The sequence below is a fragment of the Streptomyces sp. NPDC096311 genome, assembly GCF_044763085.1.
In the GTDB taxonomy this organism is placed as follows: Bacteria; Actinomycetota; Actinomycetes; order Streptomycetales; family Streptomycetaceae; genus Streptomyces.
The window spans coordinates 57,672-115,342 of sequence record NZ_JBIWFN010000001.1; the positions used below are offsets into that span (position 1 = coordinate 57,672).

At 66.6% G+C, this 57,671-nt stretch carries 42 protein-coding genes (1 of these 42 only partly in view); 7 read left to right on the plus strand and 35 right to left on the minus strand.

Translation table 11 applies throughout. From position 1 onward, the window contains the following. Positions 1-100 precede the first annotated feature (100 nt). The 20 genes from ACIRA5_RS00295 to ACIRA5_RS00390 all read right to left on the minus strand — a co-directional run bounded on the left by ACIRA5_RS00295 (position 101) and on the right by ACIRA5_RS00390 (position 28,084). Entirely contained in the window at positions 101-5,227 is a 5,127-nt protein-coding gene (locus ACIRA5_RS00295; RefSeq protein ID WP_403685875.1) for a type IV secretory system conjugative DNA transfer family protein, read from the minus strand. 136 nt (positions 5,228-5,363) lie between these two features. Beyond that, on the minus strand, positions 5,364-7,430 hold the full coding sequence (locus ACIRA5_RS00300; RefSeq protein ID WP_403685876.1) for a hypothetical protein: 2,067 nt from the start codon (positions 7,428-7,430) through the stop codon (positions 5,364-5,366). A 144-nt stretch (positions 7,431-7,574) separates the two neighbouring features. Further along, positions 7,575-10,484, minus strand: a complete 2,910-nt coding sequence (locus tag ACIRA5_RS00305) for an AAA family ATPase (protein WP_403685878.1) — start codon at positions 10,482-10,484, stop codon at positions 7,575-7,577. Positions 10,485-11,100: 616 nt separating this feature from the next. Further along, positions 11,101-11,295, minus strand: a complete 195-nt coding sequence (locus ACIRA5_RS00310; protein ID WP_403685879.1) for a hypothetical protein — start codon at positions 11,293-11,295, stop codon at positions 11,101-11,103. 19 nt (positions 11,296-11,314) lie between these two features. Then, positions 11,315-11,662, minus strand: a complete 348-nt coding sequence (locus ACIRA5_RS00315) for an SH3 domain-containing protein (RefSeq protein WP_403685880.1) — start codon at positions 11,660-11,662, stop codon at positions 11,315-11,317. Positions 11,663-11,739: 77 nt separating this feature from the next. Continuing rightward, positions 11,740-12,975 (minus strand): ATP-grasp domain-containing protein, encoded by a 1,236-nt coding sequence (locus ACIRA5_RS00320; RefSeq protein WP_403685881.1) that lies wholly within the window; start codon positions 12,973-12,975, stop codon positions 11,740-11,742. 97 nt (positions 12,976-13,072) lie between these two features. After that, positions 13,073-14,311, minus strand: coding sequence for an MFS transporter (locus ACIRA5_RS00325; RefSeq protein WP_403685882.1), 1,239 nt, complete (start codon positions 14,309-14,311; stop codon positions 13,073-13,075). Continuing rightward, positions 14,308-14,985 carry an HAD-IA family hydrolase gene (locus ACIRA5_RS00330; protein WP_403685883.1) on the minus strand — a complete coding sequence of 226 codons (678 nt, stop codon included), beginning with the start codon at positions 14,983-14,985 and terminating at the stop codon, positions 14,308-14,310. The genes ACIRA5_RS00325 and ACIRA5_RS00330 overlap by 4 nt, the downstream gene beginning before the upstream one ends. A gap of 365 nt (positions 14,986-15,350) precedes the next feature. Continuing rightward, entirely contained in the window at positions 15,351-15,659 is a 309-nt protein-coding gene (locus ACIRA5_RS00335; RefSeq protein WP_403685885.1) for a hypothetical protein, read from the minus strand. A gap of 181 nt (positions 15,660-15,840) precedes the next feature. Beyond that, positions 15,841-16,389, minus strand: coding sequence for a hypothetical protein (locus ACIRA5_RS00340; RefSeq protein ID WP_403685887.1), 549 nt, complete (start codon positions 16,387-16,389; stop codon positions 15,841-15,843). A 137-nt stretch (positions 16,390-16,526) separates the two neighbouring features. After that, a complete protein-coding gene (gene mobL / locus ACIRA5_RS00345) occupies positions 16,527-18,815 on the minus strand; it encodes a relaxase MobL (RefSeq protein WP_403685888.1) in 2,289 nt (762 codons plus the stop codon). A gap of 94 nt (positions 18,816-18,909) precedes the next feature. Continuing rightward, positions 18,910-19,962 (minus strand): hypothetical protein, encoded by a 1,053-nt coding sequence (locus ACIRA5_RS00350; RefSeq protein ID WP_403685889.1) that lies wholly within the window; start codon positions 19,960-19,962, stop codon positions 18,910-18,912. Further along, on the minus strand, positions 19,962-20,486 hold the full coding sequence (locus ACIRA5_RS00355) for a hypothetical protein (protein WP_403685890.1): 525 nt from the start codon (positions 20,484-20,486) through the stop codon (positions 19,962-19,964). Before ACIRA5_RS00355 ends, ACIRA5_RS00350 begins: the two co-directional genes overlap by 1 nt. Positions 20,487-20,549: 63 nt before the next feature. Beyond that, the gene (locus ACIRA5_RS00360) at positions 20,550-21,260 is read right to left on the minus strand and encodes a hypothetical protein (RefSeq protein ID WP_403685891.1); all 711 of its coding nucleotides are present in this window, start codon (positions 21,258-21,260) and stop codon (positions 20,550-20,552) included. After that, positions 21,257-22,045: a hypothetical protein gene (locus ACIRA5_RS00365; protein WP_403685893.1), complete on the minus strand. Its 789-nt coding sequence runs from the start codon at positions 22,043-22,045 to the stop codon at positions 21,257-21,259. The genes ACIRA5_RS00360 and ACIRA5_RS00365 overlap by 4 nt, the downstream gene beginning before the upstream one ends. Before the next feature lie 75 nt (positions 22,046-22,120). Further along, the gene (locus ACIRA5_RS00370) at positions 22,121-22,822 is read right to left on the minus strand and encodes a hypothetical protein (protein WP_403685894.1); all 702 of its coding nucleotides are present in this window, start codon (positions 22,820-22,822) and stop codon (positions 22,121-22,123) included. Continuing rightward, positions 22,819-23,802 (minus strand): hypothetical protein, encoded by a 984-nt coding sequence (locus ACIRA5_RS00375; RefSeq protein WP_403685896.1) that lies wholly within the window; start codon positions 23,800-23,802, stop codon positions 22,819-22,821. Before ACIRA5_RS00375 ends, ACIRA5_RS00370 begins: the two co-directional genes overlap by 4 nt. Positions 23,803-23,999: 197 nt before the next feature. Next, complete coding sequence (locus tag ACIRA5_RS00380; protein WP_403685897.1) at positions 24,000-25,964, minus strand: phage tail tip lysozyme; 1,965 nt, start codon at positions 25,962-25,964, stop codon at positions 24,000-24,002. Positions 25,965-26,249: 285 nt separating this feature from the next. Continuing rightward, positions 26,250-27,554, minus strand: coding sequence for a hypothetical protein (locus ACIRA5_RS00385; RefSeq protein ID WP_403685898.1), 1,305 nt, complete (start codon positions 27,552-27,554; stop codon positions 26,250-26,252). Positions 27,555-27,691: 137 nt separating this feature from the next. Continuing rightward, the gene (locus ACIRA5_RS00390) at positions 27,692-28,084 is read right to left on the minus strand and encodes a hypothetical protein (RefSeq protein WP_403685899.1); all 393 of its coding nucleotides are present in this window, start codon (positions 28,082-28,084) and stop codon (positions 27,692-27,694) included. Between the two features lie 426 nt (positions 28,085-28,510). Here ACIRA5_RS00390 and ACIRA5_RS00395 point away from each other — a divergent pair, with 426 nt between their 5' ends. After that, positions 28,511-29,020 (plus strand): helix-turn-helix domain-containing protein, encoded by a 510-nt coding sequence (locus ACIRA5_RS00395; RefSeq protein ID WP_403685900.1) that lies wholly within the window; start codon positions 28,511-28,513, stop codon positions 29,018-29,020. 321 nt (positions 29,021-29,341) lie between these two features. Continuing rightward, positions 29,342-29,842 carry a hypothetical protein gene (locus tag ACIRA5_RS00400; protein ID WP_403685901.1) on the plus strand — a complete coding sequence of 167 codons (501 nt, stop codon included), beginning with the start codon at positions 29,342-29,344 and terminating at the stop codon, positions 29,840-29,842. A gap of 724 nt (positions 29,843-30,566) precedes the next feature. Here the strand turns inward: ACIRA5_RS00400 and ACIRA5_RS00405 are convergent. The 8 genes from ACIRA5_RS00405 to ACIRA5_RS00440 form a co-directional block, all read right to left on the minus strand. Next, positions 30,567-31,163: a hypothetical protein gene (locus ACIRA5_RS00405; RefSeq protein WP_403685902.1), complete on the minus strand. Its 597-nt coding sequence runs from the start codon at positions 31,161-31,163 to the stop codon at positions 30,567-30,569. Between the two features lie 211 nt (positions 31,164-31,374). Beyond that, a complete protein-coding gene (locus ACIRA5_RS00410) occupies positions 31,375-31,761 on the minus strand; it encodes a cytochrome P450 (RefSeq protein ID WP_403687168.1) in 387 nt (128 codons plus the stop codon). 823 nt (positions 31,762-32,584) lie between these two features. Then, positions 32,585-32,923 carry an SH3 domain-containing protein gene (locus ACIRA5_RS00415; RefSeq protein WP_403685904.1) on the minus strand — a complete coding sequence of 113 codons (339 nt, stop codon included), beginning with the start codon at positions 32,921-32,923 and terminating at the stop codon, positions 32,585-32,587. Between the two features lie 217 nt (positions 32,924-33,140). Beyond that, complete coding sequence (gene egtD / locus ACIRA5_RS00420) at positions 33,141-34,121, minus strand: L-histidine N(alpha)-methyltransferase (RefSeq protein WP_403685906.1); 981 nt, start codon at positions 34,119-34,121, stop codon at positions 33,141-33,143. A gap of 44 nt (positions 34,122-34,165) precedes the next feature. Beyond that, positions 34,166-35,374 carry an MFS transporter gene (locus ACIRA5_RS00425; protein WP_403685907.1) on the minus strand — a complete coding sequence of 403 codons (1,209 nt, stop codon included), beginning with the start codon at positions 35,372-35,374 and terminating at the stop codon, positions 34,166-34,168. Further along, entirely contained in the window at positions 35,350-35,532 is a 183-nt protein-coding gene (locus ACIRA5_RS00430) for a hypothetical protein (protein WP_403685908.1), read from the minus strand. The genes ACIRA5_RS00425 and ACIRA5_RS00430 overlap by 25 nt, the downstream gene beginning before the upstream one ends. 94 nt (positions 35,533-35,626) lie before the next feature. Further along, positions 35,627-35,827 carry a hypothetical protein gene (locus tag ACIRA5_RS00435; RefSeq protein WP_403685909.1) on the minus strand — a complete coding sequence of 67 codons (201 nt, stop codon included), beginning with the start codon at positions 35,825-35,827 and terminating at the stop codon, positions 35,627-35,629. Positions 35,828-35,915: 88 nt separating this feature from the next. Next, positions 35,916-36,272, minus strand: a complete 357-nt coding sequence (locus ACIRA5_RS00440) for an SH3 domain-containing protein (protein ID WP_403685910.1) — start codon at positions 36,270-36,272, stop codon at positions 35,916-35,918. A gap of 1,202 nt (positions 36,273-37,474) precedes the next feature. Here ACIRA5_RS00440 and ACIRA5_RS00445 point away from each other — a divergent pair. Further along, positions 37,475-38,086 (plus strand): hypothetical protein, encoded by a 612-nt coding sequence (locus tag ACIRA5_RS00445; RefSeq protein ID WP_403685911.1) that lies wholly within the window; start codon positions 37,475-37,477, stop codon positions 38,084-38,086. A 365-nt stretch (positions 38,087-38,451) separates the two neighbouring features. Here ACIRA5_RS00445 and ACIRA5_RS00450 read toward each other — a convergent pair whose 3' ends face one another. Beyond that, the gene (locus tag ACIRA5_RS00450) at positions 38,452-40,365 is read right to left on the minus strand and encodes a helix-turn-helix domain-containing protein (RefSeq protein WP_403685912.1); all 1,914 of its coding nucleotides are present in this window, start codon (positions 40,363-40,365) and stop codon (positions 38,452-38,454) included. A 2,087-nt stretch (positions 40,366-42,452) separates the two neighbouring features. Further along, positions 42,453-43,403: a helix-turn-helix domain-containing protein gene (locus ACIRA5_RS00455; protein WP_403685913.1), complete on the minus strand. Its 951-nt coding sequence runs from the start codon at positions 43,401-43,403 to the stop codon at positions 42,453-42,455. Between the two features lie 155 nt (positions 43,404-43,558). Between ACIRA5_RS00455 and ACIRA5_RS00460 the strand changes: the two genes are divergently transcribed. Beyond that, positions 43,559-44,899: an NAD(P)/FAD-dependent oxidoreductase gene (locus tag ACIRA5_RS00460; RefSeq protein WP_403685914.1), complete on the plus strand. Its 1,341-nt coding sequence runs from the start codon at positions 43,559-43,561 to the stop codon at positions 44,897-44,899. 228 nt (positions 44,900-45,127) lie between these two features. On the opposite strand, the gene ACIRA5_RS00465 is transcribed toward ACIRA5_RS00460, so the two are convergent. Together ACIRA5_RS00465 and ACIRA5_RS00470 are read right to left on the minus strand one after the other, a co-directional pair. Beyond that, complete coding sequence (locus ACIRA5_RS00465) at positions 45,128-45,814, minus strand: hypothetical protein (protein WP_403685915.1); 687 nt, start codon at positions 45,812-45,814, stop codon at positions 45,128-45,130. A 210-nt stretch (positions 45,815-46,024) separates the two neighbouring features. Continuing rightward, positions 46,025-46,186: a hypothetical protein gene (locus ACIRA5_RS00470; RefSeq protein WP_403685917.1), complete on the minus strand. Its 162-nt coding sequence runs from the start codon at positions 46,184-46,186 to the stop codon at positions 46,025-46,027. 226 nt (positions 46,187-46,412) lie between these two features. Here ACIRA5_RS00470 and ACIRA5_RS00475 point away from each other — a divergent pair, with 226 nt between their 5' ends. Next, positions 46,413-46,811, plus strand: coding sequence for a transposase (locus ACIRA5_RS00475; protein ID WP_403685919.1), 399 nt, complete (start codon positions 46,413-46,415; stop codon positions 46,809-46,811). 26 nt (positions 46,812-46,837) lie between these two features. On the opposite strand, the gene ACIRA5_RS00480 is transcribed toward ACIRA5_RS00475, so the two are convergent. Further along, entirely contained in the window at positions 46,838-47,047 is a 210-nt protein-coding gene (locus tag ACIRA5_RS00480) for an integrase core domain-containing protein (RefSeq protein ID WP_403685921.1), read from the minus strand. 62 nt (positions 47,048-47,109) lie between these two features. Here ACIRA5_RS00480 and ACIRA5_RS00485 point away from each other — a divergent pair, with 62 nt between their 5' ends. After that, positions 47,110-47,367: a Y4bD/Y4pK family protein gene (locus tag ACIRA5_RS00485; protein WP_403685922.1), complete on the plus strand. Its 258-nt coding sequence runs from the start codon at positions 47,110-47,112 to the stop codon at positions 47,365-47,367. Positions 47,368-47,541: 174 nt separating this feature from the next. Next, entirely contained in the window at positions 47,542-48,288 is a 747-nt protein-coding gene (locus ACIRA5_RS00490; protein WP_403685924.1) for a transposase, read from the plus strand. Between the two features lie 1,814 nt (positions 48,289-50,102). On the opposite strand, the gene ACIRA5_RS00495 is transcribed toward ACIRA5_RS00490, so the two are convergent. Continuing rightward, a complete protein-coding gene (locus tag ACIRA5_RS00495) occupies positions 50,103-56,321 on the minus strand; it encodes a DNRLRE domain-containing protein (RefSeq protein ID WP_403685925.1) in 6,219 nt (2,072 codons plus the stop codon). A 415-nt stretch (positions 56,322-56,736) separates the two neighbouring features. After that, positions 56,737-57,671, minus strand: the 3' portion of a protein-coding gene (locus tag ACIRA5_RS00500) for an ATP-binding cassette domain-containing protein (protein WP_403685926.1). The gene runs 1,177 nt beyond the window's last position; 935 of the gene's 2,112 nt are visible here — the last part of the coding sequence; its start codon lies beyond the right edge, outside the window; the stop codon is at positions 56,737-56,739.

Sequence of the window (57,671 nt, forward strand, 5' to 3'; positions counted from 1 at the left end):
GATGCCATTTGAAAAGGCCAGTGCCGAGGCAGTCTCCCTTAGTCGAGAGACGACCCCGGCACTGGTCGTGATCCTTGGCTGGCCCCCAAGTGGCTGCCAGCTACTTCGAGTTCATCTCGATGGCCATGGCCCGGTCGAACCTGCCGTCGGCCAGCACCTCCCAGTTCGGCAGTGAGGCCAGGTACTGGTAGAAGGCCGAGTGGACCTTCACCGTCGCCAGCGACTTCAGGCCCTCCTCGGTGACGTCCTCCTCCGCGAACACCCGCGAGTCCTCGTCGTTCACGTGGTCGTTGATCCGGCGGGCCGCATTGGCGTACGCGTCCGAGCGGATCTGGCTGATGTACGTCTGGGACCCATCGGCGCTGCGCAGCTCGCCGTCGCCGCCGATCGAGAAGTGCTCGCGATCCTGCTCCAACTCGGTCTGCGCCGACTTGTAGGCCTCGCCGATCTCGATGTCCAGGCTCTTGACCTTCGCCGAGCCGTCGGGGTTGACCAGCATCTCCTTGCTGATCGTCCCCTCGGCGTAGAGCAGGCGCTGCCGCTCGGCGCTGACCGCCTGACGCTCGGCGACCGCAACCCCGACCTCGACGTTCTCGATGAACTGGTCCTCGTCGAACATGCTCATCCCCTCGTACTCGTCGGGGTCGACGACCACCGGGGCGTTGGGGTCCCGGCCCTCGTCGACCGTGGTCATCGTGGTGATGACCTCCATGACCTCGTCGGCGTAGACATCCGGGTCCAGGCGCTCGATGTCGACCTCCTGGTAGCCGTAGATCTCCTTAAACTGCGCCTTCGCGTCCGCGGCCTTGACCGCCTGCCGCATGCGCTTCTCCAGCATCTTCACGAAGTCCGGCTGGTTCATCCGCACGTCGAAGTCCATGGCACTGGACAGGGTCGGGATAGTCTGCAGCGAGTACGTGTGCCCCGGGTGCTTGATCGTGTTCCTCAGCAGCCGGAACGACATCGGCAGGATCGTCTGGTTGCGGTTCCAGATCGGCGCGTCGCCGGCCCGGAAGACGATCGAGTTGCGCGGCGAGAGGAAGGCCATGTCGTTGTAGCTGATCAACGGCTCCTCCTTGGTGTTCATCGTGTAGGAGACCCGGCCATCGGTCTTGCCGCCGATGACCTTGTCGAGATCCTGGCTGATCTGCTTGCTGTCCCGGTACGACCGGTGCGTCTTGCCGCTCATCTTCTCCATCGTCTCGATCATCGAATCGTCCGTGGACTTGAGGAAGACGATGTTCGAGGTGTTGTGCGTCGGGATGAAGTCGTCGGTGAGGTAGAGATGGCGTTCGTCGGCGACCCGGATGCACTGCACCTCGTCGTCTCGCACGTACTCGACGCTGACGACACGGTTGAAGCTCCGCGTACGGTCGCGCCAGCGCTCCGCCTTGCGAGACAGTGCGAACGGGTTGATCTTGGGCAGACGAATGTTCTGCACGCGGTAAGCATCCCGAGCCACCTTGGGCTCATTCTGATTCGGGGACGTGTACATGATGTTCGTCTTGATGTTGATCGCCACGCGACCGCCGAGCGATCGGATCAGCGTCTGCACGCCCTCGGCCAGCTCATGGCTCGCGGAGGTGAACTCCATCTCTCCCTTGGCGCTGGTCGTGCCGTCGGTGTCCATGAGGCCCCGCAGCAGGTCGACGCGCTGCGCGACGGAGCCGAGCAGATACACCTCAGGGATCGACTTCTCCCACGAGCGCTTGCCGGCGATGTCGAACTCGCGCATGAGCTTCCGAACCCCGTTAATCCGGTACTTGGGGCACAGACCGTCCGCGACGGCCTGCTCGACGACGTCGTACCCCCGACGGCGGATCTCGTCCACAATCTCCAGGTCGCTGCTGTAGAAGGACACCGTCCCCTCCGGGTTGATGTGACCATCACCCAGGATCGCTCCAAGGACGTACGGATCGATCGGGAGGTTAGCCTCCGGGTAGGAGACCGGGTCGATCGCGATCAGGTCGACCTGGCGACCCTTCTCGACGCGGGACTTGAGCTCCTCGGTGCTGATGACCTCGGTGACCCGCTCCATCGTCTTGCCGTCGGCACCACCAACGTAGCGCCGCTTGCCGTTCTCGTCCTTGCCGCCGAGGTACTTGATGCTGGACTTCCAGCGCTCGACTGGCCACAGGTGATCAGGGCACGCCTCTACCGAGGACCCGTCGCGCAGCTTGAGCCGGTAGACCGGACGGATCTTGACAGGGTACTTGTCCGTCACCGTCGTGACCGTGCCGAACGGGGTCATCAGCTCGTCGCCGGGCTGGATCTTCCTCATCGTCGTCCACCCAGTCGGCGTGAGAATCTTTGCGTCGAGCGCGAGGCAGTTTCCCTGCACGATCTTGTCGACGCTCTCGCCGTAGACGTCGCGCAGTTGCTGCAGGGTCTGCAGGATGAGCGTGAACTGCTGCTCCTGGCCCAAGCCGATGGAGAGCATCGTCTCGAAGCCGTCGATGCCCTTGCCCTCCGACTGCAGGTTGCCGAGCTCGTCGAGCATGAACCGCGTGCGGTAGAGCGGCTTCTGGTTCGACTTCGTCATGTACGCCTGGTCGGCGCTCACGTCGAACAGTTGCTTGACCAGGATCAGGATCAGCTTCGCGTACTTCATCAGGTGAGGCGGAGTCACCAGGAACAGCGCCTTCGGGGACTCCGAGTAGCGCGACAGCGTCTGCGTGATCGCCCGTGCCTGGTACGAGACCTTCTCCGGGTTGCCGCCGCCGGAGAAGTCGAGCCGCGTGTCCGGGTAGAGCGTGTCCCCGGGCTGGAAGGACAGGATCTTCCCGTCCCGGGTGCCGCCCTCACGCACCGGCTTGAGCTCACGCATCACGCCGTTCTTCACGATCTTCTTGCCCGTCACCGGCTCGACCACGTAGTGCCGGCCGTTGAGCGAGACCTGGTAGTTCTTCGTGAAGCTGAAGTAGAAGGTGCGCACCAGCATCTTCGTCTGCGGGTTGACCAGCTCCAGCTTGAGCCAGGCCTCGTCGCCAGGGAACGTGCCCTTGAAGTTGTACCGGGCCCAACCCTCGCGTCCGACGATCTCCTCGTGCTCGAAGTCCTCACCCAGGTTCTCGGTGAACATCGGGTCCGCGTAGGCCGACCACACGGCCTGCTGACCGACGAGGTGGTCGCGCTTGACGTAGTTCGGCGCGAAGCGCACGCCGAGGCGACGCGGGAAGCTCAGGCCGGCCAGGTCGGTGTTCTGCGAGGGCTTGCCCGAGGTCAGCGTCGAGATCGTGGGGTCGGTGAAGAACGACATGGCGGTGATCGCGATGCCGTACACCGAGGCCAGCATCTTCTCCGCCCCGGCCATCGAGCGCAGCGCGTTGTGGGCGTTGCCCACCAGCGTGCGCATGTTGTTGCGGGGCAGCTCCTCGCTCGCGTTGAAGTACAGGCTGAGCATGTCCTGATCGGCCTTGCCCTCCCACATGAAGGCCTGGGCCGCCGCCTTCTCCTGCTCCTCGGCCAGGGCGTCCTCGTTGTTCTCGAACTCGCCGGCCTTGACCCGCTTCTCCAGCTCGGCCTCGGGGTTCTTGATCTTCTTCGAGCTCATCTGCACGAAGAGCTGGTAGCAGTTGTAGAGCGTGACCTTGCCCCAGAGGTCATCGAGCTTCTGCTCCAGCAGCGCCGGGTCCATGTTCAGCACGGCTGCGGCGCTGCGCAGCTCCCGCTCCTCCTCCAGATAGAAGTCGATGAGTCCGTAGGCCGCGCGCTTGAAGGCGTTGTTGGCGGCATTGGGCCAGACCGGGTCCTCGCCGCCGTTGAGCGGAAAGAAGATCCCGGCGATGTTCTCCACGTACAGCGCGCACTTGGTGAAGTTGCCCTCACGCGCCGCGTCGGCCGCCAGCCCCAGGGGGTTGTAGATGTCGGTCTTCATGGAGTTGATCAGGTTGAACTGCACCGGCTCGAACCCGCGTGTGACCAGGGGCACGTAGTTCTTGACCAGCAACTCGCCCTTGGGGTCGTTGATGACCATGTTCGAGGGCTTCTTCTCCCGCGACCACATGTCGATGACCGGCTCGATGTACGTCTGGCCCTTACCGGCTCGGGTGATGGCCAGCACCATGGTGTTCACCGGCGCGGTATCGACCACGTACGCCCCGGCCGGGCGCTGGACCTCGTACGCCGGGAACGTCCAGTCCTCCTTGATCAGGTCAGCGACGGTCTTGTACGTGTCCGACTCGAAGCCGAGCTTGTCCCGGTTCTTGCCGTCAGGGTTGTACGGGATCAGCGTCGTGTCGTACTTCCGCCGCAGCGTCTTGTCATCGGGGAGCCCGGATGCCTCGAACAGCCTGTCACCGAAGTCTTCGTCGATGATCGGCAGGGTCTGCGTCAGCGGATTGCCCTCGTCGTCGTCCATGACCTCGCCGGCGTAGTAGACGAGGTTCCCCTCCTCATCAATGACGTCTTTGTTTGCGCGCTGGGCGACCTCGACGGTGCCCAGGCCCTTCTTCTTGAGCATCATGTGGCTGAGCATCGAGCTGACCTGCACGCTCGAGTGAGCACCGGCGTCGGGGAACCAGTCGTAGTTCTGCTGGATCTCTTCCGGCAGGGCGATGTGCTGGTCGTTCTCGTACTGGTTGATGTCGCTCGTGGTGTTCATCAGGTTCGCCGCGGCGACCTTCCGTGAGAACCACGTGGCGATGATGAGGGCGACCATCAGACCCGAGCCGAGCGTGATGAAAAGCTTGAACCCCGAGACGTCGGCCAGCTGCTCGCCGACCGTGGTCACGCTCTTCTTGGGCTCAGCCGGCTTCCCGGCGCTGGGCTTGCCGTCCTTCGCCGCGGTGTACCAGCTGGGGACCGGAACAGCCTCAGCGCTGGGATAGCACTTCGCCTTCACGTCCGGGTTGCCGTCCTTGGTCAGGGGCCGGTAACACTTCACGACCGAGCCGCCCGTACCCGTCGTGGTGTCCTGGAGGTAATACGCGCTCGGCTTGCCGGTGCTGCTGCCGGACGCACCCGAACCCACGGACATGTCCACCGAGAGCACCGCCGTGGCGATGAGCGAGTAGAGGACCCAGGCGACGATCGTCACCAGCACGCCTGTAATCACCGCGACGACGATGCCTGGTCTGGTCGACCTCAAGGTCAGGAACTTGCTGCGGTCCAGCTGCTGGTTGTCGTAGACGTCTCGGTTCGTCAGCGTCTCGCCGGGTGTCCGCGCTGAGATCTTGTCCCAGCTGCTCGCCTTCGGCCGTGCCGCCTTGCGCCTGTTCGTGGCCATCGTGATTCCTTATTCCCGAGCCTCGCTCGCTTTGCTGTCCTGCGGTCCAGTGCGCCTGCCTGCGCAGACGACGACGGCGCATGGGGAACGCGTCCCATGCGCCGTCAGATCACCCCGTCGGTCATGACCGGATCGCTCAACGGGCCAAGACCACCCCGATGATGAAGCCGGCCGCGCCCATCAGGAGCGAGAGCGTGACGATCATGACGACGAGGATCTTGTTCGAGCGGCTCTGCATCTCGGAGGCCCGCGCCAGCTCGTTGGCGTATGACTCCTTGTCGGCCTGCATCTCTCTCAGACGTGCCTTGTACCGCTTGGCCACTGAATCCTCGACCGTCGACAGCTGCTGGAGCAGGTCGGCGGCCCGTCGCACCTGGGAGTTGGTCTTCTCCTTCTCCAGGTCGAGGTTGTGCTGCCACTCGGCGTCCCGAGCCGTCATCTGCGTGATGGCGTCCTTGCGGTTGCGTTCGAGCTCGTCCTCCATCCGGCGGATCCGGTCGGCGTGCTCAGAGCGCACCGACTCCAGTTGGTCCTGCTGCTCCCGGCGCAGGACGCCGATCTCGTCCGTGGTCCGCAGGTGCTCGGCCAGTGCCTCGGACTGGGCGATGTCGGCCTTGCGGTTGTCGTCGACGATCCGCTGGATCTCGGACTTCCACTGGTTCAGGCGCTCTTCCTCGGCCGCCAGGTACTCCGACTGCTGTTCGGCCAGTACCTCGAAGATCCGCGTCTGCCCGGTCTGCATCTTCAGCGTCGCGTCCGAGCGCCGGACCCGCAGGATCTCCTGCTGGTTGTGCGCGTGGGTGTCCTCGATGTCCCGCTCGATCTCGGCAACGGAGTCGATCTGCTCACGCTCCATCTTCGAACGGTTGCGCTCCTTGTACTGCAGTTCCGCCGAGAGCGCCGCCTGCTGGGCCACCTTGGAGGCCTGCGACTCGTAGTCCTTGGCGATCTCCGCCCGGCGGGCCCGGATCTTCTCATCCTTCTCCGTCTGCCGCTGCTGGTGCTCGGCCTCGGCGGCGTCCTTCAGCAGCTTGTACCGGGAACCCGCGCGGTCGGTGGCCACATCGCGGATGACCTGCTCGGTGTGCGCCGACATGAGATTGACGTAGAGCGCACGCAGCTCGTCCTCGTGCGCGGAACGAAGCTGTGCCAGATCCGCGTTGGCCTGCCGGTTGAGCTGGGCGACCTGGTCGCCGAGCCATTCGGTCGCACCCTCGGGCACAGCGATCTGCACGACCGGCGCACCGATGGCGAAAGTGGCGTTGAACTCATCGAGCCGCACGTCCAGGTCCAGCTCCTCGGAGAGGAACCGGCGGGCAATGACGTCGCGCGCCTGAACCTGATCGACCAGCAGCACAGTGCCGCCGGCCTCCTGGTAATCGTCCTCGATGCCGTAGCCGGCGTCGGTCTCCTCGAAACCCTCGTAGCCGACCACCTCGTCGCCGTCGTAGTCCGGCGCCGACTCGACCGGGACGGTGCCCGCGTCGTCGATATCTGCGGCGTCCTCGTCGAGCATGGGTGCGTCCGCTCCTTCGTCCTCGTCGACGACGTCGCTGAAGAGCGACTCGTCGTACAGGCCCTTGTCAGCCCCCTCGTCACCGGGGGTCCCGTCAAAGATCGCGTCGCCCTCGTCCTCTCCGAGGACCGCGGGGGCAGTGGCTCCAGCCTCGGCGACCAGGCCGCTGTGCTCTTCCCATGCCTTCTTGCCCACGGCTTCTTCGAGGCTCGTGGTACCTGCAGCGACAAAGCGCGCCTGCGCCAAGGTCGCATCGTTCACCAGATCGACGAGCAGGTCGCCGCTGGGCTTCTGCCACACGACGGCCCAGGCGTAGGTGGCACCGGTGAGCAGCGAGTACTCCTCCATGCGCGCAAGAGTCTCGTCGGTGGGGATGATGCCGAAGACCTCCTCTTCGAGCATCTCCGCCGTGGCCACCGTGCGGATCTGGTCGGAGCTGATGAGCTCGATGATCGAGCCCTTCGCCTCGTCCCGGCCGTGCCGCTTGCTCAAGCCACCGATCGAGTCGGATGCGAGCACGAGCATCACCCAGGCCGTACCGCTGGGAAAGACGAACTGCGTGTTCGACCGCAGCAGCTCGACCGCCGCCGGGATCGCCGTCTCTCTCACCACGGAGGCCAGAAGTTCGTCGGGCTTCTTCTTCCGCCCCTTCCTGTGGCTTCCCGTTGTCGTACCCAGAATGCCCATTGATGCGCGATCCCTCCGCTAATAAAACACATTTTATCTGATTTATGAGTATCTTATCGCCTCTCTATCGCGGTAGGCAATCTCGTAGGGAATGAATGGGCTATCGACTCATGAGTCGACTAGTTCCCGCCGTCCTCGACCGGCTCATCGCACCGCGCTGACCTCGACGTAGGCGTCGGAACTCAGCAGGTTCTTGTCGTCGCTGACCAGGTCGCCGACGACGTCGATGCGGATCTGTCGTTCCGAGGGGTGCTCATTGAGGAAGGTCGCCACCGCGGTGGTGACCTCGTCGGTCAGCTTCGCCACAGCCGCACGCGCACCGCCGGCATCAGAGTCGGTATCGCCCTTGTCCTCGATGAGGTACTGCATGACCCTCGCATCGACGTCGACCCGCACGTTGTGCTTGACGAACACCTCCTGCACCATCTGGCGCAGCTTCTTCCGCACGATCTTTTGCTGCGTCGGCAGCGACAGCGGCTGGAAAGGCACGATCGCGTCGATACGGCCCAGCAACTCGGGCGGAAAGCGGTTGTCGCCCGTCGTCGAGGAGATCGAGCGGCGGATGAGCTTCTCGTACTCCAGCAGCTGCTTGCCCGACCCGGTGTCGTCCGCCGCGTACTGCGCGATGTCCTTGTAGATCTCCGAGCCGGCGTTCGTCGTGAGCACGATGTAGGTGTTGAGGAAGCTCACCTCGCGGTTGTTGTCGTCGTTGAGACGGCCGTCGTCGAGCACCTGCAGCAGTACGCGCGTGACCATCGCCGAGGCCTTTTCGACCTCGTCGAAAAGCAGCACCGCGTGGGAGAGGTCCCACACGCGCTTGGTGAGCTCAGAACGGAACGCCGCGAACGACGAGTCTTCGGCGTACTCCGTCATGTCGAACCGGATCAGGTGCCGCTGGTCGTCACCGAACAGCAGTCGTGCCAGCTGCTTCGTGAGCTCCGTGTTGTGCGTGACCACGAACTGACCAGCCTGGTAGAGGTGTTCTTCGTCGTTGACGTAGATGCACGACGAGCTCTGCTGCTCCGGCAGCTTCTCGATCGACGCGATGCCGACCATGTCGAACTTCTTCACGCGCTTACGACCCGAGGTCTCGATGACCGCCCGCCGTGCGATCTCGTGCTTGCGGGGGAGGGAGAAGAACCGGGCCTTATCCTCGTTGCCGACCTTCACGTGCACGGCGTACTCGGCCAGTTCGCGCCCGTCCTCCTTCGTGCGTATCCACGAGTTGATCGTGTTCGAGACGCCGAGCGAGAACAGCACCTCCCTAAGGTCCTCCGTGAGCCCCTTGGAGAACGTCGAGTACGAGACGTTGAAGCGGTCGTTCGAGCCGCCGATCGATCCGTCGGTGTCGAAAAGGCCCTGCACCAGCGCCCACCGCTGCTGTACCGATCCGTGTTTATACCTCTCCGGGATACGGCGCTCCGCCGAGCGCGAACCGATCAGATCGGGAACCGCGGCAAGCACGTCCTTCGTCTGGTACAGCGAATCGCGGCGGTCCTCCACCGGGCCGACGCCGACAGGTAAGACCCAGCTGTAGTTGTGCCCGTACGACTTCGGTGCCGATCCCAGCCATTCGCCCACCGTCCACACGGTGTGGTCGGCGTCGTCTCCGTCAGACGAGAGCGTCAGCTGCGTCTCGGTGAGGCACCCGTTGCCGATGAGGACGCCCAAGACGTACGGGTCTACGTCGAAGTCCTGCTCCGGCCAGTGCACCGGTCCGTTCGCCGGGATGAAGAACTTCAGATGCTCCCGAGAGTCGCCGGGATAGGTCCGCACGACGCCACGCTCGACCATTTCCTGCGTGCTCAGGACCATCGGCGCGACATCCTTGCCCGCATGCTTCTTCGACCGCTGCTTGTCTGTGTATAGCGTCCACAAGTGCGGTCCTCCAACGTCGAGAGTCCGGCCGTCCCAGAGGGTGACCCGGTAGACGTCCTGCATGCCCTGCGGGAAGTGTCCGAGCACCTCGACCGGGCGACCTTGGCGACCGAACACTCTGTCGCCCGGGACCAGGTCGCCGTGCAGCTTCCAGGTGGTCTCGCCGTCGCTCGAGTAGACAGGAACCTGCGTCGAGTCGATGCAGAATTTCCCCGTTCCCGTCGATCCCGTGAAGAGCATGGACGCCATGGGCCGCGTCGGGTCATGGAGGTCCGCCACCGACAACTGCAGACGACGCGCCACCGCGCCGGTCGCCCAGTCCTGGCTGAACACCTCGGCGTCCAGCTGCTGCTTGATCTTCGCGCCGTCGACCCGGAATGCGACGTTCACGTTCAGGGATTCCATGAGCACGTCCGAGAGCAGGTCCCGGTCCATCGGCCGGTGCGTCAGGCGATGCCAGCCGACCATGGAGTCGAGCACGAGGATCGACTTGCGCGGCTGGGCGCTGGCCGGCATGTAGCGCTGGGCGTACTCGTAGATCTGCCGGAAGATGTGGTCGTCGTAGAACTCGTCGGCCACGCCGTACCGTTCGGCCATGCCCTGCAGGATCTTGATGGTCGTCGCCTGGTCCGGCGGGTTGAGGTTGATGCGCTGCAGGCGCTCGACGAGCGGCTGGTTCGGCGAGATGTGCTTGTGGAACTCCTCGTAGGTCGTCGCCGCGATGATCCTGATGCCTCGGGTTCCCGAGGCCGCGAGGACCGGCTTGATCGCCTCGACGGCGGCGTCGGAGAGCTGGATGATCTGGTGGAACTCGTCGATGAAGAGCACCAGTTCGTGCTTCTCGTCCCTGACGAAGTCCTCGGCCTCGCCGAAGAAGCCCTTGAGCTTCGCGGCCATGTTCTCGGCGTTGCCCGCCTCGGAGATCATGCGCGCCGGGTCGACTTCGAGATAGAGGCGATCCGGATCCACGAGCATTGTGGCCTGGACCAATGCGGTCTTTCCCGTTCCGGCCTCGGCCAGTAGAAGCGCATTGCACAGCTCAGGACGGCTCATCGAGGCCAGCAGCTGCATCGTCTCGTGCTCACGTCCGACGATGTCGCGCTCGGCCTTCTTCAGTGGCTCCGAGAGCTTGGACAGGAGGGGGTAGCGCTCGTTGAGTCGTGCCTCGTGGAACATTCCGCGCAAGACCTCTCGACTGGACTGAAGATTCAACTGGAAAATCAGCCGAAATCCTATCACGAGTAGCATTCGATAGGGCATTGAATGGTGAATGTGAAAGGCCTCGGAGTCCACTCTGGGAGCCTTTCGTTCCGTGCACTGGTAGCGGGTCGCTCACCCGCCGTATTCGGACTCGTTGCCCTCCGGCGTTCTGGGGCTGCTCGAACTGGTAGTTGAAGCGCTCGCTGGCGGGGGCCTTGTTGCTCCCCTCCGCGCCGGCCTTACCCACCAACGCGCCCATGCGTCCGACCGGGTCCGCGCCGAACGAGGGTGAAGCCTTCGGCGTGTCCGCGGAGGTGGTCATCCCAGGAGCGAGAGCCGCTGGCTGCCGAGTCTGCGGCTGGCGCTCACGCGCCACCGGGTTGAACCGCGATCCCGGCTCGCCTGATGCCGGCGCCGACGGATAGCTGTGACGCGGCCCGCCGTGTGTGCTGAGCCCGGCCTGCGAGTTCGCCGCTGGAGCCCGCAGCTTGCTGAAGGTAGGTGCAACCCTGTCGGACTCCCGCAGGTCAGAACGAATGCCGGGCACCAAGAAGTCCCCTGAAGTTCCAGGGGACTCCGGGCGTGTCGCGGGTCAGGGCTTCGGCCACCCCTCGCGGTAGCCGGTGAAGCCCTTGAGCGGTTCGGCGACCTCAAGCATCAGCTCACCGAGCGCCGTGGCAGTGGCGTTGTTGCCAGCGCTGACCGGCTCGCCGTGGGGGGATGGGAAGTGAGTGCTGAGGGCAGCAAGACGGTGGGCCAGTCCGGCGCCGTTGCGCAGAGTCCGCATCGCGCTGGCGCCCGGCCGGTCAGGCAAGTTGGGCCAGGAACTTTTCGTGCAGCCAGCCGCTGGTTCCGCTGCGCAGGCCGGACTTCGAGCGCGCGGTCAGGGTGCCGTAGTACCAGGAGCCGCGGGCACAGCGGAGTTTGATCTTGTCGCCTCGGTACAAGAACCCCTTGCTCGCGTATCCCGTGCCGGGGCCTGATCTGTAGTGGAACGCGCTTGCGATGATCTTCCCGGCGTGGTCGCCGAAGCGGATCGTGCAGGTGGACGGTTCGGAGGCGGCCGCGGCGGTGGTCGAGGAGGCGAGGGTCAGCGCGGCGGTGGTGCTGAGGGCCACGGCCGTCGCCGTGAAGGCGCGTTTGAGGGGGCTCATCGTGGGGTGTCCTTCCGGCAGGGGAGTTTCTTGGGGTCGGGTGGGCTTCGAAAGCGGTGTGTGCTCTCGTGTTGGGCTCACGTCGTATGGAGGCCTTCGCTCTCCCAGGCCCTCAGGGCGTCGTAGTCGCGTACGACCTCGCTGCGTTCGTCCGCTGCCAGATAGGCGTAGCCCGGGGAGCTCAAGAGGTCAGTGGTCGGTTCAAGCAGAGAGCCGGGCTCGGCGGCGGAGGCTACGAACACCGCGGTCGGCAGTTCCTCGATCTTGCTTGCCGCGCTGGTGTTGGCCGGGCCGTGGAAGTGGTTGATGAGCTCGACGCATCGCAGAGTCCCAGCACACTGGACCTGGGAGTCGTTGAAGCTGAGCAAGGACATCGGATTGATCAGCGCTGTGGCCGCCAGTGAGGTCTGGGAGATGCCGCAAAACCGTTCGACGATGTGTGGTGCCGTGGCACCGCCAAGACGTGCCCCTGTCTCGATCAGGACGGGGCCGTCCGACGTGAGCATCACTTCGGTGTGCGCCGGCGTCTCGGTGATGCCGAGAGCCTCCAGGACGGAGAAGACGAAGGCCCGCAGGAGTCGGCCCTCCCGGCCAGACGCTGGGACGGGTTCCTCGAAGTCGTAGATCGGTGTGGAGGAGGTCAGGCCGCGCCGCTTGGTGTAGCGCCAGATTTCAGCAACGCGGTGGACGCCGCCTGCGGACACCGAGTTGATATAGAACTCCGTCCCGTGTACGACTTCCTGGACCAGGACGGCGGAGTTCGGTTCGCCGAAGGCGGTGCGGGAGGCGAGTATCTTCTGGCTGGCCTCGGCCACCTCCTGGGGTGTCTGACAGAACGTCACGTTGTCGGTCCCCGCGGAGGCCAGCGGCTTGACGACGGCCTCGGCCAGTTTGGAGGCCATGAACCAGTCCGCTGCTTCAGCCGCGGATCGGGCGACTGTGCCGTGTGGCGTCGCCAGGCCGGCGATGCGGACGGCGCTGGCCATGAGGGCCTTGTCCCGGCGTGCCCGCAGCCGCGCGGCTGAGTTCGTGGGCAGGTCGAGTGCGAGAGATACGGACTCGGCCAGCGTGACCCCGGACTCGGATCCGGCGACGACCCGTGCGACGCCGTTCCTCCTGAGCCAGGTGGTCAGTCTGGTGGTGTCGGGTGCGAAGCCGAGGTCGTGCGCGTAGTGCTCGGCCCGGAAAGCGCGCGCGAGGTAGGGGTTGACCTCCGGACGGCTCTGGATGTGTACGCACTCGTGCCCGAGGGAGTGCAGACGGTCGGCGAGTGCGGCTCCGGTGGAGTACCCGTCAACGATGGCTATTTTCATGCGGAAGACCTCATTCGCTTGTGGGGGAGAGGGCAGTCGCCCTGCGGCGAGCTGTGTGCGCAAGGGCCGCGACCGCCCCTGTCTGCGGCGTGATCCGTCACTCACCACTCCTGTGTGGGGAATTGACGGTCCGCAGAGCGTGGGCCAGAGGGATGCAGGCACATGCCGCGGCCACAGCGCTGATCACCAGCAGTCCGGCCACGAGGAGGCGGCCGCCGGCATGGAGCGCGATGGCAATGCCGAGCGGAGTGAGTGAGGCGAGAGCGGCCGCACCGCTCAGCACCGCCTGATAGCGGCCGGCGGATCCGGGTGGTGCGGCCGTCGCTACGTAGGCGCCCGCAGCCACGCTGTAACAGATTTCGCCCGGAACCATGAGCACGGCAGCGGTCGAGTAGCCGATGCTGCTGTGCTGCAGGGCGGCGAACCCCATGGCGGCACCCAGGAGCAGGGTGCCGGTGGCCATGATCGGTGCGATGGGGTACCTCATCCGGTCGTCGCTGCCGACCAGGAAGCGTGTGAGCGGCGGACTGAGGACGAGGACCGCCGCGGCGTTCGCCAGCATGGCGGTGCCGTAGGCAGTCGGGGGGAGCTTGTCTTCGCTCATGACGAGCGGGAGGACGCTGACCAGACCGTATGCGCAGATCATGGCCCCGACGGCTGCTGCGGTGATCCAGCGCAGCCCGCGATCGGACAGGACCTGTCGATACGAGATGTGGGAGTTGGATGAGCTGTGCAGCGGGCTGGGGGACAGTACCCGCCGGGCGATGACGGCGACGATCACGCAGGCTACGCCGTTGGCTATGAAGAGCAGTCGGTAGCCGTGGGCGTGGGCGAGATAGCCGCCGAGTCCTCCGCACACCGAGACGCCGACATTCGTGACCCAGTACGTCCAGCCCTGGGCTCGGGTGCGGCCGGCTTCGCTGTCGATGCGCTCGTGGATCTCGGCGGCGATGACCGGTCGGTGGATCTCCATGGTGCACCCGAGCAGGAACGCGATGCCCAGCAGCGCGGGCAGTGCGGTGAACAGGGCCAGGGCCAGGCAGGCCAGCGCGGAGAGTGCCATCCACAGGGTCAAGGTGGTGCGCTGTCCCAGATGGTCGGTCATCGCTCCGCAGGCGGCTTGCCCGAGGCACCAGCCCACGCCGAACAAGGTGAGCGCGGCGCCTGCTGCCACCGTGCCGTGACCGGCGCCGATGTAGTAGCCGAGGAAGTCGAAGGCGAAGCCGCTGGCCTTCAGAATGAGTGTGACGCCCAGGAGCGTCGCGATGAGTGTGCGGGGTGACGGACCAGGGGCCTGGGGGCGGACTTTCGCTGCTGGTGGGGCGGTGAGCGTCATGTCAGAGCGCCTGTCTGCTGCGGGACGGCAGACGCTTCGGGTCCCGTAGCGAGGTGGCGGGCCAGGTCGTGGGGGTCGGCGACGTAGTGCAGTGTGCGCATCCCGAGCCCGGCCGCGGCCACGCAGTTGACGGCGCGATCGTCGATGAAGAGCGTGCGGGCGGGGTCGGGGTTTCCGGCGGCGGCGAGTGCCTTTTCGTAGGCGGCCTGCGATGGCTTGCACGCCTTGATCCGGGCCGAGTACAGGGCCTCGGAGATCACCTCCCGGCGCCAGCGGGTGTCATCGACCGCGTCGGCGATCCAGGTCGGTGCGTTCGACAGCAGAACGACGGGAGTGCCGCTCGCCCGTATCGGGTGGAGCGCCTGCAGGACCTCGTCGTCCGTCCCCATCCACATCGCGGTCTCTGCCCGGCACAGATCGGCGAGCAGGTCGCCGTCGTCCCGGGTGGTCCCGCGCACCAGAGCGCGCCAGAACTCGGTGCCTCCGGCTTGTCCGGCGTCATACGGAGGACGCGCCTGCCAGAACTCCTGCTGGAATGCAGAGAGTTTGTCGATGGGCCAGCCGGCGCAGGCGGCGAGGTGCGCCCACTGCTGCTGAGTCGGCTGCCGGCCGATGACACCGTTCCAGTCCACGATGATCGCCTGCAGGTCGGAGAAGGCGGAACGCCTGGTCATGGGAGTCGGCTCCAAAGGGGTGGGAGATACGGGTTACAGGGGAGAGGAAGGCCCGCAGACCGCATCAGGGTCTGCGACGGGCGGGGTGCGCCGAGCGGGGCTTGCCGAGCTGGCCACTGCACGTCAGGAGGGTCGGCCCAGCGTCGGGATGGCCCATCCGGCGGCGCGCCAGCGGGCGCGGGTGCAGTTGGGTAGGGGTGTCCTCGGCGAGAGGTCGGTGGTCAGGCGATGGACGCGATGTCGGACACCGGCGTCGTCGAGGCGTTGAAGGTGGGCCCGGCCGTGGTCAGGTCACGGCGCATCGGCCCCATCGCTCCACGAGGGAGCGGTCCGGGGGCGCGTCGCGTCAGCGGCGCGCGGTGGTGCTAGAACCAGCTGGCGGCGACCCAGCCCTTCATGCCGTACGAGTTGCTGGACTGGGATTCGCCGTAGTACCAGCGGTTGCCGTACCGGTTGACGGTCGAGCACGTGACGTAGAACTGGCCGGCCGAGTCCAACGGCCCCTTCTTCTTGTAGGCCACGCCCGGGCCGGTGCGGATGGCCGGCCATTCGAGGTTGGGGCCTATCACGGTGTAGTTCTTGTCGTTGCGGGTGCACGCGCTGGAGCCGACCGCGGAGGCCGGGGTGGCGACGGCGGCGGCGCCGCCGAGCAGGATCGCGGTCGTCGTCGTCATGACGGCGTTCCGGAGCGCAGGTCGCGTGAGGGACATTCCTTGTCTCGTTGACGTGTTCCGCGAGTATGTCGAGGCACCCGCGGCAGTGAGGCCGACAGCGAGCATTCCGCTTGCGACGACGGCGAGTTCGCCAAGTGACATCCATGGGGCCTTTCGAATAAGGCTTGACTCGACCTCGGTCTCAGCCGACCGCCGGCTCATCGACCTCGACCTCCGCTGCCTGCTCCTGCTTGGCCTCGGGAGCCGGGGCCTGAGCCTGCGACTCCTTGGCCGCCGCCCGTGCCTCGCGGGCGGCGCGCATGGACGCGAACTGGTTGTCCAGCGTCTTGTCGTCGACCTTGAACTCGGAGGCCTCGACGGACTTGGTGTTGACCACCAGGCCAGTGCCGCGCGTCGCGGGCATCACGTTGCCCTTGAAGCCGTAGACGGTGCCGACCTCGTTGCCGTCCTTGTTCAGGATCGGCTCGGTGTTCGGACCCGCGGCCTTGACGATCTCCTCCATCTGGCCGGTGGAGTACGGAGCGCCGTTGTTGTAGCGGACCTTGCCGTCCTCACCCTGAACCCGATCGGACTTCAGATGCAGGTTCGTCTGCTCCGGACCGCGCGGATCTCGAGCGTCGAGCTGGACGTCGGCGTACTGGGACTTGCCGTCCTTGGTGACGCCGTTCTTGTAGACCTTCGCGATGAGGTTGACTCCGGTCATCGCGCCCTTGCCCTTGAGAAGTGCCATGATCTCTTCCTTCCGCTTTGTTCCGACTGCCCTCCGACAAGTCGGCCGCGATCAGTCACATCGTCCGGGCAAGACATTGGTCCCCGCCGAACGCTCTTCACGCTAATACTGTTATAGAGCATTCGACAAGAACGTGACTAGCCTTTCTGGTCACGTTGAAGGTCAGTCGAGATGGAAGGCGACTGCGAGTTGAATGCCATCCCGGCATCCACTGTGGCCACAGCCTGATCGACCTGGGCCTGGACCCGCACGACGAGGCCGGCGTCCAGCGACGAAGCCTTGGACCGCCGCATCCGCTCGGCCTGCTCGCGCCCGGCGCGCAGCTCCGCGATCCGGGAGCGCAACACGAGCGTGCCGGATTCCTCGTCCGTCTGCTGAGGCGTCAGCTCCCGGGAGACCCGTGCCATCGCCGCGACATCGTCCACCGGCAGATCGGGAATTGCCTCGGCCTGGCCGGACTGGTCCAGGTAGTCCATCGCCGCCAGCAGCAGCCGCCGGCGATCCCTGGTCGTCTCGACGAAGGTCCGGCGTGCCTGCGGCCCGATCTCGATGTCGGTGACGAAGTCGTATCCCAGGTGGTGCAGGTCCAGGGCCTTGACCTTGTCGAAGTCATACGCGGCACCGGCGACGATCTTGAAGTCCGTGCTGACCTCGTCGGTCTCCGCACTCGCCTGGTCCTCGGCGCTCGACCCCACGTGCAGCACCAGGGCAGAGGAAGCGAGATCAGCGCGCAGGCCGTCCAGCTTCTGGTCGTAGGACTGCTTCATCGTCCGGATGCGCGCGTCCAGCACCGCCCGGCCGCGCTTACCCTCGGTCAGAAGTCGGCCGCCGGGCTGATCGTAGATCCTCCGGCCCAGGTTCTCGGCCTCCTCGGAGTCATTCATCCGCTGTAGGGAGGCATCCGCGCGCAGCGCCATGAGCGAGAGCAGCCGCTGGCCGTAGGCCGCCACGTCCTGCTGCTGCTCGTACCACTGGCCGGCGTCCCCGAGGGAGGGCAGGAAGTGCCGGTACTTGCTCATCAGCCGCCTGTGGTAGTTCTCCTCGAAGCGGTAGAAGTCGTAGAGCGGGCGCGAGTCCTCGGCGGCAACGTCGGCTTTCTCGGCCTGTTCCCACTGCTGCGCGAGGTCGCGGTAGACCCCGGCCTTCTCCCGGTGATGCTGCAGGCGTGAGGCATAGCTGCGCAGTCGGAAGCCGAAGGAGATCAAGTCGGCCTCAGCATTCTCGTCTTCGCCCTGCCGGTCCGCGGCGAGCACCGCCATCTGCTGGTAGTCCATCCCCATGGCTTCGAGCATCGGCGTGCGCACCCACAACTCCGACTCCGGCATGGCCCGCAGCATCTGGTAGACGCCGTTGACGGCGCGCTCCATGATCTGCGTACGTCCCCGCTCGACCAGCTTCTGCCATTCCTCCGTGCTCAGAGACTCCTTCGCGCGGCGCTCGTTGGCGTAGTCGACGATGCGTTCCATGGCCTCCGGCATCGAGGACCCGGCACGGTCGAGTTGCTCCTTCACGACCTCGGTCACCAGTTGGTTCGCCTTGCGCATGCGGGCGTCATTCGAGCCGGCGCGCCACAACGTTCGATCTGCCGGCAGGCAGGCGAGCAGGAACTGCGGCAGGGACTCGGCGCGGATCCGCTCGTGCGCCCACCGCTTGATAAAGGTGGTGACGTTGCGCCGCTCGTAGCCGACGGCGCTGGAGAGATGCGCCACCGACTGCTTCTCATCGAGCCAGGCGTCAACACCGCGGCGGAGCCTGGACTTGTGCCGGTCCAGGAGCTTGCCGCGCTGCGTACCGTTCTTCGTCACCTGGCCCCGGCCGCCGTCGACCATGGCTAGGTGGCAGTGCACGTGCTCGGTGTCGACCTGGATGACCCCGACGTAGCGCAGGTCGTCGAAGCCGCTGGTGCCCGAGCTCATCCGCTCCAGACCGTGCATGATCGCCATGCGCAGCTTCATCTGGTCGATGTGGCCGCGGTAGTCGCCGCGTGCCTCGCAGTGGAAGTCCTGATCGACGATGCGGTGCTTCCGCAGGTACTCCTCGTCGAAGGACAGCACCGTCTTGAGCACGGTCTTGCCGTTCTCGAAGTGCTGCTGGATGTCCTTGCCTGCCGCGCGCAGCTGCTCGTCGGAGAGCGAGACCGAGCCGTAGCCGAAGGCCACGCCGCCGGCACCCTGGGCCTGGCGCATCTCATGTTTCGCCGCGCCCCGCGAGGTATAGGCGCGCTCGACGGCAGACGCCCGCGCCATGTAGCGCATGATGAAGTCGTCGGTGCGCAGGCGCTGGATGGGAGCCAGCGACTCGGTCGCCTGCTCGCGGGCCATGTACCGGGTGACGTAGTCACCCGGCGTCGCACCGCGCGATCCGTTGCCGCCGGGCAGCGGCACGCTGAATTCGTTGATCACGATGATGTCCTGCTTCAGGCCCAACGTCGCTCTCCCTCCTGTCTCGGCAGCGATGCACTACGGCCCCGGTTGCTGCTCGCCAGCAACCGGGGCCGCACTCGTCATGCCTGATCCGTCCTCAAGACCCCAGGCTCTGCTCGCCGTCCTCGCCGAAGTCCAGATCGGCCGCATGCTGGGCCACCTGGCGCTTGCGCTCGTCCAGACTCGGAGCGGGCTTGACCTCACGTTGCCGGGACTCCTGCTCCTGCTCCTCCAGCTCCAAGAGATCCAGGTTCAGGTCGCGGTTGCGCTGCGCCTCACGGGCCGGAACCGGGGGAGCGAACGGCTCCTCCTGCTCCTCAGCCGTCTGCAACGCTGCCGCCACGCGCTCCCGGTAGAGGTTCTCCGTGGTGCCCTCGGTGCTCGCGCGCTCGGTCTGGTACTGCTCCTGTTCGGCGGCGATCTCCGCCTCGATCTGCTGCAGACGCGCGCTCATGTCGTCAGCGACCGGCGCTGCCTCAGGCACGGGCGCTCCGACGACCTGCTTGACCTCGGTGTCCAGGCCCAGCTCGTCCTCGGTGAACAGCGAGTTGAGCGCGTCCGAACGTGCCTTCAGCCCGCGCGCATCGACTACGGCCTCAGCCCGCGGGACGCCGTCCTTGGAGTGGTCGGCGAAGTAGCCCGCGAGGTCGTAGCCGCTGGACTCGAGATCGATCTCCAGGCCCCCGATGTCGTGGATCTGGGTGAAGACCACGGGCACATCGCCTTCGGTCTGCGCCCCCGACGGAGCGAGCACGAGCATGTCCGCCGTGGCTGGCAGCTCCCACTCGATCCCGGTGACCTGTTCGGGAACTGCGAAGCCGCTCGTGAAGTAGCCCTTGCTGGCGAGCACGACCAGCTGGTGGTCGTCGAACTCGTAGAAGGCGTCTACCTTCTCGCCCTGGCCGGGGGAGTAGGTCACCTGGGAGATGCCGAACGGCAGGGCCCTGGCCGGGGTGACCGAGCGCAGCTCACCCGTCATGTGCAGATACGGGCGGTAGTTCTCCTCCTTGCCCCGGTGCTTGAGATCGAGCGATTCGACCATGACGCCGAGCTCGGCGGTCACCCCCTCCAGCCGGTACGTCTCCACTCCCCGTTCACGCAGGACACGGTGGGCCCATACGTCGTTCATCGTCAGTCCTGCGGTGCGCATCACTTGCTCCTCTTGCGGTTGGTCTTGCTCTGGTTGGTGGTCCTGGTCGTGGACTTCGGTGTGACGTCGGCCCCGGTCGCCTCGCCTCGGGCGTCCCGGATCTGCGCGATCATCCGCGTTGCCCGGCGCCACATGCCGCGCATCACGACGATCTCGCCCGCGGCGAGCAGTGCGATCAGGAAGACGAGCGGCATCAGCCACATGGCGATGGTTCCGTCCGCACTGAGCGCACCCCGGGATGCGCCCGACCGCTGGTGCAGCCATGCGCCCATCAGCGGGATGATGACCACGGCCGTGATGAACGCCAGCAGGTAGTCGGCGAGAAGGACGATGGCCCGGAAGAACCCCGCCCACACCACGACGGAGAACCTGCCGGTCTCCTTCTTCGGGGCCAGACGCCGCCATCCGGTGCGCAGCTTCGAGTCCTTCTGCTCCTTCACGGGCTTCGCCGTGGTCTTCTTCGCCGTCGCGGCCGTGCTCGTCGGGGCGGTCGTCTCGGTCTTCTCCAGGGTCTGGGTCGACATGTTCGTGTCCTTACGTCTCGTCGGTGTCTTCTGGGGTGCGTGCTGAAGCGGTGGGCGCTTCGTTCACCCGGTCGGCTTGGCGGAGGGCTGTTCCTCGCTGGCGGCAGCCAGGGCGTCGCGGGTCTTGCTGGAGGCCCGATAGGCGTCCAGCGACGTCACCGTGCCGTCCTCAGAGGTGAAGTAGGTGAAGACCACGAACTCGCTCTTGGCAGCGCTGTTCTGATCCGGTCCAACGCGGATTGGATCGAGCCGGGCCACCCCCGTGTAGGAGTAGTTCAGGCCCTGCACCCGACTCACATCAATGTCCAGATCAGAGAGCGTGTACGTCGTCCCAGCGCCCTTCGTGGCTCCGGTCGCCGTCATCCACTCCGGCACGAACTCGGTGAGCACCCGGGACTTGTTGTCGAGGAAGCCGTAGCGCGCGTCGAGCAGTACCTGCTGCTCCTTGACGGTCCGGGTCGACGCCGAGCTGTCGGTGAGGGTGAGCAGGAGGGACCGACCCGTCGCCCTGTCACGGTTCACCCGCTCGATGTCCATACCCGGCAGCTGAACCAGCAGCGCCGTGTGCTGTGTTGCGAGCTTGGCCCGGGCGTCGCCGAGGTTGCTTTCGAGCTTCTGAACAACCGCATCGGCCTGGGTGTCCGACGCGGCCGGGCCGTCGCTGAGCAGGCCGGCTCCGAGCGTGACCACCGAGAGCGTGAGCAGCGCTCCAGTACCGCCGAGCAGAATCTTCCCGGCGTGCTGGCACAGCTTGTCCTTGACCTCCTCCTTCACGATGCCTTCACCTCCTGTTTCAGGGCCTCGCCGGTGGCCGTCGTGCCGGTCTGGATGTTCACGAACGCCTTGCGGACCAGGTTGTAATCAGCGCGGGCCCAGGCCAGCACCGCCGGCCTCTCGCCCGCACCCGTCCTGGTCTCCATCGCCAGCCAGGTCACCGTGATGGTGCTGTCGTCGTTGACCAGGTAGGGCACCCGGGCGACCCACTCAAAGCCGGAGTCGAAGCTCATCGGGATCCCGACGCCGGCCGCCACGTCCTTGTCACTGGCGAGCAGGTACCACGGCCCCAGGTCCGCCGGGTGCACAGAGGGGGCGAAGTAGGGGATGAGGTTGCGCAGCGTCGACTGAGACGTCGCCGTGTCGAGCGTGCCGCCGTCTGCCGCCACGCTGGGCGTCAGGTAGCGGTAGTCGTTCTGCAGCTTCGCGACCTGACCAGCCGCCGTCAGGGCCGCGGTCAGACCACGCTCGGCGTCGTCGGCCTTCGGCAGCGCCGCCGTCTTCGCCTCGGTGGTCCGGATCTGCTCCTGCAGAGAGGAGATCTCCGGCGCAGCCCTATCGCCTACCGCGTTCTGACCGCCGGAGAACCCTGCGGAGAGTACGAAGCACAGCAGTGCGCCCACACCCATGCTCACGCCGGCCACGAGGGTGCGCTTGCGCAGGCCGCCCGCGGGCTCCGTCTGCTCAGGAGTGTCTGCGCCCTCCTGTGAGGACGTGGACGTCGCGACGAAGCGCGTCTTGCGCACTGCGCCCCCACCCGACTCGTCGGCCTGTGTCGATGCCATTTAGTCCTCAACTCGCCATTTCACTCGAATACCAGAGAAACTCTATCAATAAGACGAGTTGAAAGGTTGTGTGGGTCATCCTGAATAGCGAGTCTCGCCACTCGCCGGGACGCCGGAGAGATTCGAGACCTTGCCCTGGGCGTCGACCGTGACGAAGAGCAGTGCGCGCCGGTGCGCCGTGACACTGGCTTTGCTCGCCTTGTTCTGGGACACCGCGTCGGAGGTGACCTCGACGTCGGCCAGGATGGCGTAGGTGTAGACGCCCGCCTTGACGTCGACGACCTCGATGTCCGGATCCGCGCCGAGGGCCGAGTTCAGGCCGACCGTGTCGATGTAGTAGTAACGCCGCCCCTGGGAGTCCTCGTTGAACCTCGACGAAGGCATGAACGACTTCAGGAACGTCTCGTTCTCGGCGAGGCCGAACCGGCTCTTCAGGCTCTCGCGCGCCGCCTCGTAGCTCTGTCCCGAGTCCCACGTGAAGGCCATCGAAAGCAGCGACTTGATGCGCTCACCGTCGGTGCTCAGCCGGTTCTGGCTGACACCCAGCGCCGCCAGAACGTCCGCGTTCACCTGCTCGGCGTTCTTCTTCTGGATGCCTGCCACCTGTTCCTCGACGTCGTTGATCTGGGCTTCCTGCTCAGCCAGGGCCGCGTGCTGGCTGCTCCAGGTCACACCGGCAACCGTCGCGACGACTGTGAGGACCGCTGCCGTCACCAGGGCCGAGAGGTTGCGCCGGAAGAATCCCCACCGCGTGGGTGCTGCCGGCTGCTCCGTCATCGCTCCCCGCCCTTCTTCTGTGTGCCCGTGCCGCTGAGTTCAGGGACTCCGGACCCGGCCGGCATCTTGATCGCGGGGTTCTCGTACTGAGCACCGGTGGCGGTCACCACGAGCGCCAGGTGGCCGAAGGCCCCCGTCGTGCCGCTGCGCACGTAGCGCGTGCTCGCCCAGGCGAGCACCTCACCGCTCTTCGTGTCCCGGCACAGCCAGACGACGTTCGCCTGGTTCGTCGCGCCCGAGCCGTTCTTCACGCTCAGGTCGGGCATCACCGTCTCGACCTTCCATGCGTACGTGCTCGGGGCAGCTGCGTTCTGGCCGTCGTAGCGGATGTACCAGGCATGGCGCGGATCGATCTCGGTGGTCGCATCGAACGGCGTCAGCGACGAGGTGCTGTACGCCTCCTTGTCGCTGACCAGGAAGGAGTCCCTGCTGAACAGCGGTGCCATGTCCCGGCGGTGCTTGATGATCTCCAGCGTGGCCCGGTTCGGGGCCCCGTTGTTCGGGCTGGGCTGGACGCCGGTCTGGTGATACAGCGTGGCGAAGGTCTGCTCCCCGGTCGCGACCTTCTTCGCGTCGGCGGCTGCCGCCTCGGTGAGCTTGGACAGCTGCGCGCCGGCGTCCGCCTTCACAGGCGTGGACTGGGCATCATCCAGCTGCCCCTTGAGCTGGACGATCTGGGCCTCGTTGTCCGCCGTGCTCGCCTTGAAGCTCTCGCCGGCCACGCCCGTGGCGACGACCAGGGCGAGGATCCCGACCCCCATCACCGCGGTCACGCTGCGCCGGATCAGGCGCGCGTTGTCCTCCGGGCTGCGTGCCTGGACCCGTTCGCGCTGGCGCATCGTCCAGCCCGCGAAGCGCTCTTCGAGCTCGGCTCCGGTGACCTTCTTGCGCGTCTTCGGTGCCGCGGGCTTCTCCTCGGGCGTCGACCCGGTCTTCTGCTCGGGGCCCGTGCTCTCGGACTCGTCATGGACTGTCGTCACGGAACACACTCCTGACTCCACGTTGCTCTCATAAACGACTCGAGTCTATCCCGAAAGGCATTTGTGACCGACTCGCGGTCCATTCGATAAGGGCTCCAAAAGGCGAAGCTGACACGCAGGGCCTGCACCGGACATGAAGAAGCCGGTGCCCGGATCGCCGGGCACCGGCTTCTCGCTCCCAGACCAGATGCTGCGCATCAAGCCTTCTTGATCTTGTCGGAGGGAAGCATCGCATCCGACATGTCCACGAACTTCCAGCCCTCGGCCGCCATCCGCGCCGCGCTGTCGACACGGACCCGGCCCATGAAGGCGCAGTAGCCGGCCTCGCCGAGGATGACCTTGTCGCCCTGGACACCGAGCACCACGAGGGTGTGGCCGGCAGGACCGGAGCCCGGGCCGGAACCCACCGAATACGCCGTCGGAGTCGAAGACGACTGCTTGCCGGTCTCCCTCGCGATCTTGTACGCCGTCTCCTTGCCGTCACCGGCCGGGTAGGTCTGGAACGTCGTGTACTTGTTCACGAAGTAGGTCGAGAACGACACGCAGTTCTCAGCGTGATTGCTCCCGCACGGGCCAGGACCACCCTGGTCGCCGTAGCGGTCGTCGAGGAACTTGTCGCCCTCCTTGTTGAAGAGGTCGACGAGGGCCTGAGCCTCTTCCTGAGTCATCCCGCCGTCCTTCAACGAGACGGAACTGCCGCCCTTGGTGCTGCAGTTGCCCAGGATCGTGTTGATGCCGTTGACGATGTTCTCGATGATCCCGCCAACGATGTTCTTGACGTCGCCCACGATCGAGCTGTCGACCGACCAGCCGCTCATCTTGCCGAACCACATCTCGGCGTTGTCGCCTCGTGCGGTGAGCCCGGCCGCGCCGTCAGTGGAGCGCTCCCAGTTCTCGTGGAAGTGCAGCGCCGCCGCACGCGGCGAGCCCTGCGACGTCTTGAGCATGTACTTGAAGACCGTGACATCGCCCGGGTTGTCACCATCGACCATGAAGGCCAGCTGGGCCTTGATCGTGAACCAGTCGATGCCCTTGCTCTTCGCGTACTGGCGCAGCAGCGTGTTGCGGCCGAACGTCCACTGCCCGAGACCGATGCCGTTGTCCGTGGTCTGTGCGGCGCTGGCCTTCTCGGCAGTCATGGCATACGTCCCCGTGGAGAAGTTCTGCACGCTCGTCGGGTCAATCCCGGATTCCTGCGACCAGTTGCCGAGGATGCCCGCGATGTTCTCCTTCGGCATCCCCCAGCTGCTGAGCACCGAGTAGATCTCCTTGGCGTTCCTCTCCACGCCCGCCGGGACGGTGGCCCCGGAACCGTTGCCGACGCTACCCGCGTTGACGACGCACGCCGTCCCGTTCGCCTTGATGCCGCCTTCGGTCAGCGCCGCCGAGTTGAGGACGCCGGTCAAGACCGTGCCCAGCAGAGCGACGGTGGCGGTCACCGCGGCCACACCCGACATCGCTGCCGCTACAGGGGCCATCGTCGCCGTGACGGCGACGCCCAGGACCGCGCCGACCCCCTTGGCTATAAAGCTGCCGATCGCCATGAACGGCGCAGCGATCGCATGACCAACCGCCTTGATGATGTTGACGATCAGCGTCCACAGCAGCTTCCCGGCGTTGACGGCCATCGCGATGGCGGCGAAGAACATGGACTTCAGCCAGTTCAGAAGGGCCATGGCCATGACCACCCCTATGGCCGGCGGAGCAGCAGCCGCGCCACCGCCGACGGCGACGCCCTTGGCCGCCTTCGAGCCCAGGCTTTCGTCGTCCTTCGACGCACCGCGTTCGTAGCCCGTGCCGCCGGCACCCAGCTCGCGCTGGTCGGCCGGCTTGGCGTCCGGGCTGCCACCGGTGACCTTGGACACGCCCTTGACCGCGTCCTGGACCCCCTCGACGCCGACGTTCTTCGCTGCGCCAACGGCGGCTCCCGGAAGCCCGCCAGCCTGTGCGCCGGCCACGGCACCGGAGACGGCAGCTCCTGCGAAGCGCCCGGCGTTACGGCGGGTCGCGCTGCTGCCGTCTCCCTCGACCGCCTTCTGGGCCGCGCCTCCGGCCATGTTCCCGGCGACGCCGTTCATGCCCTGCTTGATCATCGACCCGGCACTCGCGGCACCAGTAGCCTTGCTCGCGGTCTCCGCGGTGTCTTCTGCAGCGTCCGGCATCTTCGGCGCAGTGTTCGCCGAGCCAGAAGGACCAGAAGAATCAGCCCCCGGCCCCGGGAGCTGCTTGGGCACGCCGGCCTTGCCCTCGGGAGGCTTCTCGATGCCCTCCTCAGGGCCGAGGCTCTTGGTCCCGCGACCCTGCCGGCGTAACCCCTGACTCGCCGACGTGCTCGGCTGGTCCTTCGTCGTCCCCTTCTTGGGACTCCGATTCGGCTTGTCGGCGGCCATGTCGTTTTCCTTTCCGGCTCAATGTCAGGTAGCGGCATGCGTCACTCCTCGCCGCACTCAGTGGAGCGTGGTGAGGAAGTCCATGTCGTCACGAATGGTGCTATTGGACTGCACGTCCCGCAGACTCACGTCCAGTCGAAGCAGGTCGAGCGACAGATCCGACTCGTACTGCGACTTGTTCAGGGAGTAGTTCTGATACGCCTGTGAAAGGTTGTTCATGATGTTCATGAGAGGACGCATCGTCACGTCAGAGGACTGGTAGTCCTTGGTGAGGCTGGTGCCGTCCGAGAGGATCCACTGCATGTCCGAGATCTGCTGGCTCGTCGGATCCGAGCCCTCGTCACGCTTCTTGGTGAAGAACTGCACGTAGCTCTGACCGGCCGGCACCAGGGCATCGAGGTAGCCGCCGTAGACGTTGCCTGCACGCCAGTTGAGGTCGAAGCCGCCCGGGACGACATGCTTGGTCTGCAGCGCCAGCGTCGAGACGCCGTCCTTGGCCGCGGCCGCGGAGACGCCCGTGATCCTGTCGGTGGCAATCGAGACCGGAACGGTCGGCGGACGCAGGAACAGGCCGTCGATCTTCGTCGTCTGCAGGTCGGTGGTGTACGACTGAATCTGTGTCAGATTCGTGCGCATCTCGACGAGCTTCTGGTCCAGGGCATCCCTGGCCTCGCTCTCCTTCTCCTTGAGTGCGACCTCGTAGTAGGCCTGCGCCGGGTCGAAGGTCAGAGCGTCGAGCGCCGCGATCTTCTGGACCCCTGATGCGCCGGGGTTGAAGAAGACCCGCCACTGGTCGTACTTGGAGAAGGTCTCGTCGCCGGCCAGCTTGCCGCTGCTCTGCGCCTGCTCCGCTCCGGGCGTGGTGAGTTCGGCATTCGCACGGACCGTCAGGTTCAACACCTGGCGGTCGAAGGGCCGGTCGGCGTTCAGGAGGACCCCGACGTAGCCGGTCGAGCCGAAGGCGTAGAAGGAGCTCTTGATCCCGCTGGTGCTGACCGGCTCACTGTTCAGCGAGGTGTCCGACCCGAGCAGGAACGCCCTGTAGTCCGCGGCGTTGTACGAGATCTGAGCGGTCGGACTGAAGTGCATCATCACGAGCGCCTTGTTGCCGCTCTCGTTGGTGTAGATCCCGTCGACGGTGCCATCGAGATTCGTCTTCGACGTCTTGAAGTCGCTGGTGTACAGCGCCGTCTGCGACAGCGAGTCACGCCCCGCCTGGTAGGCCGAGGCCCCCGATGCGCTGATCACGATCGCGCCCGTGACCGCGAAGATGCCGAAGAACACCCCAAACCGCTCGATCGCGTGGTGCGAGTCGAGCTTGAACTTCCTGCTGAAGGCCAGTGCCTTGTCCTTGATCCCCATGTTCTGCTCTCTTTCGTGCCTGCACCGTGCTGCGGGCCCGGATATGGCGAACCGAGCCGGAGGAGGCCTTGCACCTCAACCGACCCGGTTCGCTCGACGCCTCTGTCCCCGGTCGTGTGCACGTCTGTGACGGCCTCTTACTTGGAAGGGCCACTCAGGAACCCGCTGACCTGATCGACGGTCTGGACGATCACCGTGCCGCCGCCGAGGTCCGTGATGGTCTGCTGGCCGCCGGAACCGACCGTCGAGATCAGCGACCACCCGCCGGTGCCCAGGGCTCCGCCGACGAGAATGAGGAGCGCGATCGTGCCCCAGCCCTGCTGGTGACCCGCGGACTGCGGGTTGGCCATCAGCTTCTTGATCAGGTGCACACCGCCCCAGACCAGGCCGACAGCACCGAGCAGCATGAGCAGAAGACCGCCCCAGAGCTGGACCTGGGACTTGGCGTTCTGCAGGAAGCTGGTCAGGTCCCAGGCTGCGCTCGGCAGGGAGGGCTGTGTGAGGACGGCTGCCTCGTAGATCTTCGTCATGGTTCTTTCCTCTCGCCTTTCGAATCATTCGATGGCATGCCAGTGAGTCACAAGGCAGCAAGCGCAGCTCGCCCGCCCGGGCGCGTAGTGATAGAAGTCAGAGTGGTCGGTGGCATCCTGTCGGAACCCCTCGCTGGCTCGTATATGTGCGCATCGACAGTGACTAATCTACCTCATTCGAATAGCTAGTCACAGAGATGCGCGAAAGGGTCAGTCAATAAAGAGCTGAAAGGGACTCGGAAGCGAGGTGAATCGACATCGCGACGTGCGACCGCAGGGTCGTGGCGGACGCCTGTGGAATCCGCAGTGCGAGATGTGTAATGTGCCGCTCCAGCACCGCTGTGACGCCGGCCTGCTCGATTTCGAGGCGGGCCCCCCACGCGCACCCCGTCGATCGCGATCTTGACCAGGAAGCACCAAACCGCCATGAACCCACTGCCCGGTGACCTTTTCGCCCGCCGGCTTCGTCAAGAACGCGAACGCCTCGGCATCAGCCAGGCAGAGCTAGCGCGCCGTATGGCCGCACTGCTCGGCACGAACGTCGACTCCACCGCCATCACACGCATCGAGCAGCAGACCCGCGCGGTCAGGCTCGACGAGGCGGTCACCGCTGCCGAGGCTCTCGGGGTCCCTCTCATCACACTGGTCAGCGACAACTACGCCCGCGAGAACGAGGCTGAGATCCAGAACCAGCTCGCCGAGCTCGCCCTCGCCGAGCAGGAATGGGAGAGGCTGCGCCAGAAGATCCACCGGATCACCCAGACCATCCAGCAACTCTCCGCCGAGCGGGAGGCCTTCCGCTCTCACGCGCTGGACGTCAACCCTGAAACCGCCGGCGACTACGAGCTCGATCCTGAGACGCAGGCCGCTCTCGACACCCGGATGCGTGATGTCCGCAACAAGCCGGCCGGAGAGGTCGCAGGCCCAGGCGCATGACGCTGTTGCGGGCGGCCGGGTTGAACTCCCGGTCGTAGACGTTCACCGTCTCGGGCTCCCGCCACCGGCCGGCCCGCATGATCTCCTCGGTGCTCGCGCCGTTCCTCCTCACCTGCATGGCATGACCAGCTCGCAGACTGTGGAAGCCGTGCGCCGACGGATCCATCCTCAAGGCCGCCGAGGAGGGGCCGTGGCCGAAAACGAAGGACTGGTAGGTCCAGGACCTCGACACCGCGAAGTTGGGGACGCGCACCTCGCGCTCGTCACGACCGTGATGACGCCGGGACCGTACGGGGCATTAGCTCAGGCAGACTGGGCGCCATGCGCTCTCAAACGCCCGCCCGTGCCGTCCTGCTGTCCAGCATCGCGGTGACCGGTCTCATGGCCTCGGTAGGCGGGCTCATTGGCGCGCTCCTGGGCGGGCCGGGCACAGCAGGGCTCTCCGCGTTGACCGGCGGATGTGCTGCGGCTCTCGGAGCCTTCCTGGCCCGCCGCCGCAGCATGGCCAAGTTCAACGCAACCCACCAGGCCGCGCACGATCGCGGCTTCGCCGAAGGGCTGTCCCACGGCCTGCTTGTCGGAGTGGCCCAATATGAAGCCGCGGTCTTCCCGTCGAGCCCCGACGGCGTCACCGCCGAGGAGCGGGCCGCCCGCCGCACCTATGCCTACCGGATCGCGGCTCAGGACGCCTTGCCCGAGGCCATTCGCCGCCTGGCGGCACGTGTGCTTGCCGCGCTCGACGAAGAAGACCATGACCGCGCCCGCGAGGCCATGCAAGAACTGTCCCTCGCGGTGCGGGAACAAGGGAAAGCCAGCCGCTAGCGGTAACCTCCGTCGGACCGCTCCACCCGCAGAGACTTCTTTTCGTACGTCCCCAGAGTCGGGGCGGCGTCGAGGAGCCGAGGCGGCGCGGCTGCTCCTCGACGTAGGCGCGCGGGATACCGGAACCCTCGGCGATCAGCGGTAGGTGAAAACCCGGCCGTCGTGAACGCCGGAGGCGGTGACGATGACGGTCGACCACTCGGCCCGGGTCACGGGCGCAGCTCCAACAGGAGCGTGGTGCCCGGTCCCAGCAACTCGCGCAGGGCGCGTCGATCGAGCCGCAGATAGTGCTCGCCAGCTCCGGCAACAGGGCGGTGCCCATCTCGGGCCTGTCAGTCAGACGGAGCGCCACGGCAGCCTTCCGCGTACAGCTCTCGCAGGCCATCGTCTTCCCGGCGCGGCGCCCGCATATCGTCAGCGCCGCCTCCAGCAGGCGGGCGTCCGTCCCGGACGACGTCGTGCTCGTGCTCACCGGTACTCCAGAAACCGCGAGGCCCCCTGCCCGATACAGGGGGCCGATACTGAACGGACGGAGTGGGAGCCGATTTCGCTACACCCCCGAGGCGAGAATCCCGCCGCAGCACCCGGGAAGGCGGGCGTCGGGCGCGGCGTGGCCGAAAGCAGTTGTTGCTGTTAAGGCGTTCCAAGTCAACCCTCCGTCAGTGTTCGGGTTCAGGTGATTTGTTCGCATCGGGGATCTCGTGTCACTCGCCTCCCAGCCGGGTCATGCGCTAGTCCTTGTCGTGTTGCGTGCCAGGGCCCAGGTGGTGAGTGCGTCGGCGTGCTCCTGGAAGAAGGTCTCGGCGCGTTCGCGGGCCAACTCAGGTTCGCGGCCTGCCTGTTCGTAGATCTCGGCCAGGTGGTCCAGGATCGCGGTCGGCACGTCGGCGGAGGCGGGGTAGACCCGGGCGAAGGCGTCGCGGAAGACCGCGGCCAGGTGCGGGGGGAGCCGGTAGCCGCCGGTCTTCTGCCAGGAGGAGCGGCCGTCGTAGCTGGAGGTGAAGGGGAGTTCGGTGTCCTCAGGCAGCCAGCCGTCGCGGATGCCGCGGGTGACGGCCTTGGTGATGGCGGCAGAGGGGCCGCGCAGCGCGTCGTCGCCGTGCTTGGCACGGAACTCCTCGCCGTCGGCCCAGCCGTACCCCTCGGCGACCGCGCGCAGCAGTCGGCGGCCGTTCGGGGAGACTTCGCGGACGAACTGGTCAGCGCGCTCGGGGGTCCAGATGGGGTCGCCGACGGTGACGGCGGCGCCGGGTCGGCGGGCCGCGTCAAGGAGCGCTTCGGCGAGCGGCCCGTCGTCGTCGGTTTCCAGGATTACGCGCATACGGCCTCCAGGAGATTTGAGCCAATAACCGGCTGAGACTCGGATCAGTCTAGGAGAGGCCGCGTGTGAGTGTGGGGTGATTACCGGATCAGACCTGGTCCAGTCTTCCGGAGTTTGAATGGGACCACTGCTCCCTCGCGGCACGATCGGAAACAGCAACTCAGGGTATCCTTACCTCCTATTCCTGGAAGAATACGAGGTAGTGAGACCGTCAGGAAGACAGTTCTGCGCGATCGACCACCAGGCGCAGCCGGGGGAACCGGCCGAAGAGCTGCTGCAGGGCGATGCGGACCTCGATGCGAGCCAGCGCGGCGCCGACGCACATGTGGGCGCCATAGCCGAAGGTCAAGTGCTTGTGAGAGGCGCGGCGGGTGACGTCGAAGCTGTCGGCGTCGTCGCCGTGGACGCGCCGGTCGCGCCCGGCGGCGGCGTAGTTCATCACGACGACGTCACCCTGTTTGAACGTCAGGCCGGTGATGTCGTCGACGATGTCGCGTCCCGCGAAGCGGGCGACCACGCTGGCCACGGGAGCCCGGAAGCGGAGCGACTCCTCAACTGCCTGCTCCCAGGAAACCTGTCCGCTGGCAGCGAGGGCGATCGAGGCGGCAGACGATGGACGCGGCGGACCCCGGTGGCGAAGTCGCGGGCCGCTTCGGCTGCGGCCGTCGCGGCCCTGTCAGGCGCGGCGAGCTGGGCGGTGGAGGCGTGCGGCGGGATGAGGGTGATGGTGTAGAGGCCCTCGTCGCGGGTGATCCGCTGCCAGGCCGAGGCGGCGGCGAGCGGGAGATCGGGGACGAGGACGCCTGCGCCGCCCGCAGCCGTCAACTGGCGCGCGAAGGCGTCGGGCCGTAGTCCTCGATGGAGGACCAGTACGCCATGGCCAGCAAAGCGACGGTGGTGGAGTCGGTCAGCTCGATCGCTGTGGCGAACAGCTGGTCCATCCGGAAGCTTTCCAGTGCCTGGGCTGCGGCCCGCGCGATCACCAGGCCGTCCAGGTGCGGCTCGAGGTGTTTACCGACCTGCCCTGAAGCCTCCGCGTCACCCGTCTGGGTCGTCTCGTGAGCTGTTCCGGGCGCGTTAACCCACCGCGCTCGTAGTCTCCGGCACGTACTCAAACATCCACGGGCGGGCGGATTGACGATGCTCTGCTCGACGGTGGGAAAGCCGACGGGGTAGTACGCCGCGAATGCGGCGCGCTGCGTGGCGCGGGCGGTGCGTCAGGTCCGGTCGAACGCGGCGGGGCCTAGCGTGAGAGTCATGGTGGTGTCCGTTGCTGTGGCGGCGTACGGCGGACGGTGCGCAGTGTGCGGCGGCTGAGGCCGCGTGGCCGGGCGGGGTTATGCCCGGCCACGCGTTGAGCGCTGTACGGTGAGTGCGTCGGTTTAAGGCGCAGTGGCCGCTCGCGCGGAGGGCGCTGGCGGTCAGTTCGCGAAGCCCCAGAAGTAGGCGCCCCACATCCAGCCGGTCCGGCCGGCGTTGGCGCCGCTGGTGACCTTGATCCGGTACCACTGGTACTGGGAGCTGCCGTCCCACCAAAGGCAGTTGGAGGTGACTCGGGTGCCCTTGCTCAGGACCCCGAGGGCCGCCGAACTGGTGGAGTGGTTCGACCGGAGGTTCACCGCGGTCGTCGTCTTGCCCTTCTGCGTCCAGGGGTTGCACGAGGCCGCTGCCGCTTCTGGGGCGGTTGCCACTGCCCCTCCCAGTGCCGCAGCTGTGATTGCCGCTGCCGCGACGGCGCTGCGGATCTTGTTCTTCCTCATCGGATGAGCTCCTTCTTGCATGCGCATGGCGCGGGCTGCTTCATGGAGTTGGTGGTTGGGGATCTGTTGGTCAGGCTGCGGAGCGCCGGGTGCGGCGTACTCCGGCTCGACGGCCGGCCCCCGATTCGTCAGGCGCATCTCGATGTGCAGCACGCCGCGCTCCACCCCGAGCGCCCGTACGGCGTGGGTGACCGTTGGGTCTTGCGCGGGGTGCCCGTCATGCGGCCGGGAGAATGCGGAGGGCGGGGGCGACGAGCGCGAGGCTGACGAGCGCGTCGGGATCGGTCCAGATCATGTGCAGTTCCAGCCCGGCGGCGTCGAGTTCACGCGCGAGGCGCTCGGGGCGGAACTTCGCGCTCACCTCCGTGCGCAGGTCCTCGCCGGCGGCGAACCGCACGTCGATGCCGGGGTCGTCCAGGCGCACGGTCTGCGCGGTGCGGGCTCGCAGCCGCATCTCGATCCACTCGTTCTCCGCGTCCCACACGGCGATGTGTTCGAAGCCGTCAACGTCGAAGTCGGCTCCGAGCTCCCGATTGATCCGGTGTAGGAGACCTCGATTGAAAGCGGCCGTCACCCCTGCGGAGTCGTTGTAGGCGGGGAGGAGCACGCGCGGGTCGGTCACCAGGTGGACGCCCAGCAGCAGCCGGTCCTGATGCGCCAGCCGGGGGGCGAGCGAGGCGAGGAACTCCGCACGCTCGTCGGGCAGCAGGTTGCCGATCGTTCCGCCCAGCAGCATCACCAGCCGAGGCCCGTCCACGTCGTCCAGGTCCAGCGGAGCAGTGAAGTCGGCGACGCGCGGCTGGACGGCCACCCGCGGGCATGCAGCCGAGAGCGCCGTGGCGGCCTGGTCGAGGGCGCTGGAACTGACGTCGACGGGTACGTACGTGGTCACCGTCTCGGCCAGCGCATCCAGGAGCGCCAGAGCCTTTTCCGGGCCGCCGCTCCCCAGCTCGACCACGCTCCGGGCGCGGGTGTTCACGGCGATGTCCGGGCTGAGCTTGGTGAGGAGAGCCTGTTCCGTGCGGCAGTAGGGGTATTCCGGCAGCCGCACGATCTGCTCGAACAGGGCGGAGCCGGCCGCGTCGTAGAGCCACTTCGGCGGGAGCGCCTTGGGGACCGCGGTCAGGCCGCGCGTCGCGTCCGCGCGCAGTGCGGCGAGATGGGCCGGCGCGTGACCGGTTACAGCGGGGGTGGTCATAAGCAGGGACCTCCGTGAGGAAACGGGAGAGCGGGACCGGGGGGTCATGGGGCCTCCCGGGTCTGGGCCGGGACGGCGAGTGGGAGTGGGAGCCGGTCCCCGGTGGGGCTGGCAACGAGTAGGAGGAGGGCGGCTGCGCCGCCGACCGGCAGCAGCAACGGTCCGAGGGGGCCGGCAGCGGCCGCCGTACCCGCAGCGCACCCGATGTCGAGGGCGGCGACGAGCAACGCCGCTGCCTCCGTAGCCATCCCCTCCGGTGCACTGTGGGCGGTGAGGACGTAGGCCGCGCTCAGCAGAGGCGCCATCGCGGCCCCCGGCGCGAGGCAGGCGGCCACCGCCGTGACCGGGCCTGTGGCGGCCAGCAGCGGCAGCCAGCCCGCCGCCCACACCGCGCACAGCACCATCAGGTGCCCGTACACCGGCCCGGGCCACATCCGGGCGCCGTAGACGATGCCGCCGATGACGGCACCGACGGACAGGGCGGCGGGCAGCAGTCCGGCCAGGCCCGGCGCCTGCAGGCGGTCGCCCATTCGCACCGCGACCGGGATGATCGCTCCCATCGGTACCCCGGCGCACGCCATCGCCGCGTACAGCCGCCGCAGGCCGGTCGAGCGCAGCGGCCCGAGCCAGTCCGCAGCGCGCGGCGTGGGCCGCCATGCACGCGACGGGGGCGAGGTGACCACCAGGAGCGTGCCCGCCAGGCCGATCGCGGCCGTTGCCAGGAGCGCCGTCTGAGCGGATGCCGCCCAGGCCACGGCGGCCGCCGTCAGCGGACCGGCGATGTAGATGAGTTCCTGTACCGAGGCGTCCAGGGCGAGCACGACGCGCTCGTGCTCACGGTCTGGCATCAGCGGGCGGAACAGGGAGCGCTGCGTCGCGTCGAGCGGCGGACGGGCGAACCCGGCTATGAGCGCGCCCAGCACCTGGCCGTCCTTGACGAGGATCAGGACGAAGCCGGCGGTGGCGATCAGCGCGCTGACCGTGAGCACCCGGGTCTGTCCCCGCCGGTCGACCAGCCGCCCGAGTACCGGGCCGCCTGCCGCGTTGGCCAGCAGGTAGCAGGCCGCCAGCGCCCCCGCCGTGCCGTACCCACCGTCGAGGCCCACCAGAACGATGGCCAGCGGGGCCATCCCCGAGGGCAGCCGGCCGATGAGTGTGCTGGTCAACAGTCGGGCGAGGTGCGGAACCCGCAGCACGGCGCCGTACGTGACGGGGCACTGGGCCGCGTTCAAGGACGTGGATGCGGGCTGCACAGAACGACTCCTGGCCCGAGGTTCGCCGCGCTCTGGACGGCGGGCATCCTCGTGCCCCAGATCGCCATGACCAGCCCCAGTACGGCGAAGACACCGAGCAGCAGTCGTCGGTCCCTTGTCGGCGGTGCGGACTGCGCGGCCGGTGCGATCGTGGTCATCGGCCTGCCCCCGACGCAGGTGTGGACCAGGCGGTCGTCACGGCGAGCCAAGGGCGCGGTGATGCCGACGAGTTGGGCCGCGTGGTGCTGTGCCTCATGGTCGGTTCTCCGGTTCGGCGGTCAGGAAGCGGCGGGATGAGGACGGCGATCGCGCGGGCGGCCGTGCGGCGATTGGTGAGCCCGGCGAGCGCCCGCCGCCCGAGGTCAGGGAAGCGGCCGCGAGAACCGGGGCGATGATCACGGCGACGACTGCGGCGGCGAGCAGGGGGATGGAGGTGCGCTTGAGCGCGGGCATGGTGGCTTCCTCCGGGAAACGAGTGGGTCGGCGGTCGTTCGTGGCCGGGCCGGTGATGGGGGTGGTGAGCGGGATCCGGGCCGGTCTGTCAGCCGGCCAGCTGGTAGAGGCCGTCGTCGCGCACCCAGCCCTTGGTGCCCTTGGGGATACCCGACTTGGAGCGCTGGCTGAGCTGGCTGTAGTCCCAGGCGCCGCGGCTGCACAGCACGGTCAGCTTGTCCCCCCGGTAGAGGTAGCCCCTGCTGGCATACGCGGTGGAGGGGCCGGTGCGGAGGTTCCAGCCGTTCTTGGCCACGGTGGCGCCGAAGTTCGACCAGTTGACGGTGCACTTGCTGTTCTCACCGACGGCGTGCGCGGCTGGGGCGGTGGTCACGGCCAGCCCGGCGGTGACCGAAAGGGCGAGCATGGCTGTGGCAGCAAGACGGGTGGCGGCACGGAGTCGCATGGGATCCCTTCAATTCATTGGGGTGGCGAAGCGGGAGACGGCGAGACGGGGCGAGGCGACGCGCAGGGCCGCACGGTGATGCGGGCGTACTCGCCATCGGGCTGCGCGGGCAGCAGTCGGTACACGAGCGACAGGCACGGCTGCTCGAGGGGTGGGGTGGGCAAGTCGCGAGTGCCTGCTGCGCCTGGCGGCGGCAAAGCGGGGTACGCGGGTGGTGGGCCGGGTGTTGTCCGGCGGGCGCGCGGCCGGGCGCAAGGTCTCTCAGTAGAGAGCCTGTTGGCGAAGCGTCGTCGGGCGTGGTCGGGTGCTAGCCGCTCAGCCCGGCTGCGCCGAGGTTCCGCATACAGGCCAGCTCCGCCTGGAAGCAGGGGCGGTGAGCCGGCACCGTGGTGCGCGGTCCCGACTGGTCCGTCGCGTGCTTTGAGGTCATGTGGTTTGCCCCGTCTGGCTCGGGGGCCCTGGGCTCAGCAAAATGCAGTGGTCACGCTGTTGTCGCGCGGCGCACTGATCTATCCTGAGCACCGTCGGCGTGCTCCAACACGCCTACAAAAGGCCCCAGTGGTTTCCTCAGATCCGCTGGTGGTGACTCTGCTGAGAGTCGCTTTGCACAAGCCCTGGCAGGGGCCTGCTTTGCGCTGGCGAGAGCGGGTGCCGGACCGGTGGCTCCAACCACCTTCTGGTGCCCGCTTCCTGGTGCCTGCGGCGGCTTCCCCGCCGCAGGCCTTGTCGGCTACCCTGTAAGCGGTTTCGACTTGAGCCTCACTCACTCCGTGGCCGGCCGGGCCTGCATCGGCAATGCTAGGCATATGCATGCGGCGATGCCATTTCGCCGGTGCACCATCTGGCTGTTGGCACCTTTCGGGATAGCACCAGTCGGCCACATGTCAGCACAGAGGTGCACCTTCCTCATGACAGGGGTGTCGGCGGTGCACATTTCCCGGCCCCGTGCATAGCTCACCAATCACTTGGCAAACTTTCCGCCTCATCCTGAACACCACGCCTCGACAGGCCGGTTGGCCGATAAAAAGACATTCCGCGAGGGCCCCTATGATGGTGCGAGGGGTGAGCTTACTCCCTCCCGTCGAGCCGCTTTTCCTCGTGTCCTCCTTGGCCCTGCCAGGCGCTTGTGGTGGCCATCCGATGCAATCGACCTTCCCGCCGAGCCGATACTGGCGACTACCGTCGAGACTTTTACACTTCCTGTGAACTGGTTTGCCGAACCCAAGTGGGACGGATTCCGAGCATTTGCGGCACACGATGCTGCAGGTTCTACGGCTCTGCGCTCGCGCGGGGGCAATGATCTTTCCGTGGCCTTTCCGGAGGTCGCGGCCGCCCTTCGGGAATTGCCCTTTTCGGTCGTCTTCGACGGCGAATTGGTCGTGTGGGAGGAGACCAGGCTCGCGTTCGAGCGGCTCACGCAGCGGTTGCATCGCCGGGGCACCGCCGCGCAGCGGGCCGCGGCAGCGCAGCCGGCGCACTACGTCGTGTTCGACCTGCTCCACGTCAACGGCCGGAGCCTGCGCGAACGTCCATACGTCGACAGGCGGCAGGCACTCGAGACCCTGTTCGAGCGGGAGGGGCTGGCTGCGCCGTGGACGTTGCGCCCGTTAACAGGCGATGCCGATGTGGCCCGAGAGTGGCTGGGCTGGTCCGTGGCCGGCGTGGAGGGCTGTGTGTTCAAGGACGGCGGCGAAAGCTACCGGCCAGGAGCACGCTCCTGGCGGAAGTGCAGTGCAGTGGGTGCGCGACACCCTGGAGATGATCGTCGGCGCGGTCACCGGAGCGCCTCGCCGTCCCCGGAGCCTCCTCCTTGACCGGCAGGCCCCGGACGAACGACTGCAGTATGCGGGACGCACGAGTGCCTTGCCGGCAGTTCAGGCCCAGATCATGGGCGGCTTCCTGCGCCCGGTTCAGGAGGATCACCCGTGGGCTGGGGGTACCTTCTCCGGCTGGGGATCGCGGGAAGAACTGCAAATATCTCTGGTCGTTCCAGAAACCGTCGTCGAGATCAGCGCGGATGTCTCCCGGGACGCCCGCGGCCGTCTGCGCCACCCCGTACGCTTTGTGCGGGTACGTGAAGACATGGCCGTCGAAGACGTGCCACGCCTCGAGCTGCGAAGGTGGCCCCATGAGGGAGGAAGAAAGGGGTCTGACGCCGAGCTCTGCGACGTCGCGGCGGTCAGCAAGCGACGACGGACAGCCCTTGCTGATCTGAGCGCAGATCAGGCTGGCCCGTGACGACATGCAGTGAGAACTGCAGATCGCGTACGCCCGCAAGGGTGGCAAGATCGCGCTGCATGTGGTCCTCCACGGCGCGCAGATGGGAACGCACCGTTACTTCGGAGAGGCCGAGCGCGCGGGCCGCGGGCTCGACGTGCGTGTCGAAGGTGAGCCAGGCGAGTGCCGTGGACTGGAGGTCACGCCGGTCTGCCAGGACCGGTCTGAGCAAGGTCTGTGCCCAGGCATGCGCCTGGGGAGTGTCCAACAGCCATGCCAGAGAAAGCGGTTCGGAACCGGTCAGCCGCGGTGCGGCGGAAACCTCTCGCTGGGTGACCAGTTCCAGTGCCAGGGCAACGGCGATGCGGTCGCTTATGGAAGCAAAGTCCATGCGCAGGAGTTCGGCAGCTCGCGACGCGCGGCGCATGACCGTGTTGCGGTGCAGGCTCAATCGGCGGGCGGCCACCGTGTAGGGGTAGGCGAGGGCGGCCGGAAGGGTCTTGCGCATGGACTCCCACTGCGTCTCGTCGCGCATCAGCGGGTGCAGCAAGCGGCGGGCCCAGTTTTGCGCTTCAGCCTGCGGCAGGAGACTGACGAGGTCGGAGCCGTGCACGGAGAGAGCCACGGAGTCCGGTTGGAGGGCGGCAAACCTCTGGGCGGTGATGGCCTCGTGAAGTGCGTCGGCGAGCAGGGGCATGGAGTAGATCCCGCTGCCGCCCAGTGACGAAGGGGGCCCCAGGGCGCCGACCAGCCGGGTGAGTTCGGCAGAGACCTCTGCCCCGGTGTCTTCGTAGGAGCGGATCGGATGCACGATCAGGATCCGCCGGTTGTCTCTCGGGTCAGGGACAACGAGGGCCTGCTGGCCGACGGCTGTGCTGCAGCGGCGTGCGGTCAGGTACCGGCGTTCCTGCTGGGTCTCCACAACGAAGACGCGGACGGTTTCCGATTCCAGAAGTCCGGGCGCCAGCTTGGCCATGACACGCCGCGCCTTCTCGGCCTCGCCGTCCAGAAGAAGCTCGAATGCCGCGCTGCGCGCCGCGTGGGAGGCGTCGGAGGCTGCCAGGTACTCGCGGTGCGCCTGGTCGACGAGGCCCAGCAGTTTTGCCGCTTGCCGGAGCAGTCGCAGGTCCGCCTCGTCGAAAGGGGTTCTGCGGGCCACCGCGAGGACAGTGTCCGCGGCCGAGGCCGGGGCCAGCGAGATGAGCTGGGTGTGGGGTCCCGAAAGCGTCTCGGGGAGAGTTCCGTCCACGGACTGCCGGATGATGGCTTGCGCCAGCTGCTCGGCGGCAGTGGCAGGTGAGGCGGCGAGAACCCGTTCCGGCTCGCTGACCAGCACCTGACAATCCAGAGACCGGGCGAGCCAGTCCGCGATGCGCTGCAGGGCGCGGGCATCGGCCAGCTGGGCCGGCAGTTCCTGTACGAGCGAGCTGAGTTGGGCAGCGCGGCGCTCGGCGAACATGAGGCGGGACTGCTGGATCTCCGCGTGTACGCCTTCCCAGCGCTCGGCGGACGCGGCCGTAGTGAGCAGGGCGATGTCAAGCCGGGTGGCCCGGTCCACGATGTCCGGGGGGAACGGGGAGCGCGCGCCGGGAGCAGCACTCACCGCTAGACCTGCTCCACCGTCGCGGCTCATCCTCTGCAGCAACAGCTCGAGCACCGTCGTGACGCGGCCGCGGAGACGGAAGGGCGACGTGCCGGTGATCAGGACGAGCGAGCCATCGGGCAGAGCTGAAGGAACTCCGCCTTCCAGCAGTTGTTCCGGCGTCACCGTCACCACGCCGTTGATCTCCGCAGTCTGGGCACGCCGGGAACCGCTTACCACGAAGGTCAGTTCGAGTTCAGGCTTGTCGGTGGGCAGTAAACCCAGGGTCGGCATGACGCACTCCTCGGGAGTTGGGACGAGGTCGTATAGCGCCCCTGGCACCGGCTGGACGGCACGGGTGCGCGGCGATCACGGCCTCATGGCCCCACTCCCGCCACCTCGCACTGCCGACCGCGGAGGCACACCTTGACACACCCGTCCCCCGACGAGGGCAGGCCGGGCATATGGCGCAGCCGTCCACTCGAGGCGGCGCCCCGCCCGAGGTGCCGCACTGCGGGCCCGGACCGCACGTACCCGGCGGAGGGCGGCTCCGGCTGAGCGATCGCACGCAGGCGGACCCGGGTGACGGGTTCCGGCACTGTTGGGCTCACGGCTTCTCTCGATGCGGCGCTTGCTCTTGGACGCGTAGTGGGACCTCTTGAAGAACTTAGTGACAGAGTCCGGGTTGAGCGCCGGGACGAGCTGCTGTGCCAGCTCTTGGGGCAGGAGCCCGTCCGCGATCCGTCCGTGTCCTCGCCTGTGCCATCCAGGAGAAAGTGACCCAACTCGTGCAGAATCGCATGGAATCGAGTCAGCTCGTTCGCGTTGACGTCAACGACGATGAAGTCAAGGTCGGGACTGGAGACGCAGAACGCGCTGACCTTCGACGGCAACGCCAGGCATAGCACGTTGATGGGCTTTCCGTCTCGGCTGGCCACCAACTCAACCAGGTTCTCGATATTGCGAACATCCGACAGGCCGAAGTCCCTGCGGATGAGCTCGGCGGTGGCGCGAGTTTCGAAACGTATGGCGAGCTGTTCCCGGAGCGAAGCGGTCCAGCGCGGTACATGCCGGCATCTGCGGCTCGACTCCCCTGTTGACATGGTGCTCAATTCCCCCTCCCGTCGGCTCCGTCGCGGCCACTCTCTGAGCGAACCGCCTGGCCCGTCAGCTGCGGACCGACCAGCGCACGTATCCGTCCGGATGGCGGGGCTGCCCTGCTGCTGGGCCGCCGCCTTGACGGACCAGGCGCAATGGCGCACACCGGCGTGATCCGTTCCAGGGTGACAGCCATTCGCGTCACAGCATGCTGACGACGTGGTTCGCATGGTCGCTGGGCGGACGTTCCAAGAAGGCATGGGCGTGCAAGTCGGCGCTCCCTCATACCGCGGGTCCCGCGGTCCTCCGGAGGACTGACGGGGAGCGTGTTCGAATGTTAGTTCGATTTGTAGGCTCGGGCTGGTGCGTAGGTTGATAGAGCCGGTGTTGAGGTGCCCCCGGAAGGGAGAGTGGATGAACGACTGGCCAGCGGTGCACGCCGAGGTGTCCACGGCCGATGCGCTCGGCGCGAGTACGAACGCTCCGCCGGCGAGAGTGAGAGTGGCCGCTGAGGCGGCGGCAGTCTGCGTCATGCGTCGCGACATGCGACGGCGGGAAACGGGCACAGCGGCCTCCTGGATGAGGTGCTGGGGGCTCCGACGCAGGGTGAAGCGGCCCGTTCCCGCACGGCAGGTACGAGTGACGGCCTATCCTGTCTGCGGCGTGTACGAGACGCCGCTAGAGCACCCCAGGGCTTGGGTTTGGGTTCGATCTCTGGTGGTGCGTGACTCATGCCGAGTCGCCTACGGTGGCCGTTTCCCTGCGTCAACAGGGGGGCGGCCACTGTGCTGTATGCGGTTGTTGGACAGTCCTACGGGTCATGCTGAGCCACTTTCGGCTGTCGCTCCCTGCGCCAACAGGGAAACCTCAGACACGTACCCCTCTCCGGGGCGGGCGCGAGGTTTGGCAGGCACGCTCATCGCGTAGCGGCGGGGATCATAGTGGGCCCTCAATGCCGTCCCGACCCGACGATCTGCGCACCCGCTCTGCACAATTGCGCATCACGCGATTCCTGCACCGCCCATGAAAATCGGAGCACTGCCAATACCTGGCAGGGCGTGCCGCGTAAGGCTTTGGCAAATTAGGCGCATACGCCGACGGCTGCGATCTCAACGGCGGCCGCGAAGAGCCCGTGCGGTAATTGACGATTCCGTGTGCGCGAATCGTTGATGTCCGTGCCCCCGGAACCGGCACCCGCGAGAACGGCGGCTGACACCCGTCACGCGTGGCAGTCAACCGGTTGACGGACGTGGCATCCCGGACCGGCAGTAGTTCCCGCTGGCCTAGGAACGCCGGTATTCGCGGGGTGTGATGTCATGGAATTGACGGAACATACGGGTGAAGACGGTAGGACTCTCAATTCCGATAGACCGGGCGATCGCCTCGATGGTCCGTTGCTGCTGCCGAGGGTCCGCCAGGAGCCTGCGCGCCGTCTCCATCCGGACCTCGCGGATGTGCCGGGCCGGTGACGTGCCGCTTTCCCGGAAGACGATCTCCACGTAGCGCACGGAGACCCCGAACGCCGCCGCCAGCGTCTTGGCGGACAAATCCGGCTCCGCGAGGTGGTCCTGTATGAAGCCCTGCATCCGGAGAAGTTGCGCGCGGTGTCCGAGGAGGGCGTTCACCCCGGCCTGGTCAGCGTGCTCAGCGGAGCGCAGCACGGACAAGGTCAACTCGCGCAGGGTGTGGCCAAGTTCGGGCAGCAGACGCGGATCGAACCGGTCCTCACCGGCATAGATCTCCCTGACCGCGGCCTGCAGAACGGCCAGTACCGGGTTCTCCGCGCCGATTCGGCGCCCGATTCGTTCCTTGTCGATAGGCATGACCTGCCGCACGTCCGCGCGGGGCAGCGTGAGCACCAGGTGATGAGCACGCCCGTCGGCCCTGAGCTGGAAGGGCACGGTGCTGTCGAGTAGAACCGCGTCTCCTCGGAGCAGCCGGGACTCCACGGTGGTATTCACCGCGCTGTCCTCCTGGGCAATCGACAGCATGAAGTAGTCGTCCTGGGGTCCGGCCAGCATCTTGGGCGTGCGCACGACTCGGACCGGGTCGGAGCCGACGTCGGTCACGGTGAGGTGTCCCAAGTCCACCTGGTGGGCCCAGCCGGTGTATTCGGCACCGCCCCCGGTGTCGCCGATCGGTATTGCGTCCAATTTGACCAACGTCTCACCCAGCGCGCCCCGCCAGGCGTCGACATCATAGACCTCTCCCCGGGGCGTGGCAGGCCCGCTCATCGCGTCCCTCCTTTCATGGGCAGCGCAGGAATCGCGTGATGCGCAAATGTACAGAATGAATGCGTGGATCGTCGGGTCAGGGCGGTATTGGGGGCTCACTATGATCTCCGCTCCCGTCCTGGAGCGGAAGCAGATAACTGCACGCAGGAGGTCACATGCGCAGGGCTGTCGTGCTCGGGGGCAGCATCGCGGGGCTGCTGGCTGCCCGGGTGCTCAGTGATCACGCCGACGAGGTGCTGGTACTGGAGCGGGATGACATCGCCCCCTCGGGCCTGTTCGGAAGCGGCCAGGGCCCCCGTCCCGGAGTCCCTCAAGGCAAGCAGATGCACGCCCTGTTGGACGGGGGGCGCCGCAGGATCGACGAGTGGTTCCCGGGCTTCGCCACCGATCTCATCGCCGACGGCGCTGCGCTCGCGGACACGGGCCGGGACCTGCATACCTACGTTGGGGGCCGCCGTAAGGTGCTGGTCGACGGCGTGGAGATGATCAGTGCCACGCGGCCCCTACTTGAGGCACACCTCCGACGCAGGGTGCTGTCGCTCGACAATCTGCACCTGGTCCACGGCCGCGTGTGCGGTCTGGCCTTCGAGGGCGACCGGGTGATCGGAGTTCGATACACGGGCACGACCACGGATGCGCGTGATGAGGTGGTCCTGGAGTCCGACCTGGTGGTCGACGCGACCGGCCGCGCCAGCCGAATCGGGGACTGGCTGCGGGAGGGTGGTTGGCCCAAACCCGCGACGCGGCGCATGGACGTCGACCTCGGCTATACCACCGCACTGTTCCGGCGTCCCGAGGGCGGGCATGACACGACGCTGGCCCAGTCGCTGTCCACCACGCCGGACGGTCGGCTGCGGCTGAGCACCCTGGGCCGCGTCGAGGGAGATCGGTGGATCGCCCTGATAGCCGGGTACGCGGACGACCGCCCGGGGCGCGGCAGCGACGAGTTCCTCCTCCGCTGCAAGGAGGACCCGGCGGCGGCGTTCCGTCAGCTGACAGAGGACGGTGAGCTGATCGGGGAGCCGGCCAGCTACGGGCACCCGTTCAGTCTCAGGCGTGACTTCCACCTGCTGGACCGGTTCCCCGCCGGGCTCATCGCGACTGGTGATTCCCTGGCCTCGTTCAACCCGATCTACGGCCAGGGCATGTCGTCGGCTGCGATGCACGCCTCCTGCCTGGCGACCTATCTCAAATCCGGGCATTCCTTACGGGATCCGGCCTGGGCGTACTTTAAGGGCGCCCGCGCCGTCGTGGACGACGCGTGGCAGACGTCCACCCGCAGCGACTTGAGGCTGCCGCACGTCACCGGGCCACGGCCACGGGGCTTCAAGGTCATCTCCCGGCTCAGCGACCTCGTGGACCGGGCGTCGATGACCGATCCGGTGATACACCGGCGCTGCTTGGAGGTGACGCAAATGCTCAGTCCCGCGAAGACGCTGATGCGCCCCGGAATGCTACTGCGAGCCGCGTGGGCGGTGCGCAGACAGGAAGCGTGAAAGGCCGTCAGGCTCGGCCAGCTCAACGGCTTCGGACCTCCTGCCGACAGCTACCGAAGGCCGTGCGACGCAGATGTCGCGGGGCCTTGCGTGAAACGTGGCTGAATACTCTGAGTGAGTGTTCGCCGTGGTCTCGGCAAGGGTGAGGACCGCCACCGGGGTGGCGGTCCTTGGCAGGGTAGCGGATTTGGGTGGGGTGGTGGGCTGGGGCTGATGCCTCAGCCGGGTTCATGATCGGCGGGGTTTGCTGTCGGCGCTGAGGTCAGTGGTACCGGCGTCGGCGTAGGTGGGGTCTTCTTTGTAGCGGGCGGAGCTGGTGGCGTTCTGAGCAAGGAGGAAGCCGAGGACGACGAGGCTTTGTGCTGCGGCGCCGAAGGCGATCATGCGGCGGTTCCACAGGGAGCGGTCGAACGGGGAGAAGCCGGCTTCGGTGTCTTCGCGGCGGCCGTAGAGGGTCTGGTGGACGGCGGTGTTGTCGGGGATCTGGAGGAGATGTTCGGCGCGGTGGAAGCCGGTCTCGGTGTCGCTCTGGCCTGCCTCGCGTTCTCCGGGGGTGGTGGTGACGCCGACGGGTTCGCGGTGTTCGTGGGGGGCCGCGGGGGCAGAGGACGGTGAGCAGGTGGTACCAGCGGTGGGTGTGGGCGCTGGCGCGGCGTTCGAGTTTGCGGACGGGCAGGGGGACGAGGGTGCCGTGGTCGAGGAAGGCCCGTTCGTGAACACGGCCGCCTTGGGACCACAGTTCGTGGCGGCAGCGGCCGTGGGCCACAGTTCGCGCGGCGGTTTGGAGACGTACGTGGCGCCTAAGTGGTTGATGGCTACTTCGAGTCCCGTGAGGTCGTCGGGGTCGAGCTGGGTGAGGGTGGCGTGGTGGGTATCTCCGCGGGCGGTGTCTGCGCTGGCGGCTCCCGACGTCATGAGCGGTGCCAGAGCCGTGCCGCCGATCAGCCTCAGGGCGGTGCGTCGCTTCGTGGGTTCATCACCTGCTTCGCCGGGCGTCGCGGGAGGCGACACGGGATGGCCAGGGCCGCGACCGGATGCCGCGCTTGGGTGGTCCATACCCAGATCCGCGGGGGCGGGGGCAGAGCCTGGGAGAGACCGCACAGGGCGTTTTCGTGTGCGCTCAGGTCAGCGCAGGCCGTCTGTGTCGTCGTGCTCTTCGCCGACTGGGAGTGGCCGACGGTCGTCCCCCGGGTCCTCGCTGTAGATGACCGCGGAGACCGCGCTGTCGTAGGCATCGTTGAGGCCGTTGCCGCTTGTGCCGAGCATGTTCTCCCAGTCGATTCCCATGCCTACGAGCCTAGACCGTATGGAAAACCGGCGCCTCGCTCGCAAGTTGGTGCGAGTTGCCGCCACTCTGAGTGACGGTAGAGCCACAATTGCGGGAGGTGCCAGTCATGTTCGAGCGTACGTATGCCGGGCTGGATATTCACGCCCGTTCAGTCGTCGGGGCCGCGACCGATGGAGTTTCCGGGGAGATCCGGTCGCTGCGGCTGGCGCCGCAGACGGAGGCGGTGTGGGGCGATCGAGCAGATGGGCTGTCTCGCCATTCGCGCCGGTGGTGGGGCGGCTGGAGTGCCTGCGCGGGGTCAGCGTACTGACTGCCTTCGGGCTGGCCGTCGAGGTCGGCGACTGGCATCGCTTCACCGGCGGCACCATCAGCTCCTATCTGGGCCTGGTGCCGTCGGATGCCTCCAACTGCCAGCGCCGGGTGCAGGGTCCGATCACCAAAACCGGCAACAGCCACGCCCGCCGGCTGCTGCTGGTGGAGGCGTCTTGGCACCACCGCAAGCGGTACCGTACGAGCCGGGAGCTGATGCGCCGCCAGGCCAGTCAGCCGCCCGCCGTCCGGGACCGGGCCGAGCGGGGCAACCGGTGCCTTAACCAGCCGTGGAAGCGATTTGAGCTGCACTGAGATTTGTGGAGTCCGGCGATCTTGTTTCAGGCGGACTGCGGGGTCTGCTCCTGGCTCTGCCAGAAGCCGCGTTCGTACTCGGCAGGTGGCACGTAGTCGAGCGCGGAGTGAAGACGCTCTTCGTTGTACCACGTGACCCACTGGAAGATCGCCCGCTCGACCTGGGCGGGGTCCTTCCAGGGGCCCTGTATCTCGATCAGCTCGGCCTTGAAAGTGCCGTTCAGAGCCTCGGCCATGGCATTGGCGTGATCCGTCGACTGCTGGTGATCCCGATTCTGGAGACGGAGGTCGGGTGCGTGTGACGCATCCGTTCCATCCGCTGTCCGGCCAGGAGTTGGAGTTCATCGAGCGCCGGCAGTGCTGGCGTGGGGACCGGGTGTACTACTTTGACGAGGTGGGCGGCCGGTCGAAGATCCCGGCGGAGTGGACGTCGGTGGCGCCGGTGGACCCGTTCGTTGTCGCGGCTGCGGGCGAGTGTCCGTTCCGGACACAGGATCTGGTCGCGCTGGCCACGCTGATCGATCGGCTGCGGGGCGTCGGGGAGATCACGCCGTGAGCGTCGCGGAGTTCACGCCGAGCGGGAGGCCGATCGCGGTGCCGGCCGGGGGCGCGTTCGGACGGGGAACGTGCGCTGGTCTGCTACTTCTGCCTCTCGTGGTGGCGATCAGGGTCTTGGCCGTGGCCGGTGGCGTCGGAGTCCTGATGACAGGGTTCAACAGGGGCGGTGGCCATGGCAGCGGTGGTGGGAAACACGGCGAAGATCCGTGCTCTGCGGGAGTCGAGAACACTCAATCCGCGTCCCGAGGCGGTGACCGACGAAGCGTTCGCCGCCACGTCGTTCCTGGATCCGCACGATTTGGTGCAGGTGAAGTACGAGATGGTGCGCCGGGTGCGCGTCGACAAGGTGCCCGTCGCACGAGCTGCGAAAGCGTTCGGGTTCTGCCGGCAGTCCTTCTATGCGATCGCGGCCGCCCTGGACGCGGAGGGGCCGGCTGGTCTGGTGCCGGGCAAACCGGGGCCGAAGGGGCCGAGCAAGTTGACCGGGCCGGTGATGGAGCACCTCGAGGCCCTGCTGGAGGCCGATCCGGCCATGAAGGCGCGGGTCCTGGCCGAGGCGGTGGCCGAGGAGTTCGGTCTCACCGTCCATCCGCGGTCGGTGGAGCGGGCTCTGGCCCGTCGGCGGGAGGGCCGCCAACAGGGAGTTGACCCGAGCCTTGAACCAGGGCAGCTGGTGAGAAAAGCAGTCGCCCAAATGGCGCTCCCCCTCCTTCGGCGAGACCAGCAGAAACGTCGACACGATCTCATTTCCGCAAGCACGTATCTTATCTGGCGCTCGTCGTCACGTCAGGGAAGGATTTGTTGGTCCACTGGTCGTGTCTCAACACCCCTCCCCACGGGCGAAGACCGAGATTCCGTGCACGCTACACAGAGGGTAGACACCCCTTTGCGGTTTGCAAAATTATCCAGCAATTCATAACCGGCGCACAGTATGACCTCATTTCTCTCATAGCATTTTCGACGACACCCTGATACCCGCCCTCTTGGCGCGCTTGTCGGAGGTTACCCCGCCCTGAACAGCGCCCTGGCGTGGCCCCAAGATCACGATCTACAGCCGGAAGGCTACATCCTTCGCCGTCACGTCAGGGACGGAGTGGCTGAGCCGCTGGTTGAGTCCCCCGTCTCGTCACCGAAGGCCAATATTCCGTGTATATGGCGCAGGGGATATGAATTCGCCTGGCGACGTGAAAGAATATCCAGTAGCTCGTAGCCGGCGACCAGTACTACCTCATTTCCTTGATACGTCTCCAGGTTGATCACTGCGGCCTCAAGCAGTCCAACCTCAATGACGAGCAAGGGGATATTTCCGCTTCCCTGAGTCAAGGACAATCCGGCTCGCGAATAGAGTGCCGGTATGAGTGCGGCCCCGCTGGCGCGAACAATTGTTTCCGCGTCGGCATCGCTCAGCTCGGCAATTCTAGTATGGGCATGCTCAAGAACCCCTACAAGGGAAACCAACTCTTGAGCGGTGATTGGGATGGCTTCTGAGGCCGTCGGCGAAGTCGTGGGACTTTGAAGTCGATCGCGATGGCGTCGGCGCATCAAGACATACTCCTGGAGGACCTATGGCAGGCCGCTCCAGAAGGATCCGACCATCCGCAACGAACTCGGCTGGCTTTTCAAATGTGCGCTTCAGTACAGCTCAAGGTTGCCAACCGATACCTGAAGTGTAGCGAAAGCCCTTTCCTTGTCGACTCCGTCAGGTGTACTTTGCCTCAACATGCCTTATCTTTACTGTCATTATGAACTGATGCAACTCTCGCATGGTGCCATGATCTCGTGTGCCCGGGCCGACACCTTGACTTGCCATAAGCCTCTCTCGATCACCGGTCTCGCAGCGCCGAGTACGATCCCGAATCCGAATCCGAACGTTGCTCCGGCGATTTCCGAGCGGCGTTTCTTGATGATTCCCCACGCCTTTCTCCATCAGGGGAACTCCGCACCGAACTCCACTAGGCATTTGTCTCCCTGGCCGGCCGTCTGATCTGCTGGCGACGCCTCGAGAAAGCGCGCTCCTGATCGTGTTACGAGTTCCAGGGGAAGCCTCGGTCACATGCGTGCCGCCGATGCGGAGGGTCGGCGGCACGTTTTGAGGGCTGTGTCAGTTGTTACCGACGCGTTGGGCGCGCCTTCTAAGGTAGGTCTGCCCAGCTATTTCGACCACCACCAGACTTCCGAAGGTGGCGGGGAACTGATCCGTACTCCGTGCCCACCACTCGCGGAACGGGATGGCGAGCGCCAGCACCGAATCCTCTGAGGGTGCAGCTCGGTCGACCGGATCGACCGGGCAGCCAAGCTGCCACCACTCCGACACCGGCAACGGTGCCGATGAGGAGGGACAGGAAAACGGTCATCGACAGAACCCGTGTTTGTAGGGAATTCCGAGCAGCGTATCGATCCGTTTTGTCGGGGCCTGGCTTACCTTGCGAGTCCATTACGGAGGGTGTCTAGTGCTCGGTGCTCTTGTGGCCTCCGCACATGCGGAGGCCACAAGAGCACCCTTGGTGGAGCTACCTGGCTCGCCCGAGATACCGGAAAGCCGCTACGACCAGGACGCCCACAGCGAGTCCAGCTGCAGTTTCAGCGATCAGCATTGCGCTCGAATCGCCTTGGCCGGCGCCGAATATGCTGTAGAGCAGAGCTCCTAGCAGCCCGCCGGACACGAACTGCCAGCGAGGTGCCAGAAGTTGATCCATTCGCCGCTGCAGTGTGACGAAGATTTTCATGTGTGCATCACCACCACGACCTCGATCCCCGGAAGAGTCCGTAAATCCCGCCAGAGGTGAACCCGAAGGCAAATCCCCAGCCTCCGCCGACCGCCGCCCCGGGGCCGCAGCCGATCCCGCCGGTGAAAGTTCCACCGATGATGCAGCCACCGATGACGCCGAATCCGCCGCCAATGGTGCCGCCGCGGCCGCCCCAGAAGAAGAAACCTCTGACTCTGCGCATGGCCCAGTGACGGAGACTCCAGTGGGACCTGCGCTTCCCGTACCACGGCCTTCTTTTCTTCTTCTTGCAGGACTTGTGCTTCCACCACTCACAGTACTTGCCGGTGAGATCGTACTTGTTGACCGGGTCGCCGTTGACGTAGTTGTAGGCGTTGGCGTTGCCTCCGGGGACGGGGTCCGTCGACAGGAAGGATCCACTCCTGGCGTTGTACAGGCGCACGCCCATGAGGGTCACACCACTGGGCGTCTCGGAAGAACGCTCCTTGCCGCCGAGCCAGCCGTAGCGGGTGGGGTCGGTGCCGGGCTCCAGATTGCCGTACTCGTCGTAGGTGTTGACGACCGGGGTGGTGCTGTCGACCAGCGGGATCTGGGTGGCGATGTCACCGTGCAGGTTGGACAGTTGCAGGACAACATCGCCGGTCGCACTGGTGGTGGCTATCAGATTGCCGGCCAGGTCCTCGAGGCTGCGGCTGATGGCGCCGTTGCTCCCCGTGGTCCAGGTCGGGTTGTCCTCGTCGTCGCCGTAGTGGTTTGTCTGGGTGTCGGCACTGCCCCAGGTCCCGTCCTCGGCCTGCTCCTCGGTGGTCTGGGAGGCGAGGCGCCCGGCCGCGTCCAGGTTCCAGGTCGTGCGCTTGTTGTTCGCGGTGATCTGACGGACGAGATCATTGGTGTAGTAGGTGTTCTGGGTTCCGTCGGCCTGTGCGGTGGTGCGGCCGAAGGCGTCGTAGACGGTGGCGCTGGCGGTCAGTCGGTCGGCGCTGTCGTAGGCGTAGTTGTCGGTGTTGGTGGTGGGAGTGCCTCCGTCGACGTCGTCGTTGGTGGTGGTCAGCGCCTTGCGGTTGGTGTTGTCGTCGAAGGTGTAAGCCCGGTGGGTGGTGACGCCGGCTTCGGAGTCGTCGGCCTTGGTCAGGCGACCTGCTGCGTCGTAGGTGTATTCCTGGTAGGCGCCGCCGCCGGTGTAGACAGTGCGGGAGACGACCTGGTCGTGGATGTTCTGGCTGGTGGACTCACCCTGAACGGTCCAGCCCGACTCCCAGTGCCAGTATCGGGAGGTCTCACTGCCGGTGGGGTCCAGGTCGAACTCGACGTTCATGTTCCACGGCAGCACCTCCTTGTACAGACGACCGTCGGAGTCGTAGGAGCCGGTGACATCGCCGATGCTGCCCATCACCGAGTCATGGACTCGGCTGGGCAGGCCGGCGGGGTTGTCGTAGTCGTAGGTGACAGTCGACGGGGCCGAGTCGGTGACACGGATCTTGCGGCCACGGCTGTCGTACTCGGTGTGGGTGACGTTGCCCGCGCCGTCGTCATAGGCGATCTCTCGGCCGAGCAGATCGGTGGTGTGGGTGATGGTGGCGGTGCCGTTGGAGCCGGTCGCCACATCGCCGCTCGCCGTGTCGTAGGTGGTGTTCTGCGCCGGCACCGCCGTGCCGATGCCGCCTGCCACCTGGGTCTGCTTGACACGGCCTGCACCGTCGTAAGTGCTGACGGTGGTACGGGTGACGCCGTTGGCCGTCTCGGTGACCTTGGCCGGGTTACCCCAGCGGTCGTACTCCGTCATCTTCGTGGGCAGTTCGTTGGGGTTAGAACCGCCGTCGGTGATGGTTCCGGCCGGACCGGTGGAGCACACGAGATCGGCCCAGTCCGGGCGTCCGGCGCACGTGCCGGTGCCGGTGGCGGACCAATACTGGGTGATGGTGGCTCCGGCGTCGGCGCCTGTGGACTTCGGCAGCGTGGTCTTGATGACCCGGCCTTGGGTGTCGTAGCTGGTGGTCTGGGTGAGCTTCAGCCCGTTCGGGTCGGTGACTTCGCTGGTGGCAAGACCCTTGACCCAGTCGTAGCCGGTGGACGTGGTGCGTACATCCCCGTCGGCCGGGTAGCCGTCGATCCAGGCGCCCACCTTGACGGTGGTGACCTGGTCGCTGACCGTGGCGGTGCCGTCGGTGGGACGGCCTTCGTCGTAGCTGTTGACGGTGTGTTCCCGGGCCGCAATTTGGACACCGGCCGGGAGGTCGGGGCTGTCAGCGTCACCTGCCAGCGGCTTGGTGAGGGTGACCAGGTGCAGTGGGCTGAACTCCTCCAACTGGCGCTTGCCGTCGGTGGAGTAGACCGAGACGGTGCCGAGCAGGCGTGCTCGCTCGGCCGGAGAGGCCGCGAGAATGTTCAGTTGGCTCTGGGTGTTGACCTGGTAGTCGGCGCTGCCGAGGGCCAGTTCGCGGTTGGTCGCGGTCAGCTCGAAGACCGTGTTGCCGAACCGGTCGTACTGCTTGGTGGTCAGGTGTCGGCCGGGCAGGCCGGTGTTGACCTCGCGCCCGGAGGCGTCGGTGTAGGTGATGGTCGCCTTGTCGTAGTCGGCTGCACCCAGATCCGAACCGGTGTGGGACAGCAGAACCTGGTCGGCAGGGAAGACCGCGGTGGCGTCCGTGGGCGCGTCCGTCTGGCCCCAGGTGGTGGCGTCCCCGGGGGCAACCTGGTTGGGGGCCGTGGTGCCGGACAGCGGCACGTCGTAGACGACAGAGGTGATGGCTCTGGTGCCGTCCTGCTCGTCCTTGGTACCGGCCTTCAGGTTCGGGCGGGACGCCGCGAGCAGCATGCCGTCACCGGCGGCCGCGCTGTTGCCGGCCTTGCCGTACTCGAACGTCCACGGCAGCTCACCGGGTGGGGTGAGCGTGGTGACACGGCCGGCAGTGTCGTAGCCGTAGGCCGTCTTCAGCGCCGGAGAGATGCGCGGGTCCCACTGCTCGCGCAGTCGGCCCTGGTCGTCGTAAGCGTACTGGGAGATGGCCGTGGCGGTCGCGGCGGAGGCGCCGGGGTCGGTGGCCCACAGGCGGATCTGCTTCACCTGGCCGCTGTCGTCGCCGAACGTGCTCGATGTGGCGGTGGTGGAGGTCGCGTACACGTACTCCAGCAGTCGGCAGCCCTTGGTCGACGGCGTCGCCGCGCACGTGTCGGCCGTAACCGCGGAGGTCGGGGCGATCACGTATTTGGGCCGAGCCAGCGTCTTGCCGTTCACCGTGGTCTTCTCGGAGATCACGGTGGTGGTGGACTTGTCCGTCGGCAGGAACGTGGTGGCCAGCTGCCAGGTGGTGGCGGTGGAGTCGACCTTGCTGAACACCGAGGTGGTGCCTTCGGTGTCCTTCAGAGTGAACGAGCCGGTCAGCGAGCCGGTCAGCGTCAGGTCCTCAGCACCGGCCTCCGGCTTCCAGCCGCCGCCGCTGGCCGCGGTGAAGCCGACCACCCCACCGTCCACGTCCACGACGGCGACCGAGGTGGCCGATGTCTTGTGTACGAAGGACCAGTCGCTGTCGGTGATCTCAGCGGTGGTGCCCGCGGTCCACTGGGGACCGAAGATCGCCGCCTGCCCCTCCTGCTGGGCCCCGTTGGACGGGCGCCGGGAGGAGAACGTCCGCGAGACGCTCAGGCCGAAGGCCGAGGCGTCCGTCGACGACAGGCCGTAGTCACCGGTGAGCGTGTTCACGCTGCCGGGCCCGACATCTTCGCTGGGCGCCTGGCCGGCGTTGCGGTCCACCGTGATGGTGGTGGCCGGGGAGGCGTCGGTGGTGGTGCCGTCGGTGAACACCGCGCGGACGTCTACCGGACCATCCTCGCTGAGGGTGTCGGTGGTGTTCCAGGTCAGCGCCTCGGCGGTGCCGCTGGTCACGGTGGCGGGCCAGGCCGTGAGGGTGGAGCCGTCGGCCTTGCGGCGGATGTCCTGGGCGGGAATGTCGTTCCAGGTGTCGGTCTCACCGCGCCGGTACTGGTAGCGCACCCCGGTGTCACTCGCCTTGCCCTGGCCCGTCAGCTCCGTACGCCGCGCCGGACGGTCACCGAAACCCGGGGTGAGCAGGGCAGCACCCGAACCCGCGTAGAAGGTGTAGCTCGTGGTGGCCGAGACGTTGCCGGCCGCGTCCTTGGTGCGCGCGGTCAGGGTGTGCTTGCCCGCGCGGAAGACCGGCTTGGCGGTGACTGCGGTGCCGGTGGTGGCGACTGATTGCCAGGTGCCGCTGTCCAGGTTCCACTGGACTTCCTTCACGTCGCTGGTCGGCGGGGTGAAGGTGAACGTGCCGGTGAAGTCGCCGCTGTCGTCCGGCGTGCCAGACCACTGGCCAGCCGGGAAGTCGGTGGAGGACGTCTGCGTCGTCGCCGGGACCGTGGTGTCGACCGTGAGGGTGCGGAAGGCCGACCAGGCGCTGTTCGCCGAGCCGTCCCCTGCACGCGAGCGCCACTTGTAGGTGCCCTGCGGCAGCGCCGTCGGTGTCCAGGTGGCCGTCGCGCCGGAGGCGACGCTGCTGCTGGAGCCGGACTGCAGTGCGGAGGTGCCGTTGGAGGCCCAGACCTCGTAGTCGAGCGTGACCTGGGAGCCGTCCGGATCCAACGCCTTCGCCGACAGCGTCGGGGTGGTGTCGTTGGTGGCACCCTTGTCGGCCGGGGATATCAGGGTCGGCACCCCGGGAATGGAGTTGTAGGTCACCGACAGATACGGCGTGTTGGAGGCGGCGTTGCCCGAGTTGAACCGCTTCCAGCCGTACGGATCAGTCTCGTCCGAGGCTTGCAGCCCCAGGTGGTTGGTGCCGTTGCCGTTAGCGGCCCATGACTTGGCCAGCGAGGTGACGTCCGCGTTGACCCAGCCGTCGTTGCAGGAGCTGGAGAAGCCCTTGGTCTGCGTGCTGGTGGCGTACTTCGTGCCCCAACTCGGCTGGCTCGTCCAGCGCGTGCTGGTGCTGGCCGCACCCGTGCTGTACACGTCCCAGCCCTTGGCCGTGCACGACCAGGAGTGGAACTCGTACAGGTTCAGCTTCGCCGCGGTGATCTGCTTCCCGGTGATGTTCTTCATCGGGAAGGACAGGAAGGAACGCGCCACCTGACTGGAGCCGTTGTTGCCGATCTTCAGCTCGGTCGCGGCCGACTCGTCGGTGGTGTAGCCCTGCTCCACGAAGGTGTCGAAGCTGCTGCCGACGTTGATGGACGGGTCGATGGTGACCGGGAACTGCGTCTTCTCATCTGCCAGGAACCCGGCGTCCGGAGTCAGCGTGATGGTGATGGTGTCGCCGTCCTGTGCGACCTTCACCCCCACCTTCGCCTGATGGGTGTGCTCCCCGGAGTTCTTGTCTGTTTGGGCGTCCCACATCACCGGCGACGGCAAAACCCCCGCGCTCTTGCCCTTGGCGTCGGTGAAGGTGACCGACCCGTCATCGTGCGCCTTCGCGGTCAGCCCCTTGGCCTTCAGGCTGTAGGCCACCTGGCCGTTGGCATCGACGGCGGAACGGTTCTTCAGGTCCAGGAACTGCTCATAGCCGGTCCGCGTGGACTCGATCAGCAGGTCGGTGGCCGGCAGCGCGTCCTTGTACCGGGCGACCGTGTCATCGGCCCCCTCGATCGTGGGCTCCGGCAGTGCGCCGTACCAGCCGAGCTGCAGCTGCCGACCCGCACGGTCCTCCACCGTGACCAGCGGCACCGGCGCCGTTGCACTCTTCTCGCCAGCAGCCTTCAGCCCCTTCGGCGCGGCATGCTTGCCCGCCAGGGTCAGCCCGTGGGGATGCCCCTTCGCCCTGATCGACCCATCGCTGGCCTGTTCCAGCGACGGGTCGACGCTGCGCCAGGAGCCGTCGTCGCCCTTGAAGCGGATCGGTCCGGCGTACGCCTTCTCCGTGACCGTCCCGTCCGGGTTCACGTAGGTGGTCGAGGTTTCCGTGCGAGCGTCGGTGACCTCGATGCGGCGTTTCTGGATCTTGGCCTTCAACCGCGCAGCAGCTTCCGAGGCGGCAGTGGCGGGGCCCAGCTTCTTGGTTTTCTTACCTGAGGCCGTCGCGCTTTTTGCAGGCAATTCCTGCGGCAGAGCGACGGCCTGGCCCGTCGAGTCGATGACCACGGCAGTCTCGATGGCCAGCAGCAACGTCAGCGCCGCAGCGACCGGGCGCAGACGACGCAGGGAGGATAGTGGCAGATAGGGCTGCTCGGACCCTGCGGCTCGGTGCCGCGTGGGTCTCTGAAACAGAGTTGGCATGTGAAGTCCCCTCCGGCGCAGTTGCCTCTCTGCGCCAGCCGGAGATCTTCACACGCAACTCACAACCTGTCATGACCCCGTCCATGGCCAGCACTTGAACAATTACATCGTCTTGATGTGACCACATGGCCCCTATTTCCCAATTGGCGCATTGTGCGCCGTGCAGCCGTGCAGCCGTGCAGTAATAGGGCAGGGGCATACTCGGTGAAATAGTCCTCAATTGAACTTTCACGCCTTGGGTAAGATTTTGCTGATCTCGGTCAAGCGTGCAGGCTGCATTTCAGCCACGGAGGTTGATTTAGCGCCACTCTCGCATGTGATCGCACTGGTCTCGCCTGCCGCGGTGCCCTCCGACCGCCACGCCAACGATCCAGCGGCAGCGTCTTGTTCATCGCGCCCGTTCCCGACGAGTCCTTCAGATGACTTGACACCGAGGGGTGCGCCGGCGTTGGGGAACCAGGCCGCCCGCCACCGCAGGATCGAGATCGTCAGCCCCGGCAATCCAGGCGCCTCCTAGCGGCGCAGCGAGAAGACCGGAGTCTCCGGCGAGGACTTCGCCACCGACGGGTCGTCTTCCCCGAGAGACCGGCGGGAACCGGTAGGAGCCGCCTACTGTGACGTCACCCGATCCAGCGATAACACCACACTTGTTGTGATGGATAAACTCAAATACACCGGCGCTGAGCTGCATCAAGCCTGAACATCCTGCCATCGCCACAGCCTGGACCCCCGGAGAAGTCACGTTGGCGAGGTTGTGGGTCACGAGGACGACGGCGCGGTCGCCGGCCATCTCACGCAGCCCGGTGAAGATCCGGTGCTCGGCCCGCGCGTCGAGGTCCGAGGTGGGCTCGTCCATGACGAGCAGGCCCGCATCCCTGTGCGCCGGTCGGGCCACCGCGAACCGCTGCCACTGCCCGGGCGACAGCGCCACGCCGCCCCACCACTCCCGGGCCAGCAGCGTGCCCAGCCCGGACCGGAGTTTCCGGATCACGTCGTCGGCGCCGCTGGCCCGTGCCGCACGCGCGACCGCCGCGTCGCCCTCGGCGCGGGGCTGGCCCAGCGTGATGTTCTCGCGCGCGGTCATGGGCCAGCGGGCGAAGTCCTGCGGCACCACCGACGTCTGCCGCCACAAGGCGTGCGGATCAAGGTCGGTGACGTTGACGCCGTCCCACTCGACGACGCCAATGGAGGGAAGGTTGAGACCGGACAAAAGTTTCATAAGGGTCGATTTGCCTGAGCCGTTCTCCCCGACGACCGCCACAATCTCGCCTTGGCGGACCTCGAAGTCGACGTCGTGGAGGGTGTCCTGCTCCGCTCCCGGATAGCGGAAGGAGACGCCCCGCAGCGCGA

Bases quoted from the DNA above. Each gene is read 5' to 3' on its own strand.
- ACIRA5_RS00380 (WP_403685897.1), bottom strand. From the start codon at position 25,964: ATGCCGGACGCTGCAGAAGACACCGCGGAGACCGCGAGCAAGGCTACT.
- ACIRA5_RS00390 (WP_403685899.1), bottom strand. From the start codon at position 28,084: ATGACGAAGATCTACGAGGCAGCCGTCCTCACACAGCCCTCCCTGCCG.
- ACIRA5_RS00415 (WP_403685904.1), bottom strand. From the start codon at position 32,923: ATGAGGAAGAACAAGATCCGCAGCGCCGTCGCGGCAGCGGCAATCACA.
- ACIRA5_RS00450 (WP_403685912.1), bottom strand. From the start codon at position 40,365: ATGCCGACCCTGGGTTTACTGCCCACCGACAAGCCTGAACTCGAACTG.
- ACIRA5_RS00340 (WP_403685887.1), bottom strand. From the start codon at position 16,389: ATGGCACTTCTCAAGGGCAAGGGCGCGATGACCGGAGTCAACCTCATC.
- ACIRA5_RS00455 (WP_403685913.1), bottom strand. From the start codon at position 43,403: ATGAGCGGGCCTGCCACGCCCCGGGGAGAGGTCTATGATGTCGACGCC.
- ACIRA5_RS00310 (WP_403685879.1), bottom strand. From the start codon at position 11,295: ATGCGGACTCTGCGCAACGGCGCCGGACTGGCCCACCGTCTTGCTGCC.
- ACIRA5_RS00350 (WP_403685889.1), bottom strand. From the start codon at position 19,962: ATGCGCACCGCAGGACTGACGATGAACGACGTATGGGCCCACCGTGTC.
- ACIRA5_RS00470 (WP_403685917.1), bottom strand. From the start codon at position 46,186: ATGGGAATCGACTGGGAGAACATGCTCGGCACAAGCGGCAACGGCCTC.
- ACIRA5_RS00435 (WP_403685909.1), bottom strand. From the start codon at position 35,827: ATGCCCGCGCTCAAGCGCACCTCCATCCCCCTGCTCGCCGCCGCAGTC.
- ACIRA5_RS00365 (WP_403685893.1), bottom strand. From the start codon at position 22,045: ATGGCATCGACACAGGCCGACGAGTCGGGTGGGGGCGCAGTGCGCAAG.
- ACIRA5_RS00405 (WP_403685902.1), bottom strand. From the start codon at position 31,163: ATGCGCGTAATCCTGGAAACCGACGACGACGGGCCGCTCGCCGAAGCG.
- ACIRA5_RS00385 (WP_403685898.1), bottom strand. From the start codon at position 27,554: ATGGGGATCAAGGACAAGGCACTGGCCTTCAGCAGGAAGTTCAAGCTC.
- ACIRA5_RS00440 (WP_403685910.1), bottom strand. From the start codon at position 36,272: ATGCGACTCCGTGCCGCCACCCGTCTTGCTGCCACAGCCATGCTCGCC.
- egtD (WP_403685906.1), bottom strand. From the start codon at position 34,121: ATGACCACCCCCGCTGTAACCGGTCACGCGCCGGCCCATCTCGCCGCA.
- ACIRA5_RS00330 (WP_403685883.1), bottom strand. From the start codon at position 14,985: ATGACCAGGCGTTCCGCCTTCTCCGACCTGCAGGCGATCATCGTGGAC.
- ACIRA5_RS00430 (WP_403685908.1), bottom strand. From the start codon at position 35,532: ATGACCACGATCGCACCGGCCGCGCAGTCCGCACCGCCGACAAGGGAC.
- ACIRA5_RS00320 (WP_403685881.1), bottom strand. From the start codon at position 12,975: ATGAAAATAGCCATCGTTGACGGGTACTCCACCGGAGCCGCACTCGCC.
- ACIRA5_RS00295 (WP_403685875.1), bottom strand. From the start codon at position 5,227: ATGGCCACGAACAGGCGCAAGGCGGCACGGCCGAAGGCGAGCAGCTGG.
- ACIRA5_RS00395 (WP_403685900.1), top strand. From the start codon at position 28,511: ATGAACCCACTGCCCGGTGACCTTTTCGCCCGCCGGCTTCGTCAAGAA.
- ACIRA5_RS00400 (WP_403685901.1), top strand. From the start codon at position 29,342: ATGCGCTCTCAAACGCCCGCCCGTGCCGTCCTGCTGTCCAGCATCGCG.
- ACIRA5_RS00305 (WP_403685878.1), bottom strand. From the start codon at position 10,484: ATGTTCCACGAGGCACGACTCAACGAGCGCTACCCCCTCCTGTCCAAG.
- ACIRA5_RS00495 (WP_403685925.1), bottom strand. From the start codon at position 56,321: ATGCCAACTCTGTTTCAGAGACCCACGCGGCACCGAGCCGCAGGGTCC.
- ACIRA5_RS00465 (WP_403685915.1), bottom strand. From the start codon at position 45,814: ATGACGTCGGGAGCCGCCAGCGCAGACACCGCCCGCGGAGATACCCAC.
- ACIRA5_RS00335 (WP_403685885.1), bottom strand. From the start codon at position 15,659: ATGACGACGACGACCGCGATCCTGCTCGGCGGCGCCGCCGCCGTCGCC.
- ACIRA5_RS00460 (WP_403685914.1), top strand. From the start codon at position 43,559: ATGCGCAGGGCTGTCGTGCTCGGGGGCAGCATCGCGGGGCTGCTGGCT.
- ACIRA5_RS00480 (WP_403685921.1), bottom strand. From the start codon at position 47,047: ATGGCCGAGGCTCTGAACGGCACTTTCAAGGCCGAGCTGATCGAGATA.
- ACIRA5_RS00355 (WP_403685890.1), bottom strand. From the start codon at position 20,486: ATGTCGACCCAGACCCTGGAGAAGACCGAGACGACCGCCCCGACGAGC.
- ACIRA5_RS00300 (WP_403685876.1), bottom strand. From the start codon at position 7,430: ATGGGCATTCTGGGTACGACAACGGGAAGCCACAGGAAGGGGCGGAAG.
- ACIRA5_RS00490 (WP_403685924.1), top strand. From the start codon at position 47,542: ATGGCAGCGGTGGTGGGAAACACGGCGAAGATCCGTGCTCTGCGGGAG.
- ACIRA5_RS00325 (WP_403685882.1), bottom strand. From the start codon at position 14,311: ATGACGCTCACCGCCCCACCAGCAGCGAAAGTCCGCCCCCAGGCCCCT.
- ACIRA5_RS00370 (WP_403685894.1), bottom strand. From the start codon at position 22,822: ATGACGGAGCAGCCGGCAGCACCCACGCGGTGGGGATTCTTCCGGCGC.
- ACIRA5_RS00315 (WP_403685880.1), bottom strand. From the start codon at position 11,662: ATGAGCCCCCTCAAACGCGCCTTCACGGCGACGGCCGTGGCCCTCAGC.